Genomic DNA, 57671 nt, shown 5'->3' on the forward strand with positions numbered 1-57671 from the left:
CGCCCTCATCGCCCTCGCCATGCTCACCCTCGGCGGCTACCGACCACCCCTCCCCGGCCGAAACTGACCCACACATCAGACAGGAGAGCCGGTTAACCCCTCAACTGCACACCAACAGCCGGCCGCTGAAGGCGACCAACGCCCGCAGCCCGAAGGCAGCAGTTCAGCCGCCACCGGCAGCGGCGAACACCCGCCACCGAGCGCAGCTAAACACCCGCCGCCGAAGCGGCTGAGCATCGCCGCATCCACTGACTGACCGGCGGGCCCGCAATTTCAGGGGTTAACCCCCGAGGTTGGGGGTTGTCCACTCTGTATGCGAGGGGGCAACCCACCATTTGAGGGGTTAACCCCTCAAATGCGCACCAATGGCCGGCTGAGGAACGCGGACAGCTCGCGCCGGTCGGCTGGTGGAGGGGACGAAATAGCAGTTGTCGCCGGCAAAGGGGGCAAGCCGGGGGAGGGCTTGCAGGTGGTGGCGGAGGTGGGGGTTGGGTCAGTCTTTGATTTCGCAGAGGATGGCGCCGGCGGTGACGGTGGTGCCTACTTCGGCGGTGAGGGCGGTGATGGTGCCGGACTTGTGGGCGTTGAGGGGTTGTTCCATCTTCATTGCCTCGAGGACGACGATCAGGTCGCCTTCGGCAACGGTCGCGCCTTCCTCGACGGCGATCTTGACGATGGTGCCCTGCATCGGTGACGTGAGTGAGTCGCCGGATGCGGCCGAACCCTTGCCGGAAGCGCCCGCGCGGCGAGTCGGCTTCTTCTTCCCACCTGCCGCACCGCCGGCCGCGACCGCGGATGCGCCGAGACCGGCCGGCAGCACGACCTCGAGTCGCTTACCGCCGACCTCGACCGTCACCTTCTCGCGTTCGGCGGTCTCGACGGGCTCCGCAGTCGGTCCGTCGTACGGCGGGATCTGGTTGTCGTACTCGGTCTCGATCCAGCGGGTGTGCACCTTGAGACCGTCGTCGCCGATGAAGGCCGGGTCCGACACCACGGCTGCGTGGAACGGGATGACCGTCGGCATCCCCTCGACGACGAACTCGCGCAGCGCTCGCCGGGACCGCTCCAGTGCTTGGGTCCGGTCGCGTCCGGACACGATCAGCTTCGCGACCAGCGAGTCGAACGCACCCGGCACCGTCTCGCCTTGGTCGTAGCCGCCGTCGAGCCGCACGCCCGGACCGGACGGCGCGTGCCAGCGGGTCAACGTGCCCGGTGCGGGCAGGAATCCACGACCCGCGTCCTCGGCGTTGATCCGGAACTCGATCGAGTGACCTGACACGACGGGATCGTCGTACCCGAGCTCCTCGCCGTTGGCGATCCGGAACATCTCCCGGACCAGGTCGATCCCGGTGACCTCTTCGCTGACCGGGTGCTCGACCTGCAGCCGGGTGTTCACCTCGAGGAACGAGATCAGCCCGTCCTGCCCGACCAGGAACTCGCAGGTGCCGGCCCCGACGTACCCGGCCTCACGCAGGATCGCCTTCGACGCCGAGTACAAAGTCTCCATCTGCTCATCGGAAAGGAACGGCGCCGGCGCCTCTTCGACCAGCTTCTGGTAGCGGCGCTGCAGCGAGCAGTCCCGGGTGGAGACGACCACGACGTTGCCATGGGCATCGGCCAGGCACTGGGTCTCGACGTGCCGCGGCTTGTCCAAGTACCGCTCGACGAAGCACTCGCCGCGGCCGAACGCGCTGACCGCCTCACGGGTGGCCGACTCGAACAGCTCCGGCACCTCGTCCAGCGTGCGGGCGACCTTCATGCCGCGGCCGCCACCGCCGTACGCCGCCTTGATCGCGATCGGCAGGCCGTACTCCTCGGCGAATGCGACCACCTCGGAAGCGTCCGCGACCGGGTCCGGCGTACCGGGGACCTGCGGCGCACCGACCTTGTCGGCGATGTGCCGCGCCTTGACCTTGTCGCCGAGGGAGTCGATCGCCGACGGCGGCGGGCCGATCCAGATCAGCCCGGCGTCGATCACCGCCTGGGCGAACTCGGCGTTCTCGGCCAGGAAGCCATACCCCGGATGTACGGCGTCCGCACCCGAGCGGGCCGCGACGTCGAGGATCTTGGCGATGTTCAGGTAGGAGTCGGCCGGTGTCGCGCCGTCCAGCGAGTACGCCTCGTCGGCGAGCCGGACGAACAGGGCGTCGCGGTCCTGCTCGGCGTACACGGCGACACTGCCCAGTCCCGAATCGGCGGCGGCGCGGATGACCCGGACGGCGATCTCGCCCCGGTTGGCCACCAGCACCTTGGTGATCTGCTTGCTGTCGGACACAGCTGACTCCCTTCGGCCAGCCTGAGTCTAGGGTCAAGCCGCCCCTCAGCGAGACAGGGCGTTTCTCACATCGTGCCCTGAATCGCCGTGCCCGGGTTGGCCGTGCACTAAATGGCCTTGCCCTGGATCCGGGCGCACTGCTCGGCCTCGTACGCCTTGGCCGCGGTCCGGGCCTTGTCGAGCAGTTTCTCCAGCGTCTCGCGCTCGGACGGGGTGAGCGCCTGCAGGGGCGGAGAGTCGGTGCCGCGGATGTCGTTCATCCGCTCGAGCATGGCCCGGCCCTCCGTCGTCACCACCAGCGTCTTGACCCGGCGGTCCTGCGGGTCGACCTGCCGCTCGACCAGGCCGGCCTTCTCCAGCCGGTCGACGAACGGCGTCACGTTCGACGGGTCGCACCCGAGCATCGAGGCGAGCGCGCGGGTCGGCACCGGACGGTCGGGATCCAGTTGCAGCAGGGATCTGGCGAGGGTGTCGGTCAGGCCGAGGTCGGCAGCGAAGCGCTGGTTGTAGTGCCGCGCCATCCACAGCGAGACGTCCATCACCTGCTGGGCGAGCCCTGCCAGCTGATCCCGTTCCGAAGCCATAGGTCGAGTTTAGCCATGGATCTCGATAGTTGACTTTCTCCAGCATCTGGCCACAAGATTAGTGGAGATTCTCCATCATTGATGATCTCCAGAAAATGAGGACTCCTGATGTCCGCACTAGTAGTCGCGTCTGTCCGCACCCGTCGTACCTCCAGAGCAGCCGCAACCGGATTGGCCGCGGTCGGCGCGTTCCTCGTCTGGCTGGTCGCCGATCCGTTGCTGGGCGTCGACTTCGACGTCACCAGATCCGGTACGACGACAGTCGTCGGCCCGGGCATGGTGATCTTCATGGCGCTCGGCGCCGGCCTGGTCGGCTGGGTGTTCTTGGCGCTGCTCGAACGGTTCACCACGCAGGCTCGCCGGGTGTGGGTGATCACGGCGTCCGTTGTGCTGCTGCTCTCGTTGGTGATGCCGTTCAACTCAGGCGAGATCGCCACCGACGCCAAGGTGTCCTTGCTGCTGATGCACGTGGTCGTCGGCGCGGTGCTGATCCCGCTTTACGCCCGTACGGCGAGTGGGCGCTCGAAGAAGGACTCGAGTACGACGATCGTCTGAGTGCTGGTCACGCCGTTCACTTGATGCAGTGCGCGCAAGGTCGCCTGGAGGTCCTCGGTCGTCGTCGTTCGCACCTTGACCAGGACTGATGCGGGCCCGGCGATGATGTGCGCCTCCTGGACTGCGGAGATGTCCTGCAGCGCGCGCAGTGTCGGCTCGTCGCCCATCCAGGCATCCGTGTCGAGCAGGACATAGGCGAGTACGCCGTTCCCCAGTGCGGCTGGATCGACTTCGACCGTGGTCCGCCGGATCACTCCGGACGCCTTCAGTTTCTTGACTCGCTCGTGCGCCGCCCCCGCGGACAACCCGACGGCTTGACCGAGGGCGGCGTACGACTGGGTGGCGTCATCCTGCAGCCGAGCCAGCAGTTGCCGATCCACATCGTCTATGGTCATGATCACCCTTTACCAAACCTCATCCTATGAAGTACAACGATAACAGGATGAGATTCGACAGGGGAGCACCATGACCATCACGCTGTCACCTCCGCCGCCACGGATCCGGGCCGAGCTCGTCGTCCTCGACGAGCGGTTCCGGAAGATCGCGGGGGACGAGTACGTCGAGTGCCTGTACGACGGCGGTCGCTGGCTGGAAGGGCCGGCGTACGCACCCGCCTGGCGCTGTCTGATCTTCAGCGACATCCCGAGCGACCGGCTGCTCCGCTGGGACGAGGTCTCCGGCCACGTGTCCGTCTTCCGGCAGCCGTCCGGCTATGTCAACGGCAACACCCTTGACCGCGAGGGCCGCCTGATCAGCTGCTCGCAGGGTGACCGTCAGGTCGTCCGGACCGAGTACGACGGCTCGCGCACGGTGCTCGCGTCACACCTGGACGGCCGCCGGCTGAACAGCCCGAACGATGTCGTGGTGAAGAGCGACGGCTCGGTCTGGTTCACCGACCCGCCGTACGGGATCACCTCGAACTACGAAGGGCACGCGGCCGAGCAGGAGATCGACGGCTGCCACGTCTACCGGGTCGGGCCCGACGGGGCGCTGACCGTCGTCGCGGACGACTTCACCCGCCCGAACGGACTCGCGTTCTCCCTCGACGAGTCCCAGTTGTACGTCGTGGACACTCCGGCCAAGCACATCCGCCGCTTCGACGTGGACGGCGACAAACTGCTCGGCGGTGCGGTGTTCGCACCATGCGAGGCAGGTATGTTCGACGGCGTCAGGCTGGACAGCGCCGGCCGAGTCTGGGCGGCAACGCACGAAGGCGTCCACTGTTTCGACCCGGATGGCACCCTGATCGGCAAGCTCCTGCTGCCCGACGTCGTCTCCAACCTCTGCTTCGGCGGCCCCAAAGGCAACCGCCTGTTCATCACCGCGACCACGTCGGTCTGGTCTTGGCTGCTGACCACAACCGGCGCGCCGCGGTGGTGAAGGAATAGGCTTTCCGGCAGACGGGGCAGTCGACTTCGTGAGGAGTGGTGATGACGGGCATTCTCGAGCCGCTGGCTGGTACGGCGCCGGCTGTCTGGCAGAAGCTGGACGACCGGTTCGAAGGCATCCGCGGGGACAGGCTGCTCGAGCGGCTGTGGACCGGTGGGCGGTGGGTGGAGGGGCCTGTGTACTCGCCGGCCGGCCGCTATCTGCTCTGGAGCGACATTCCGAACGACCGCATCCTGCGCTGGGACGAGACGTCGTACCAGGTCTCGATCTTCCGGCACCCGGCCGGGAACACGAACGGGCACACCCTCGACACCGAGGGCCGTCTGGTCAGCTGTGAGCACGGGAATCGCCGCGTCACCCGGACCGAGCACCACGGTGCCGTGACTGTGCTCGCCTCCGAGTACGACGGGAAGCGGCTGAACAGCCCGAACGACGTGGTGGTGAAGCGCGACGGCTCGGTCTGGTTCACCGACCCGGCGTACGGGATCGACTCCGACTACGAGGGCTACAAGGGCGAGATCGAGACGGGTGGTTGCCACGTCTACCGGGTCTCGCCGGACGGCGTGCTGACCCGGGTCGCCGACGACTTCAACCGGCCGAACGGGCTCGCCTTCTCGCTGGACGAATCGTTGCTCTACATCGCCGATTCCGAGGAAGGGACGATCCGGGTCTTCACCGTGGACGGCGACAAGCTGTCCGGCGGCGACCTGTTCGCCGAGTGCGGTAACGGGATCTTCGACGGTTTCCGGCTCGACACCGAAGGCCGCATCTGGGCCTCGGCGGCCGACGGTGTGCACGTCTACCACCCGGACGGCACCCTGCTCGGCAAACTCCTCGTCCCTGAGACCGTCTCCAATCTCACCTGGGGCGGGCCCAAGCGCAACCGGCTCTTCCTCACCGCGACCACGTCGGTCTACTCCCTCTTCACCACCGTCAACGGCGCCCCCGGCCCCTACGGCCCACGCCGCTGACCGTCTCCCTCGGACGAGGGAGACGGTTGGTCCTGGAGATGGATCACGCGGGGGTGGTGTGGATGACAGCGTTCTTCGGGTGGCCCGCGCGAGGCGGGCCGGACCCGAAGGAGTTTGCGTGCGAAGCCCGAAGTTCATCCGTCGATCGGTGGTCGCCGGAGCGCTGGCATTGCTGGTAGCGGCCGGCGCCGCCCCGTCGTCGTCGGCCGCCAATGGTTCCGCGAGTACGAGCCCGGTGATGCGGGTGTCCGGGGCCGGTGGCGGCTACCTGGGCCCGGAGTGGCCGGGGATGGAAGGCGACCCGGTGCGGTTCGAGATCGACGGCCGCGCCACCGACCCGCTGCACCCGTCCGGCTCGTTCCACGTCGTCCACCGCAAGCCCGACGGCCGGCTGCTCGCTGAGTTCAGCGGCCGGATCACCAGCCTGACCGCGGTCGACGAGGTCGCCGTAGTCACCGGCGTGATCGATGCCGCCGAACACCCGGACGTGCCGTTGGAGTTTGTCGGCAAGCCGGTCGCCTTCACCGTGTACGACGGCGGCGAACAGGACCGGATCGGCTGGATGTGGGGCTTCTTCGGCGCCCCGGTGAGCCTGCTCCAGGGCACCGCACCGGTGTTCGCCCTGACCGACGGAGGCTTCCGGGTCGAGGGCGGCCCGCTCCCACGCGGTGCTCAGGGCAACGGTCCGACGGACGCGATGAAGGCCGCGGGCGATGCTCCGACGGTCGCGGTGAAGGCGGCCGGCGACGGTACGACGGTTGCCGCGGTGCTCGGTGGTCCGAGCCCGTCGTCGCGCGGATCGATGCGGTTCGAACTCGCCGCGCACGTACCGGCCGGCGGCGACGCGACGCAGGTCCAGGGCAGCTTCCACTTCCGCGACAGTGGCGCGTCCGAGGCTGACGTCGAGGGTCGGCTCACCTGCCTGGTCGCAGGCGGACCCGTCGCGATCACCACCGGCGTGGTGACGAAATCCAGCGATCCGGCGCAGATCGGCAAGCCGGTGTCGTTCTCGCTCAAGGACGGCAAGGTCGACCGCCTCGGCTGGCTCTTCAGCTGGTCGGCCGCCCAGCCCTCGATCGCCGACTGCATGTCGACCGTCCCGTTCTACGCCCCACAGTGGGGCGGCCTCGTCGTCCAGCCGTAGGAAGAGGACCCGGGTACGACGCCGGCCGGCGTCGTACCCGGGATCGGTCAGAAGTTCTTCTGGATCTGGTCGATGATGGTGAAGACGGCGAGGAAGCCGAACGCCAGGAAGGAGAACAGCATGACCGCGGCGCGGACCGGGGTGATGCGGATCGCCTTGGGCAGGGCGCGGGAGTTCATCCACCACAGCAGGAACGAGTAGAAGAACATCATCGTGCCCGCCGTACAGGCGGAGATCACCAGCAGGACCAGCGGCTGGTCCAGGCCGGCCAGGAGCACGATGATGCCGAAGGCAACCAGTCCCCAGACCAGGCCGAAGTACAGCTTGGACTCGCTCACCGTCGAGGTGCGCAGGTAGCGGGCCTTGATCATGTCCGCGGACAGCCGGGACGTGTAGTCGACGATGCCGGCCGCGGCCGCGAACAGCGAGAACGCGCCGACCGCCCAGAACAGGTAGCCGAACCAGTCGCCGACCAGGGTCTGCAGCGTGGTGCCCTCGATCTTCAGGAAGCTGATGTTGTTCTTGACGTCCGGGTTCCCGTACAGCGTCGCGTGCGCGAGCATCGAGGTGAACACGATGGTGAGGATCGTGATCGCCCCGAAGGTCGAGGCCTGCTCGACGTTGGCGAACTTCCACCAGCGCTTCCAGCGGGCCATGTTCGGTTCGTCGGTGGTGAAGACGTAGCCGTTGGCGGTCGGGTCCGCCTCTTTCTCGCCGGTGATCGGCGAGGTCAACCGCGGCACGTGCACACCCATCCCGAATCCCTTGTCCCGGATCCAGTTGCTCTGCACCAGGTTCTGCCCACCGCCGGCACCGGCGTACGCGATCGCACCCATGATGAGCGCGAACCCGAGCTGGTCGACCGGGAACTGCGGGTCGGTGACCGCGTCGCCGAGCGCGCCGTAGGTCTTGCTCCGGATCGCGAACGCCAGCGCCAGGACGACGAGCAGCGTGACGGCGAGGATCTTGACGAAGATCAACCGCTCCAGCATCACGTACACGACCGGCGCGAAGGTCAGGATCAGGCCGATCACGAGCAGGATGCCGATCGCGATCCAGCGCGGATCGCCGGCCCCGAACAGGTAGGTGAGCATCGCCGCCGAACTGGTCGCCCAGCCGGGCCACATGTTCGCGAAGTACGTCATGATCGCGAAGAACAGGCCCCAGTGCTTCCAGTAGCGGTTGAAGCCGGTCAACGCTGTCTCACCAGTGGCCAGCGTGTACCGCTCGATCTCCATGTTCAGGAACCACTGGATGATCACGCCGACCACGGCGCCCCAGAGGAACACCAGGCCGACCTGGCTGGCGATGTACGGCCAGAGGATGAACTCGCCCGAGGCCAGGCCGACACCGGCGCCGACCATGCCGGGACCGATGATCTTCCAGGCCTTGTTGGGTGGTTCGGGGAGGTCGCGAACCTGCGGTTCCGGCAGGTTCTTGGTCGGCAGTGCGAATCTGCCGGGTTCACGGGTAGTGATGTCTGCCATGGGCTCCTCACTTCCTAAGGCCCCCGCACTATCTCCGGACCATAGCGAATACTGTCGACACGGGCGACCCGACACAGCCGGGCTGGCAGACTGCGGCTCATGAGTGGGGTGACCGTGCTGGTGGCGTCGTACGCCGGGGCCGCGAGCGCTCCCGCGCATGTCCGGCTGGAGGGCCTGGTCGGCACGCTGCCGGGAGAGAAGCTGGTACGGCGTGACGCGGCGGGGCCGGTCGCGGTGTTCGGCGATCCGGCTGAGGCGATCACGGCGACGCGGGCGTTGCGGGTTGCGACGGTCGACGTACCGGCTGGGGAGCTGGTGCGGATCGCCGTACACACAGGCACTGCGACGGGCCCAACGGTGCGGCATGCCGAGCAATTGCTGGAGATCGCGAACCCTGGGCAAACGTTGCTGACGGCATCGGTGCCGGTGCCGCCGGACGAGGTGGCCGACCTCGGGATGCACCGGTTACGGGACCTGGGATCGTCCGAACGCATCTTCGAGCTCACTTCAACTACAGGCAGCCCCACCGCCCAGTTGCGTTCACTGGATCTGGTGCCGAACAACCTGCCGGTGATGTTCACCAGCTTCGTCGGGCGGCAGACCCAACTGGCGGCGGTCAGAACGCAACTGTCCGGAAGTCGGTTGGTGACGCTGACCGGTCCGGGCGGAAGCGGGAAGACGCGCCTGGCCGCACAGGTCGCGGCCCAGTTGGCGGAACGCTGGCCAGACGGTGTCTGGTGGGTCGATCTCGCCGTCGTCACCGAGAGTGCGCAGATTCCCGAGGCTGTCGCGGCGGCGGTCGGCGTACTGGTCGAGACGGGTGACAGCACGCGACTGCTGATCGGGCAACTGAGGGCCATGCGGACGTTGCTCTGCCTGGACAACTGCGAGCAGGTGATCGACGGCGTCGCCGAGTTCGTGCTCGCCTTGCAGACGTCCTGCCCGGAGGTCTCGGTGCTGGCGACGAGCCGGGAGCCGCTGAACGTTCCGGGCGAGGCGGTCTGGCGGGTGCCGGCGCTGGCTCCGGATGAGGCGATGACGCTCTTCACCGAGCGGGCCGGATCGGAGTTTCCCGAATCGGAGCAGGCGATCCGATCGATCTGTGTCCGCCTCGACGGGATGCCGTTGGCTCTCGAACTGGCAGCGGCCTGGGTTCGCACGCTCACCCCGGAGCAGATCGAGGCCGGTCTGGACGACCGCTTCGGTCTGCTCACGCGGAACACCAGGGGAGTGTCAGCGCGACAGCAGACCCTGGCCGCGTCGATCGACTGGAGCCATGACCTGCTCGATCCGGACGAACGGCAGGTCTTCCGCCGGCTCGCTGTCTTCGCCGGCGGCTTCACCCTGGATGCGGCACAGTCGGTCTGCGGCACGTCCGCCGTACTGGAGGTTCTTGCGCGGCTTGTCGACAAATCGCTCGTTGTCGCGGAGGGCGGGCGGTATCGGCTGCTCGAGACGATTCGCGAGTACGCCGGACTGCGGCTGGGCGACTCGGGTGAGCAGGTGAAGGATCTGCACCTCGACCACTTCCTGGCAGCTGCGGAAGCGGCGGAGCCCTTGCTGGACGGGGATCGGGACGCTTGGCGCGGGATGATCGAGCCGGATCGGGAGAACTATCGCGCAGCGCTGGACTACGGGCTGACCACGGATCCCGAGCGTGGCCGGCGGTTGGCGGCTGCGCTGCCGTGGATGTGGAACCTGCGCGCGACCGGTCCGGAGGGGATCGGCTATCTGCGCCGGGCGATCGACTGCGCGCCGGACGAGCGGTCGTTGCTGCAGGCCCGTTTGCTGTACGGGTACGCGACCGTCGCCGACACCGTCGATCCGTTCGGGTACGACGCGGCCGGCCGCGGCCTGGACCTGGCGACCGAGCTCGGTGACGACCGGCTGCGCTCGCTCTTCCTCGCACTTGTGGCTGTCGGCAAGTTCTTCACCGGCTTCCAGGAAGCCTGGGAGCTGACCGAGGAAGGCCGGCGGCTGGCCGAGGGTACCGGCGACGAGGTCGCCCGGGACGCCAATCTCGCATTGCAGTGCGTGCTGCTCGCCTTGTGGGACCGGCACGACGAGCTGTCCCCACTGCTCGAGATCGTGATCCCAGGCCTACTGGCGCGCGGTGAGCGGGGCATTGCGACAACCGTGCTCCTGGTGCAGTCCGAAAGCCTCGCGGCGACCGGAGAGCTGCAGCAGGCCATCGAGGTTGCCAAGCACGCCATCGCGACCGCCGAACCGCTGGCCGACTTCCACCGCGTCGGGACGGCCCGCGGACAGTTGGCGACCTTGCTGGCACGATCCGGTCGTCTCGACGAGGCCTACGAACTGATGCGCCCGCTCCTCGACCTTGTGAATGACGCGGTCGTGCCGAACCTCGGCCACGTGATGGGTCTGCTCTCGTATCGGAGTGGAGACCACAACGCCGCCGTCGAGTGGATGCGGCCCGAGGTGGACCCGGACGGTCCGCTGGCCCAGACGTACGTTCCCGCGATGCTGCTGCCGACGTACGCCGCCGCACTGCACAACCCTGTTGACGTTCTCGAACGCGCGGTGGCGCTCGCCCGTCGCTACAACCTGCCCAGAATCCTTGCCGATGCGCTCGACCAGCAGGGCCGGTCGCTGACCGCCGAGCAGCCGGACCGGGCGGCGGATCTCCTGCACGAGGCGCTGACCATCAGGGTCGACCACGGGCTACGGACCTACATCGTCGACAGCCTGGAATCCCTTGCCCTGCTGGCGAATCACACCAACCGCACCGCCGACGCGGCCCGCCTGGACACCGCGGCGACTGCCATGCGCTCCGAGATGAGGTACGCCGCTCCACCGGACCTACCGACGTTGCCGAGCACCGATGAGCCACCGCTGACGCTGGACGAGGCCGTCGCGCACGTACGTCGTACCCGAGGAGCACGGGGACGTCCGTCGTCCGGGTGGGCCAGCCTGACGCCGACCGAGCGCGAGGTCGTCGCGCTGGCAGTGGAAGGGTTGAGCAATCCGGAGATCGGTGCCCGGCTGTACATGAGTCGCGGCACGGTGAAGACGCATCTCGCTCACGTCTACGCCAAGCTCGGTGTCGCCAACCGCACCGAGCTGGCGTCACTCAGGAAAGCATCTCCAGGGCTTTCGTGATCCGGCGGGCCCGGGTTTCCGGCTTCTTGGCGTCGTTGATCGCGTTCACGTGCTCGCGCCGGTGGCTGTAGCTCAGTGCGTCGAACGCCTTCCGCAGTCCCGCCTCCTCGAGCGCCGCGGCGAGATCCGCCGGCACCTCCACCGTCCGCTCGGCCGTGTCCCGCTCGACCGTCACCGTGACCGGATCGCCGTCACCCTTGCCCAGTTCGGTCCGGATGCTCTTCAGCAACCCCAGCGCCATACACCCGCCCATGGACGCGATCGAGCCGCGATACGCGATGCCGTCGAACGAGGCCTGCACCGGGATCCGCCCACCCCCACCGAGCGCCGCGATTACCTCACCCGGCACCTCCACCCACGCCCCACCGCCGTCATTGACCACGACGATCCCCTCGAACGTCTCCATACGCGCACCCTAGGACGACAGCTTGCTGGGCCACCAGACCTTCTTGCCGATGTCGTAGGCCAGGGCGGGGACCAGGAGGGAGCGGACCACGGTGGTGTCGAGGAGGACGCCGAAGGCGACCATGAAGGCGATCTGGACCAGGAACAGGATCGGCAGTACGGCGAGTGCCGAGAAGGTGGCCGCGAGGACCACGCCGGCCGAGGTGATTACGCCACCGGTGACCGCCAGGCCGATCAGGATGCCCGGTCTGGTGCCCTGTTCCTGCGATTCCTCCCGGACCCGGGTCATCAGGAAGATCGAGTAATCGATGCCCAGGGCAACGAGGAAGACGAACGCGTAGAGCGGGATGCTCGGGTCCGCGCCGGGGAAGTCGAACACGTGGTTGAACATCAGCGCGCTCACCCCGACGGTGGCGGCGAACGAGACGACGTTCGCGACCACCAGTAGGACAGCCGCCACGATCGAGCGCAGCAACAGCATCAGAACGACGAAGATCACCGCCAGGATGGCCGGAATGATCACCAGCAGGTCGCGCTCGCTGGCGTTCAGCACGTCCAGGTTGATGGCGGTGGTGCCGCCGACCAGGATCTCCGGGTTGACCGTGTCCAGCTCCGTCCGCAGGTGTTCGACCACCTTGGTGGCCTCGGGCGAGTCGGCCGCCACCTCCAGCGTGGCCTGGACCAGCACCTTGCCGTCGACAACCTTCGGCGGTACGCCGGGTGCCACCGAGGCGGACGCAGTACCGACACCGTCGACCTGTGCCGCGGTCTGGACCACCTGGTCGGCCTGGGCGACCGGGGTGAGGATCTGGACCGGCGTACCGGCGCCGGCGTCGAAGTGCTTGGCGAGCTCCTCCTGTCCGGTGACGGACTCGACCTTGTCGAGGAACAGGTCTTCCTGCGAGATGCCGTCAGCCTTGAAGGTCGGCAGGAACGCGGCGCAGCCGAGCAGCGCGAGCGCGCTGATCGCCCAGACCTTGCGCGGACTGCGGCCGACCAGCCCGGACACCCGTCCCCACAGCCGCCGGCCGCCGACCTGGTCGCGGGCGTGCACGTGGTCGACCCGCGGGATCGACGGCCAGAAGATCCGCCGGCCGAAGGCGAGCAGGATCGCGGGCAGGAAGCTCATCGAGGAGACCAGCGCGCCGGCGATACCGATCGCGCCGACCGGACCGAGGCCCTTGGTGCTGCCGAGTTGGGAGAGCAGCAGGCAGAGCAGACCGAGGATGACGGTCGCCGCGCTGGCCGCGATCGGCTCGATCGACGCCCGCCACGCGATCCGCATCGCCTCGTACTTGCTGGTGTAGTCGTGCAACTCCTCTTTGTAACGGGAGACGAGTAGCAGCGAGTAGTCGGTCGCGGCCCCGACGACCAGGATGAACAGGATGCCCTGACTCTGACCGTTCAGTTCCAGGACGCCGTTCTTGGCCAGCGGATAGACGACCAGCGCGGCCAGGGCGAGACCGAAGACGGCGGTCAGCAGCACCGCGATCGGCAGGATCGGGCTGCGGTACACGATCAGCAAGATGACGAACACCACCGAAAGCGCGACGCCGAGCAGGATTCCGTCGATCCCGCCGAAGGCGACGACGAAGTCCGCGAACACCCCGCCTGGACCGGTCACGTAGACCTTGAGACCAGTGGGTGTGAGGTCTTGCTTGATCTCGGTCCTCATGGTGTCGGCGACGGCGAACAGCACTGTCTCGCCTTCGGTGACCACCTCGTCGGCGCGGTCGCCGTCCAGTTCGACCGTGAGTAACAGGGCCTTCTTGTCCTCCGACGGGATCACCGTCTTGGCGGGTGCGGCGAGGTAGTCACCGATCGTCTTGCCGTTGCCGAGGTCCAGCGTCGGCACCTTGGCGAGGAACTCGTTGGCGTTGGCCAGGTCGGCCGGCGTGATGCCTTCGTCGCGTTCGATCAGGACGAAGTACGGCAGCGCGGTGGAGTCGACGAACTTGGCGGACTCGTTACTGACCAGCGTGGATTCGGCTTGTTTCGGAAGGAAATTGGCGTTGTCGTTTTCCTGGACCTCACTCAACTTCCCGACCGTCGGGCCGCCCAGCGACCCCAGCACCAACCAGGCGATCAGTACGGCGGCGATCCCCGCCCGCCAGGCCCAGCGCCCACCGGACCGCCCGCCCCGGCTGGTCCCGGTCTCCAGACCTGCCTGGTCGGTGGTCTGCCCAGTCTGTTTCAACGTTGTCCCCTCGCCATCGGTACCCGCACAGTACCCAGCCGCCGGGCTTCTTCTCTCACTGCCCGGCGGTGGGTGTGCGGGAGCCGTTTCGGCGGCGTAACAACAAGATGACTACTCGGAAACACCCCGGTCATAGCGTCCTGGCCTAATCAGTGAGGCCGGATGATCGGAGACTAACGATGACGCTCGAGGCACGACCGGACGTCACCACCCGCGACGGAAGCGGCGCGGTGGGGACTGTCGAGGCGCCGCGACGCGGACGCTGGATCGATGTCTGGGATCCAGAGGACGCGACGTTCTGGGCCGAGAAGGGCCGTGCGGTCGCGCGGCGCAACCTGTGGCCGTCGATCTTCGCCGAGTTCCTCGGCTTCTCCGTCTGGCAGCTGTGGAGCATCGTGGTCGTCTCGATGCCGAAGGCCGGCTTCACCTACAGCACGAACCAGCTGTTCTGGCTGGTCGCGCTGCCGAGCCTGGTCGGTGCGACGCTGCGGCTGCCCTACACGTTCGCGGTACCGCGGTTCGGCGGCCGGAACTGGACCATCGTGTCCGCGCTGCTGCTGCTGATCCCGACCATCGGGCTGTCCTACTTCATCACCCAGCCCGACACGCCGTTCGTGCTGATGGCGCTGGTCGCGGCCACCGCGGGTGTCGGCGGCGGCAACTTCGCCAGCAGTATGACGAACATCTCCTTCTTCTACCCCGAGAAGGAGAAGGGCTTCGCGCTCGGAATCAACGCGGCCGGTGGCAACCTCGGCGTCGCCGTGGTCCAGCTGGTGGTGCCGGTGGTGATCGTGCTCGGCGCCGGGCTGTCGCTGAACCGGGCCGGCCTGCTCTGGATCCCGCTGATCCTGCTGGCCGCCTTCCTGGCCTGGAAGGTGATGGCCAACCTGTCCGTCGCGAGCTCCTCGTTCCGCACCTCGATCGCGGCGGCGAAGCGGCCGCACACCTGGATCATCTCGTTCCTCTACATCGGCACCTTCGGCTCGTTCATCGGCTTCGGGGCGGCGTTCCCGCTGCTGATCAAGACCAGCTTCCCCGAGATCACGGTGTCCCACGTCGCCTTCCTCGGTGCCCTGGTCGGCTCGGTCGCCCGCCCGTTCGGCGGGAAACTGTCCGACAAGCTCGGCGGCGCCTGGGTGACGGTCTGCGCCTTCGTGGTGATGGGCGTGGGCATCCTGTCGGCGATCGTGTCGCTGAACGCGGGCAGCTTCACCGCGTTCCTGCTCAGCTTCCTGGTCCTGTTCGTCGCCAGCGGCGCCGGCAACGGGTCGACGTACCGGATGATCCCCGCGGTGTTCCGGCTGACCACCCTGGACGACCCGGGCCGGGCGAAGCGCGAGGCGGCGGCCTGCATCGGGATCGCCTCCGCGATCGGTGCGTACGGCGGCTTCCTGGTCCCGCGTGGGTTCGCGATGTCCACCAGCAACTTCGGCTCGCTGATCCCGGCGCTCTACGTGTTCTGTGGCTTCTACGTGGTCTGCCTGGCCGTGACCTACTTCTGCTACCTCCGCAAGGGTGGCCCGCTCAGCCGGGAGCGCGTGTGACGGTGTTGAATGCCGCGCTGCCGCGCGGCCGGTCATGGGGCTTTGACTCCCGGCCTTCCCTCGTCACTCCAGTCGTTTCGCTCCCTGCGCTCCTCAGTCCAGGCCGGGAGGCCCCATGACCGGAGTCCCCACCCACTGCCCGTACTGCGCCCTGCAGTGCGCCACCACCCTGCACCCGGTCGACCGGCCGGGTGCAGTGGAGGTGCGGCCCCGGGACTTTCCGACCAGCAAGGGTGGCCTGTGCCGCAAGGGCTGGACTGCTCCCGAGGTGCTGACCGTGCCGGACCGGCTCACCACGCCGCTGGTCCGGGACGCGGCCGGCAACCTGGTGGAGACGAGCTGGGACGAGGCGCTCGACTTCGTTGCCGACCGCATCCGGTCCCTGCAGGCCGCGCACGGCAACGACGCGATCGCCGTCTTCGGTGGCGGTGGACTGACCAACGAGAAGGCGTACGCGCTGGGCAAGTTCGCCCGGGTGGCGCTGAAGACCGCGAACGTGGACTACAACGGCCGGTTCTGCATGTCCTCCGCGGCGGCCGCGACGAACCGCGCCTTCGGGATCGACCGAGGGCTGCCGTTCCCGCTGGCCGACGTGGCCGGAGCCGGTGCCGTCCTGCTGGTCGGCAGCAACATCGCCGAGACGATGCCGCCGGCGGTGTCGCATCTGGAAGGCGTACGGGACTCGGGTGGGCTTCTGGTCGTCGACCCGCGCCGTACGGCGACCGCCACGCTGACCGAGGACGGCGCCGGCATCCACCTCCAGGCGACGCCCGGGACCGACCTGGCCCTGGTGCTCGCGCTGACTCACGTCGTACTGCAGGAAGGTCTTGCCGATACGGCGTACCTGACCGAGCGCACCGACGACCCGGACACCCTGTTCCGCTCGACCGCCTCGTGGTGGCCCGAGCGGGCGGAACGCGTGACCGGCGTACCGGCCACGACGATCCGGCGTGCAGCGCGGGCGCTGGCTGCCGCGGCACCCGTGCACGGTGGCGCCGGAGCGTTCATCCTGACCGGTCGCGGCGCAGAGCAGCACAGCAAGGGCACCGACACCGTGACGGCCTGCATCAACCTGGCTCTGGCGCTGGGACTGCCCGGTCGCCTCGGTAGCGGCTACGGCTGCATCACTGGTCAGGGCAACGGACAAGGCGGCCGGGAACACGGTCAGAAGGCTGACCAGCTTCCCGGCTACCGCAGCATCGCCGACCCGGCAGCACGGGCCTATGTGGCTGGCGTTTGGGGCGTGGACCCCTCCGACCTGCCGGGGCCCGGTAAGAGTGCAGTCGAGCTCATCAACGCCCTTGGTACGACGGACGGCCCTAAAGCACTGCTGGTCCACGGCAGCAACCTGCTCGTGTCGGCACCGCGACTGGCCTCGGTGCGGGAGCGGCTGGCCGCTTTGGACCTGCTGGTGGTGGCGGACGTCGTACCGTCCGAGACCGCTCTGCTGGCGGATGTCGTCTTCCCGGTCACGCAGTGGGCCGAGGAGGAGGGCACGATGACCTCGCTCGAGGGCCGGGTCATCCGCCGCCGGGCTGCTATCGCGCCGCCAGGTGATGTCCGCAGTGACCTGGCAGTCTTCGCGGGTCTTGCTGAACGGCTTGGCAGTGCTCAAGGCTTTCCGACCGACCCGGCCGAGGTGTTCGAGGAGTTGCGGCTTGCCAGCAAGGGCGGCAAGGCCGACTACTCGGGCATCACCTGGGACCGGATCGACGCCGGCGAGGCGCTCTTCTGGCCAGTGCCGGCCGAAGGCCACCCGGGTACGCCGCGGCTGTTCGCGGACTCCTTCGGTACGCCGGACGGCCGCGCGCACGTAGTCCCGGTCGACCACCGGCCGGTCGCGGACGACCTGAACGCGGCGGCGCCGATCTACCTGATCACCGGTCGGTTGTTGCAGCACTACCAGAGCGGGGCCCAGACGCGCCGGGTGGTGGAGCTGGAGGAGGCCGAGCCCGAGGTGTTCGCCGAGATCCACCCGCGGGTGGCCGCGCAGCTGGGGATCTCCGACGGGCGCCCGCTCCGGCTGCGCACCGCGCGCGGTTCGATGGTCCTTCCGGCCCGGGTGACGGCCGACGTACGTCCGGACACGGTCTTCGTGCCGTTCCACTACGGCGGCGCCGGCGCGGTCAACGAGCTCACCAACGACGCTCTCGACCCGGTGTCCCGGATGCCCGAGTTCAAGGCCTGTGCCGTCGAAGTCACAGCTGTGCTTTTGGCCGGGCCTTCGGCGCCGGCAGGGTCATGGGGCTTTGACTCCCGGCCTTCCCTCGTCGCTCCAGTCGCTTCGCTCCCTGCGCTCCTCAGTCCAGGCCGGGAGGCCCCATGACCGACCAGTTGATGATCATCGGAGGTGGCATGGCCGGCCGACGGCTGGCCGGGCTGCTTCCGTCGTACGACGTGACCGTCCTCGGCGACGAGGGGTCGTACAACCGCGGCAGGCTGACCGAGTACGTCGCCGGTCGCGCGGCCGAGCCGGTGATCGGCGATGAAGTGCAGTCGATCGCGGCTCGGGTAGACCGAGCGCGGCGCGTGGTCACCGATGTCGAGGGTCGCGAGTGGGCGTACGACCGGCTGGTGCTCGCGACGGGCGCGACCCCGGTCGTTCCGAAGGGTGTCCCCGACGCGCCGGGAATCCACACCCTGCGGTCCGCGGCCGACGCCGCGACGATCGTTGCAGAGGTTTCGCAAGTACGTCGCGCTGTCGTGCTCGGCGGCGGTGTTCTCGGAGTCGAGACGGCGTGCGCACTGCGCGAGCGCGGTGTTGCGGTGACCCTGGTCCACGACGGCGAAACCCTGCTGGACAAGACGATCCGGCTCACCGCCGGCCGACGGATCACTCGCGCGGTGCGTGAGCTCGGGGTCGAGGTCCTGCTCAACACGACCGTCGAGGGCACCGACCTGCGCAACGAGCGGTTCCGGGCGCTGCGGTTGCGCGGCGGCCGGCAGGTCTTCGGCGAGCTGCTGGTCGTTGCCTGCGGAGTGCAGCCGCGGACGAATCTCGCCGCCGGCCTGCCGATCGGACCGGCCGGCGGCATCGTCGTCGACCAGACGCTGACGAGTCCCGGCGACGCGCGGGTGCACGCGATCGGCGACTGCGCCGAGATCGACGGCCTCGTCACCGGCACGGTGGCGTCGGCCTGGGCACAGGCGGAATCGCTCGCGGCCAGGCTGGACGGTCGGGGCGACGGGCCGGTCGAACCGGCCCCGCCGCTGCCGGACTACGACGTCGTCCGGCTGACCGCGGGCGGGCTCGATGTGCTTGTCCTCGGCAACAAAGAGGACGAGGGCGAGGTGGTGCGACTCGAGGACGGTGAGCGGTACGTCCGCGCCGTACTGCGGGACGGGATCGTGCGATCCGCTGTCGCGGTCGGTGCGCCCGACGTGGCCGCGGAGCTCGTGCTACTGGCGGACCGGGGTACGCCGGTCACCGCCGTCGGGTTGCTGGCGACTCCCGACGTACCGACGAAGAAGGTGGCCACCGTCTGCAGGTGCAACGGGGTTACCAGGGCCGCGCTCGAGGCGGCCTGGCGTGGAGGTGCCGACAGCGTCGCCGGCATCGCCGCGAAGACGCGGGCGACGACCGGGTGCGGCAGTTGCACCGGCGCCGTCGGCGATCTGCTCGACCGCTTCCGCCGCGGCGAGACCGAACCAGTTCCGACCAGGAGGGCGACGATGACAGAGCTGAACAAGGCCCGGCACGTAGTGGTGGTGGGCGGAGGGATGGTCGCTCACCGGTTGGTCGAGGCACTGCGTTCCCGCGACACCGAGATCCAGTGGCGGATCACCGTGCTGGCCGAGGAGCCGCGGCTGCCGTACGACCGGGTGGCATTGACCAGCTACTTCTCCGGCCGCGACCCGCACGACCTCGCGTTGGGCGACCCGGAGCTCTGGGACGACCCCGCCGTGACGCTGCGCAAGGGCGTGCAGGTCACGTCGTTCGACAGTTCGGCCAAGGTCGTGACGACCACTCGTGGTGAGCGGATCGAGTACGACGAACTGGTCCTGGCGACAGGCTCGTCGGCGTTCGTACCGCCGGTGAAGAACAGCGACGCGCAGGGCTGCTTCGTCTACCGCACGGTCGACGACGTGGCCGCGCTCCGGGTGTACGTCGAGCGGCTGAAGAGCGAGGGCAAGGACGTCCACGGTGTCGTGGTCGGTGGAGGTCTGCTCGGTCTCGAGGCAGCTGGTGCGCTCCGAGCCCTCGGTGCGGCGACCAAGGTGGTCGAGTTCGCGCCGCGGCTGATGCCGCTGCAGGTCGACGAGGGCGGCGGCAGTGCGCTGGCCCGGCTGATCCGCGGCCTGGACGTCGACGTGATGACGGCGACCCAGGTGACCCGGGTCAAGCTCACCTCACAGGGTGCGGCGCGGGCGATGGCCGTTGCCGAAGGCTCCGACCTGCCGGCCGACGTGGTCGTCTTCGCGACCGGTGTCCGGCCGCGGGACGAGCTCGCCCGGGCGGCCGGCCTGGCCGTCGGCGAGCGCGGCGGCGTCGTGGTCGACGAGGCCTGCCGTACCTCGGTGCCCGGGGTCTGGGCGATCGGTGAGGTCGCCTGTATCGAAGGCCGGGTCTGGGGATTGGTTGCCCCCGGCTACACGATGGCCGAGATCGTCGCCGACCGGCTGCTCGGCGGCGAGGCGACGTTCCCGGGTGCGGACACCTCGACGAAGCTGAAGCTGCTCGGTGTCGACGTGGCCAGCTTCGGCGATGCCTTCGGTACGTCGGAGGGCGCGCTCGACATCGTGTACGCCGACCCGATCGCGGGTGTCTACAAGAAGCTCGTGCTGTCCGATGACGCGCGCACCTTGCTCGGCGGCATCCTGGTCGGCGACGCGTCGGCGTACTCGGGCCTCCGCCCGATGGTCGGTCGCGAGCTCGGTGCGGACCCGGCGGCGTTCCTGCTGCCCGAGGGCGCCGGGCCGGTCAAGCTCGAGCTCCCCGACGACGCGGCCGTCTGCTCCTGTAACAACGTCTCGGCCGGGACTATCCGATGCGCCGTACGGGACGAGGGCTGCAGCGACATCAAGTCGGTGTGCGGCAAGACCAAGGCCGGCACCAGCTGCGGGTCCTGCCTGCCGATCGTGAAGAACCTGCTCAACAGCGAGCTGACCAAGGCCGGTGTCGAGGTCAGCAAGGCGTTGTGCGAACACTTCGCGCTGTCCCGGGCAGAGCTGTTCGACGTCGTCCGGGTGACCGAGCTGCGCACGTTCAGCGAGATCGTCGAGCGGCACGGCACCGGTCGCGGCTGCGACATCTGCAAGCCGGTGGTCGCCTCGATCCTGGCCAGCCTGGACCCGGCCGGTCACGTGCTCGAAGGCGAGCGGGCCACACTGCAGGACACCAACGACCACGTGATGGCCAACATGCAGAAGGACGGCACGTACTCCGTCGTCCCGCGGATCCCCGGTGGCGAGATCACCCCGGAGGGCCTGATCACCATCGGCGAGGTGGCCCGCGACTTCGGCCTCTACACCAAGATCACCGGCGGTCAGCGGGTCGACCTGTTCGGCGCAAGGATCGAGCAACTGCCGGCGATCTGGAAGCGGCTGGTCGAGGCCGGCTTCGAGTCCGGGCACGCGTACGGGAAGGCGCTGCGGACGGTGAAGTCGTGTGTCGGCTCCACCTGGTGCCGGTACGGCGTACAGGACTCGGTCGGGATGGCGATCGCGCTGGAGCTGCGGTACCGCGGGCTGCGCTCGCCGCACAAGCTCAAGCTCGGTGTCTCCGGCTGCGCCCGGGAGTGCGCGGAGGCGCGCGGCAAGGACGTCGGCGTGATCGCGACCGAGAAGGGCTGGAACCTGTATGTCGGCGGCAACGGCGGAATGACGCCGCGGCACGCCGAACTGCTCGCCTCGGACCTCAGCGACGAGGAGCTGTTCCAGGCGATCGACCGGTTCCTGATGTACTACGTCCGCACCGGCGACCGGCTGCAGCGGACCTCGGTCTGGATCAACGACATCGAGGGTGGGCTGGACCACGTCCGCGACGTCGTCCTGAACGACAGCCTCGGCATCGCCGCCGACCTGGACGCCGCGATGGCCAAGCACGTCGACGCCTACGTCGACGAGTGGCGCGCCACCCTGAACGACCCCGACAAGCTGGCCCGGTTCGTCTCCTTCGTGAACGCCCCGGACCAGCCCGACGCCGACCTGCGGTACGTGGTCGAGCGCAATCAGCCGCGGCCGGCCACCCCGGCAGAGCGCGGACAGCTGGAGCCGGTGCTGCTGGCCGGACCCCGATTGGAGGTACGTCAGTGAAGGAGCGAAGCGAGTTCACCATCAAACACAGCGTGCTTCGTGCCTCATCCGCGCCCGGAGCGAAGCGAGGACGTGGATGAGTGTCACTGCGATGAGCCAGACGGTGGTCTGCCGGTACGACGTACTGCTGCCGGAGCGAGGGGTCGCCGCGTTGATCGGAGACGTCCAGATCGCGCTGTTCCGCACCCACGACGGGTCGGTGTTCGCCATCGGCAACCAGGACCCGTTCAGCGGTGCGAACGTGATGTCGCGCGGCATCGTCGGCAGCCGGGGCGACGTGCAGACGGTGGCGTCGCCGATGTTCAAGCAGGTCTTCGATCTGCGCACCGGGCAGTGCCTGGACGACCCGGCGGTGTCGCTGCCGGTCTATCCCGTGGAAGTCGTCGACGGACAGGTGCTGGTGGACCTGACCGGGGCGGTCGGGCGGGGAAGGAATCCAACACCGTGAACAGTAAGCCGGGCCCACTCAGTGGCTGCACGATCGCGATCACCGCGCACCGCCGCGCGGAGGATCTGATCGCCTCGTTCGAGCGTCGCGGCGCGAAGGTGCTGCACGCGCCGACGCTGCAGATCGTGCCGGTCGCTGACGACCACGCTCTGATCGAGGCGACCCGTCGGGTGATCGCCAACCCGCCGGACGACGTCGTCGTCACCACCGCGGTCGGTTTCCGTGGCTGGATCGAGGCGGCCGACACGGCCGGGCTCGCCGCGGACCTGCTGGTCACACTGGAGCAGTCGCGCATCCTCGCCCGCGGTCCGAAGGCCCGGGGCGCGATCCGGGCCGCCGGACTGGTCGAGCACTGGTCGGCCCGGTCGGAGACGACCGCCGAGGTGGTGGAGTGGCTCCGCGATCAAGGGGTCGACGGGCGGAAGATCGTCGTACAACTTCATGGATTGTCGGACCCCGGTCTTCAGGATTCGCTGCGGACAGCTGGGGCGTCCGTACGTGGACTCGAGGTGTATCGCTGGGGTCCGGCACCTGACCCGGTCGTGGTCGAGCGGATGATCGGGCAGATCTCCTCTGGTGCAGTGGATGCAGTGGTGCATACGTCGGCGCCTGGCGCGCAGGCCATGCTCGACGCTGCGGCGCTGTCCGGGCAGTACGACGCTCTGGTCACGTCCCTGCGGACAGGGCGGGTGCTGAACGCGTGTGTGGGTCCGGTGACGGCTGTGCCCTTTCACACCTTGGGATTGGAGCCGTTGGTGCCGGACCGATTCCGGCTCGGCGCGTTGATCCGGATCGTGACTGATCGACTGACGGACGACAACGCGCGGTCGATCGAGACGGAGTTCGGGCAACTGGTGATTCGTGGTGGTGCGGCGGTCCTGGACGGAGTGGTGCTGCCACTCGGTCCGGGGCCGCGCGCCGTACTGGCCGCTCTGGTCGCGGCCGGTGGTGATGTGGTGTCGCGACCGGAGCTGCTCGCGGTACTTCCTGGAGCTGAGGACGTACACGCGGTGGAGGTCACGGTGAACAGACTCCGTACGGCGGTCGGTCGGCCGGAACTGGTCCGAACGGTGGTGCGACGCGGCTACCGCCTGGCGGTCGAACCAGCCGGGGTCGCATCATGACGGTCGACCTGATCGCTGCGGCCCATGGAACAGCGGATCCTCGGGGCATCCGTGAGGTCCACGAGTTGGTCCGCTTGATGGCTCGGCAGTGCCCCGACGTACCGATGTCGCTCGGCTTCGTGGACGTCGACGTACCAGCTCTGCCCGGCCTGGTCAGCCGAGTAATTGCCGACAGCAACCAGGCCGTCGTGGTGCCACTGCTGCTCTCGAGCGGCTACCACGTGTACGTCGACATCGCCGCCGAGGTCCATCGCCGCCCCGGCCGCGTCGACGCCGCCCCCGCCCTCGGCCCCGACCCGGTCCTCGCCGAAGTCATGGCCGACCGCCTGGGCGACCTCAGCGGGATCGACCATGTCGTCATGGCCGCCGCCGGCTCCTCCGACCCCCGAGCCCTGTCTGACTGCACCGAGACGGCCGGATTGCTCGAGGCCCACATCAACCGCCCGGTCCAGGTCGGCTACATCTCCGGCGCCGGCGAACACCTGTCCTCAGTCCTGGCTCGCACCCCAGGCCGAGTAGCCGTAGCCACCTACCTCCTTGCCCCCGGCTACTTCGCCGACAAGGCCCACCGCCTGGCTGCAGGCCGCCACGTCAGCCCACCCTTAGGCGCTGACCCCCGGATAGCCAGTCTCGCCCTCCGCCGCTACCAGAGCGCCCGAAGGGCTGTCGCCGTCGCCGTATAGTGCGTCGGCCGTCCTCCAGTACAGTCAGCTCATGGCACTGCGGCCGGCTGCGGGGCTGGTTGGTCGAGACCGTGAGCTCGATGTCATCGGCGAGCTACTGCGGGCGCTGCAGCGCGGCGCCGCGGCAACGCTACTGGTCGAAGGTGAGGCCGGGGTCGGCAAGACCCGTCTGGTCCAGGCCCTTGCCGACCTGGCGCATGCCGAGGGTCTGACCGTCCTTCGCGGGAATGCGCACCCGTTCGAGCGCACGAGGCCGTTCGGCGCAGTGGCCGACGCTCTCGAGCTTCGCCGGCGTTCCTCCGACCCGCTGCGTTCGGCCATCGCCGGTCTGCTGGTCGGCGGCGCCGAGGGGCAGACCGGCGTGGACGGTACTGCCGACCTTCGCTTCCGTGTCGTGGAGGAGGTAGTCGATCTGGTCGAGACGGCGTGCGCCGAGACACCCGTCGTACTCATCCTCGAGGACCTGCACTGGGCCGACGACTCCAGTCTGCTTGCCTTCCGCTCGATCGCCCACGTCCTGAGCCATGTACCGCTGATACTGGTGGGGACCCTGCGCCCGGCGCCCCGGAGTCGGGAGCTCGACGAGCTACTCGACGATTGTGTGTCGGCGGGGGCTCGGATGGTTTCCCTGCGGTCGTTGCCGGCCCACGACGTCGAGGCGCTGGTGCAGGCTCAGCTCGGGCTTCCCCCGGGTCCGTTGCTGACCTCGATGCTCGTCAAGGCGGGCGGCAACCCGCTGTGGCTGGTTGAGATCCTCCGTTCGCTGTCGATCGAGGGATGGTTGCGGCGGAGCTCCGGGTTCGCCGAGGCGACGGCCGACGAGCTCCCGGGCTCGCTGCGAGACCTCGTGCTTCGTCGCCTCGGGTATCTCCCGACGGGGACGCTCGAACTGCTCCAGGCCGCCTCGGTGCTCGGCGATGCGGTCTCGATCCACGATCTGGCCGTCGTACGTCGCCGACCTGCCACCGAGGTGGTCGCCGACCTCGAGGAAGCGTTCAGGTCGCGGCTGCTGGACGAGCACCGCGATGCGGTCGTGTTCCGCCATCAGCTTGTCCAGCAGGCCATCTACGAAGATCTGCCGGTGCCGGCGCGACGGGCGCTGCACCGGGATGCGGCCGGTGCCTTCGCCGAGGCCGGCGCCGACCTCTCCACAGTGGCGAGTCACCTCATGCGGGGAGCTGATCGAGGCGATCTGGAGGCGGTTCGATGGCTGCGTCAGGCAGCAGCGGACGCCGCGGCTCGAGGTCCGTCCGTGACCGTGGATCTCTTGCGCCGAGCGGTGGAGTTGCTGCCACTCGGCCACCCAGACGCCGATCTCGTGACGGCCGAGCTGGCCGAGGCGTTGCAGCGGGCGGGGCTGGTCGACGAGGCGTCCGCGGTCGCCGAGGCGGTGCTCGATCGCCCGCATCGGCCGGAGGTCGACGTACCGCTGCGGCTGACGCTCGTCTCGTCCCTCTCCCTGCAGAACCGTGCGCCAGAGCTGATCGACCGGGCAGAGTCGGCGCTGCAGTCCTCGGTACTGCGGCCTTCGGACCAGGCACTCGTGCTGACCCAGGCCAGCTACGGCCGCACGTTCTCGGGCGACTTCGTCGGAGCTGAGCAGACCGCTCGGCGGGCGTTCGGAATCGCCGAGAGTGCCGGCAGCGTGGAAATGATCGTCTGGAGCCTCGCGGCGCTGTCGGTCGCGGTCAAGGCGCAAGGTCGCTACTCCGAAGCGCTCGAGTCGACCCAGCGGGCCCTCGCCCTGACCTTCGATCCTGTCGACCACGGGGCCCGGCTCCGGCACCCGCACTTCTTCCACGGTATGGCTCTCGCCGACTCCGACCGCTTGGGTGAAGCGCGGTCGGCGTACCTGCGCGCCATCGAGGAGTCCGAGGAGTTCGGCTCGGCATGGCTCCTCACCGACATGTTCCTGCTGGCTGCCGAGGAGCGCTTCCTGGTCGGCGAGTGGGACGACGCCGCCGCCGAGCTCGAGTCGGGCGTTCGGCTGGCCCAGCAGCACGGCCAGCGGATCTCGATCAACCAGTCGAAGGCTTATCAGGCGGTGATGGCCATGGCCCGGGGCGACGTTGCCGGGGCGAGGTCCGCGTTGGCCGACGTCGAAGAACAGTTGACGGCCGACCAACCGTCGTACGGCGTCGAGCTGGTTGGTTTTGCGGCGTCGATGGTCGCCGAGGCTGAGGGCGAGCCGGCTCGGGCGCACGACATGCTGCTCCGATGCTGGAACCGCGACGTCGAGCGGGAGGTCCGCTACTACCACCGCTACCTGGCCCCGCCGCTCGTGCGGCTCAGCCTGGCGCTCGATCACGGTGACCTGGCCCGCCGGGTCGTCGAAGCGGTCGAGGCGGGAGCCATCCTCGCACCGGACGTCGCGAGCGTGCAGGCTGCGGCGCAGCGGTGCCGGGGCCTCCTCGACGACGATCCCGCGCCGTTGCTCCAAGCGGTCGAGCTGGCGCGCCGTAGCGATCGTCTGCTCGATCACGCCGGTGCGTGTGAGGACGCGGCGTCCGTGGTGGCCAGGTCGGGCCACGAAAGTGACGCGAAGGATCTCCTCTCGGAGGCCCAATCGCGGTATGACACCGTGGACGCCACAGCGTGGCTCGCCCGGGTGGGCGCCGGCCTACGTCACCTCGGTGTCAGGCAAGGCGCACGGGGACCGCGCCGTAGGCCTGACGCCGGTTGGGACAGCCTCACGCCGAGCGAGTTGGCCGTATCGCGGTTGGTGGCGGAAGGACTGACAAACCGCGAGGTCGGCCGACGACTGCACATCTCGCCCCACACCGTGAACACCCATCTGCGGCACGTGTTCCAGAAGCTCTCGGTGTCAACGCGGGCGGAGTTGGCGGGCAAGGTCGCCCGCAGTTCGGCCGGGGGCAACGAGATCACGCATTCGAGCGATGTCTCTCCCGGGCCGGACGTCGAGGCTGGGCACTGACCAACACTTTCACCAGAAGGGTCGGACCCATGCACACGATCGGATTCATCGCCCCGCTGCTGCCAGGCAAGACCGAGACGGATCGCTCGGCCATGATTTCGTGCCGGCGCGGGGAGCGGAAGGACGATTACGAACTCTCGCGCCGCCGTCTCGGAATCACCAGAGAAGCGATCTTCATCCAGAACACGCCGAACGGCGACGTCGCGGTCGTCTACTGGGAAGCACACGATGTCGAGGCCGCCCTCAAAGGCATGGCGACGTCGGAGGACCCGTTCGACCGCTGGTTCCGCGACCACGTGCGGGAGGTCCACGGCATCAACGTCGAGGACGGCTTCCCGCCACCCGAGCAGGTGCTCGACTACCGCGCCCCCTAACTGCCCGCTGTCGGCCGGTAGGTGCAGATCACGACGCCGGTAGTGGTCGCCTCGGTGTGGTCGAGTTCGAAGGGCTGGTGACGGTCTTCGAACAGGCGGTGTCCGCTGCCGAGGACGAGGGGGTGGATCAGCAGGATGTACTCGTCGATCAGGTGGGGGATGGAGCGGACGAGTTCGCCGCTGCCGAGGACGACCAGGTCCTGATCGCGCTTGAGCGTCGGGACGTCGTCGATGGTGATGACGTGGGAGTTGACCCAGTCGGGGTCGTGCACCGTGGACGAGACGACGTACTTCTGCTGGTTGTTGAGTGCCTCGGTGTAGGGGTTGTCGGGTTGCTTCGGCCAGAAGTCGGCGAACTGTTCGTAGGTACGGCGGCCCAGCAGCATGCCGTCCGTGGGCCGGGCGAGACCGCCGAGGACCCGGCCCATCGCGTCATGGCGGTACGGCGCAGCCCAGCCGCCGTACGGGAAGTCGCCGCGCAGGTCCTCATCCGGCAACCCAGGCGCCTGCATCACTCCGTCCAGCGTCAGGTTGCACACAACGGTGATCTGACCCATGACTGCCTCCTTCAGTAGGTGTCTTCTCACCCCCTACACGAACGCGGCGACGGCAGATCGACAGTCAGGCGGCGTCGAGGGCTGGGCCGAGATGGGCTTCTTCGTAGGTGTAGTGGGCCTCCAGTTCGGCGGCCAGGTGGTGGAGGTCGCCCCGCAGGTGTACGGCGACCTCGCGCGAAGGTGCTGTGGTCAGCTGGTCCAGCGTCTCGGTGAGCCGGGTGTTGAGGGCGGCCACGGCTTCGTGTTCGCGAGTCAGGCGGTCGAGGGCGGGCTTCAGTTCAGGGAAGTCCGCTGCTAGCTGGGGGAACACGCCGTCCTCGCGGGTGTGGTGGGCGTGGAGGGCGCCGCAGAAGGTGAGGCAGTGGCGTTGGAGTTCGCTGGTTGACTCGGGGAGTTCGCCGTCGCCGGCGAGGTAGGCGTCGACTGCTGCCAGTGTGTCGGCCAGTTGCTTGCGGAGGCCGGCGTGGATCTCCTTCAGTTGCGCGGTTGCGGCGCCGACGCGCGCCGGGGTGAGGGCGACGACCTGGATCACGCGTGACGTGTTCTGTTGGTAGGCGGCGAAGGCGGGATCGCGGGTGGCCTGTTCGTCGTACAGGCGGTCGCGTTCGGCGCCGATGATTTCGGTGGCGATGGCGTCGTACCTGGTGTCGCCGATCTCGACGGTGACGGTCGGGTTGGCGCGGAGGTTGTGCAGCCAGGCAGGTGACCGCGGCCGGCCCGCGTTCGAGGCGAAGATGATCAAGCGGCCGGCGTCCTCGGCGTACACGGTCGGGGTGGTGCTCGGACGGCCCGAGCGGGCGCCCGTGGTGGTCAGCAGCAGTAGCTTCGCGTCCTTGAACATGCCGCCGAGCGCGACCGTGACGCGACCGGTGTTGGCCCGGAACTCGTCGATGACCTCACGATTGGGATCCACGCGGTTACCCTTCACTCTGCCTAGATGATTTAGCTTTGCAAGCAAAATAGTTTTGAGGACAAAGGTATGTCAAGTGTCGATGACAGCATCCGCACGTTGTTGCTGCTCATGCCGCGGATGGTGGGGCGGACGAAGCGGATGAAGGTGCCGGACGAGTTGGCCGGCCTGAATCTCGCGCCGCGGCACCTGAGTCTCTTCGCCTACCTGCTGTTCGACGGCCCGCTCGGCGTCAACGACCTGGCCGAACGTCTCGAGGTGACCCCCGCCACCGTCAGCCTCATGGTCGGCGAACTCACCCGCAAAGGCATCCTCGACCGCCGCGAAGACCCCACCGATCGCCGCCGCGCCATCGTCACGCTGTCCGACGCCCACCGCCCGTCGATCGACACCTGGCTGGCCCGAAGTGCCCAAGCCTGGCGCCAAGCCCTAGAACCCCTCACCGACAAAGAACGAGCCCTCTTCGTCAACACCCTGAAGGCCTACGAGGACGCTCTCTGAGATCGAGTCGTGGATTTCTGCTCTCTCTCGATCGCCTGTCGAGCACCGAAATCCACGACTCGGTGAAGCTCAGCGGGAGCGCAAGGCCTCGAGGTCGGCGTGGCAGCGGGCTTCGACCTCAGCCAGCTCGAGGAGGGTCTCTTCGATGTCGCGGCGGCGTTGTTCGAGGTCGGCTCGGCGGGTGGTGATCTGGTCGAGGAGGTAGGCGAGTTGGCCCTCTTCGCCGGGCTCGGCGTCGTACATGTCGACGATGGTGGCGATCTCGTCCAGGGAGAAGCCGAGGCGTTTGCCGCGCAGGATCAGGCCGAGGCGAACCTTGTCGCGGGGGTGGTACACGCGCACGGTGCCGCGGCGCTCGGGGGTGAGCAGGCCGCGGTCCTCGTAGAACCGGATGGTGCGCAGGGTGACGTCGTACTCGGCGGCCAGTTCGGCGATCGACCAAGTTTGCGTGGGCACCCGGATATTGTGCACACACCCCAGCGTGCTTTACGTTTACGTAAGCGTCAAGCACAGGGAGTGCGTCATGTTCGAACTGTCCGAAGAGCACCGCGAGTTCCGCCACAGCGTGCGCGACTTCGCCGAGGCGGAGATCGCCCCGCACGCCGCGGAGTGGGACCGCAAGCACTACTTCCCGGTGGAGGTCGTGCAGAAGATGGGCCGGCTGGGGCTGTTCGGGCTGACCGCCCCGGAGGAGTACGGCGGCTCCGGCGGCGACTTCACCAGTCTGTGCGTGGCGATCGAGGAGATCTCCCGCGTCGACCAGTCGATGGGGATCACCCTGGAGGCCGCGGTCGGGCTCGGGATCAACCCGATCCTCACCTTCGGCACGGACGAGCAGAAGCAGCAGTGGCTGCCGGACCTGGTAGCCGGGCGGACGCTGGCCGGGTTCGGGCTGACCGAGCCTGAGTCGGGCTCGGACGCCGGCGCGACGAAGACCCGGGCCGTGCTCGACGGGGACGAGTGGGTGATCGACGGTTCGAAGCAGTTCATCACCAACTCCGGGTCCAGCATCACCTCCTGTGTGACGGTCACCGCGCGGACCGGCGAGAAGCCGGACGGGAAGGCGGAGATCTCCACGATCATCGTTCCGAGTGGTACGGCGGGCTTCGTGGCCGAAGCGGCGTACGACAAGCTCGGCTGGCACGCCTCCGACACGCACCCGCTGTCCTTCAGCGGCTGCCGGGTGCCCGCGTCGAACCTGCTCGGCGAGCGGGGCAAGGGTTTCGGGCAGTTCCTCGCCACCCTGGACGACGGGCGGGTCGCGATCGCGGCCGTCGCGCTCGGCTGCATCCGGGCGTGCCTGGAGCTGTCGGTCCAGTACGCCGGTGAGCGCAAGACCTTCGGGGTGCCGATCGGGCGCAAGCAGGGCGTCGCGTTCCAGATCGCCGATCTGTTGGTGATGGCCGACGCCGCCGAGCTGCTGGTCTACCGGGCGGCGTCGCTGAAGGACGCGGGCGCGCCGATGCAGGAGTTCAAGCAGGCGGCGTCGGTGGCGAAGCTGTACGCGACGGAGTCCGCGGTGACCGCGACCCGGATCGCGACCCAGGTGTTCGGCGGCTACGGCTTCATGGAGGAGTACCCGGTGACCCGGTTCTACCGGGACGCCAAGATCCTCGAGATCGGCGAGGGTACTTCGGAGGTCCAGCGGATGCTGATCGCCCGGAGCCTCGGGCTCCCGGTGGAATGATGGCCTCGCGACCGGGAGTGTCAGGATGACGGTATGACCCACGATCACTGGACCGAGGTCAAGGTTGCCCGTGAGGCGACTCTGGCGCCGCCGGAGAAGGCCGCGGCCAAGCTCGCGTCGCAGCACAAGCTCTACGTCCGCGACCGGATCGCGCTGCTGGTCGACGAGGGCAGTTTCATCGAGGACGCGCAGTTGGCGAACGCGCTGAACGCGGGCCTGCCCGCCGACGGTGTGGTCACCGGCCGCGCGCTGGTCGACGGCCGGCCGGCGCTGATCGTCGCCAACGACCCGACCGTGAAGGCGGGGTCGTGGGGTGCCCGGACGGTGGAGAAGATCGTCCGGATCACCGAGGTGGCGATCCGCGACGAGCTGCCGGTGTTCTGGCTGATCGACTCCGCCGGTGCGCGGATCACCGACCAGGTGCAGTTGTTCCCCGGCCGTCGCGGTGCCGGGCGGATCTTCCACAACCAGGTCGCGCTGTCCGGCAAGGTGCCGCAGATCTGCTGCCTGTTCGGCCCGTCGGCTGCCGGTGGTGCCTACATCCCGGCGTTCTGCGACCTGGTGATCATGGTCGACGGCAACGCCTCGATGTACCTGGGCTCGCCGAGGATGGCCGAGATGGTGGTCGGCGAGAAGGTGACGCTGGAGGAGATGGGCGGCGCCCGGATGCACACGAGCGTGTCCGGCTGCGGTGACCTGCTCGCGGCCGACGACGCCGAGGCGATCGAGCTGGCGAAGCAGTACTTCTCCTACCTGCCCGGTTCGTGGCAGTCGAGGCCACCGTCGTACGACGCCTCGCCGCCGGCCCGCGATTTCACCCGTGATCTGGTGCCGGCCGAGGAGAGTGTCGGGTTCGACATCCACGACGTGATCGACGCCGTCGTCGACGCTGACACGTTCTTCGAGCTCAAGCCGTCGTACGCGCCGGAACTCGTCACCGGGTTCGGGCTGCTCGCCGGGCAGGTGGTCGGGATCGTGGCGAACCAGCCGGCCGTCAAGGGCGGTGTGCTGTTCGTCGACTCGGCGGACAAGGCCGCGCGGTTCATCTGGCTGTGCGACGCGTTCAACGTGCCGCTGGTGTACCTGTGCGACGTACCGGGGTTCATGATCGGCAGCGAGGTCGAGCGGGCCGGGATCATCCGGCACGGCGCGAAGATGATCACCGCGGTGTCGGAGGCGACCGTGCCGACGGTGTCGGTGATCGTGCGCAAGGCGTACGGCGCTGGGCTCTACGCGATGTGTGGACCCGGCTTCGCACCGGATGCGTGTGTCGCCCTGCCGACCGCGAAGATCGCGGTGATGGGTCCGGAGGCGGCGATCAACGCCGTGTACTACAACAAGATCCAGGAGATCGCCGACGAGACCGAGCGGGTCGAGTACGTCTCCCGTCTGCGCGAGGAGTACGAGACCGATATCGACATCCTCCGGCTGGCCGCCGACCTGGTCATCGACGCCATCGTCGAACCGGAGGATCTCCGCGCCGACCTGATCGCCCGCCTGGCCGCCGCCCAGTCCAAGGACCGCCACTTCAGCACCCGCCGCCACGGCGTCCCGCCGGTCTGAGTCACAGGTACGAGTCGGCGTTCCACGGTTCGAAGGTCGCGTACTCGAGCGGATCGTCGGCTTCGTCGAGTCGCTCGAACACGGTGGACACCGGCCGGCCGCGAAGCCAGGCCAGCAGGGTGTCGACCAGACCCTCGGGCAGCGGTGGTCCTTGGTCCTCTTGCCGGGGATAGATGATGACCGGCCAGTCGTCGGGATCGCCGAGCGTCAGCCAGCCGAAGACATCGCCGTCGATCGAGTCGGCGAACGGCAGGAAGCCGCCCGGCTCGGGCCAGACCGCCAGCGGCTGGAACTCCGGGTACTCGGCGCGCAGTTCGCGATAGATGTCGAGCATCTGCTCGACGAAGTCGGCGAGACCGCGGTAGCCCTTCGATCGTGATGCGTCGGAATCGCGCAGCGGTGTGACGAAGTTCAACCACGACCGCCAACTGCCGGATCCGTAGGTCTCCAGGAGCGTGACGTACTCCGCGGGGAGGCGCGTGCCGAGTCGGTCGAAGAGCCGTTCCCAGCTGTCGTCACCGAGGTACGGCGTCGTCGGTGGCGGCACGAGTCGCCGCAGTGCATCGAGGCCTTCGCCTTCGGTCAGAGCGGCCTGCCGCGAGGGGGCGACCGGTTCGGGCGGAGGTGGCGGCGTCCAGGGGCCGACGTCCGGCAGGAAGGCGGTGCGTCGCGCCGTCGGTGGCAACTGGCTGGTCCTGATGGTTGCATCGAGCATCTCGACCAGTGGCAGACCTTCGGACTGCCAGGGGTTCATCCCGGCGTTGGCGGCATCGCTGTCGTAGGCCACGACCGGCCACTGGTCAGGATCCGACGACGCCGACGTGTCCCAGAACAGATAGCCCGCCTGGCGTGTGGTGCCCCAGGCGAGCAGTCCACCGGGCTCGGGATGAAACGGCGGGGGCGTGTACGGCGGTACCGAACGGGACCAGCTCCGGCAGAGCCGATGCCTCTCCTTCAGCCAATCGCCGTAGTCGAACCGGCCTTCCTGAACACAGGGAACGTGCAGCCAGATGAACTCACCGATGTCCAGCGGCCCGCAGGCGCCCGCGAGCGTTTTGTAGTCGCTGGGGAGACCCATACCGAGCCAGGACTCGACGGCCTGCCAGTCGATCGCGACCGGCTGGTCCGCTGGGCCGGACAGGACGGTGAACGGCAGCTCCATGGTTGGCGATCCTCGCACAGCGCCGGTCTGCCGCGACGACTTCGTGCAGGAGGTTCATCCGAGGCGCACGGCGGGGAGACCGGCCGCGGCGATCAGTTCGCGGAGAAGGCGTTCCTGGGAGGGATCCTTTCGTCCACAGGGCGGTCACGCGAGCGGTTGAGCAACGACCGGTCCCGATACGGTGGGGGCAACCGTCGGAGGAGAACACGTGAGTTCGAAGGACTTCGCTGAGCGTCTTCGGGATCGGCAGAAGCTGATCGGCTATTGGGTGGTGCTGGATGCGCCGGTCGCGACTGAGCGGATCGCGCGCGTCGGGTACGACTACGTCGTGCTGGATGGACAGCATGGGCTGCTCGGGTATCAGGGTCTGCTGACCGGGTTGCTGGCTGTGGACGCGGGTGCCTCGCTCGGGAGCGGGTCGGTCGGCCTGGTGCGGGTCGAGGCGAACCACCCGACGCCGATCGGACGCGCGCTGGACGCCGGGGCGGCCGGGGTGATCGTGCCGCTGGTGGACAGTTCCGAGGACGTCACGCGAGCGGTGCAGGCAGCGAAGTACCCGCCGGCCGGTGTGCGGTCGTACGGCCCGATGCGGTCGGCGCTGCGGGTCGGTCCGGTCCCGGCCGACGCGGACGCGGCGACCGTCGTACTGGCGATGATCGAGACACCGCTCGGGCTGAAGCACGTCGCGGAGATCTGTGCGACGCGCGGTCTGGACGGGGTGTACGTCGGCCCGTCGGACCTCGGACTGTCGGTCGGGGCGCGGTTCCCGGGTGATCCGGAGGTCGCCGGGCCGTTCGAGGAGGCGGTCAAGTTGATCGCTCAGACGGCGGAGGAGGCCGGCATCGCGGCCGGTATCCACACGCCGGACGGCCAGACGGCGCAGCGGCGGCTGAGTCAGGGCTATACGTTCGCGACTGTCGCCTCCGACCTCACCCACCTGGAGGCCGTCGCCGCGTCCCACCTCGACACCGCCCGCTCGTAGGAACACACCGGAGCCTTCTCGGGTTAGGTTCGGAGAGGACCGCACACCGAGGAGGCCTGGGATGAGGGCGCCTGAGCGAGGAGCACTGCCGCTGCAGCTGGCGGCGACACTGGGCCGGACGTACGGGCGCGTGACCGAGACCGTGCAAGGCCTGAGCGATGCCGACTTCGACCGCCCGACCCGCTGCGAGGGGATGCCGGTCGGCCCGCTCCTGGTCCATCTCCTGTACGACGCCGAGCGCGCGCTGATGGCGTTCGCCAGCCCGGCCACCGCCGTACCGGACCGGGACTTCGTCACCTACTGGTTGGACTCCCCACCGGGCACAGAAGGAGACGACCAGTTCGTCCGGACCGTCGCGTCGGCGTACCGGAAACCGGCGGCTCTGGTGCAGCACTGGCGTGAGCTGTCCGAGGCCGCCGTCCGCGCCGCAACGGCCGGACTGGTGGACAAGGGCCGGCGGGTCGAGACCCAGGGACACGTGCTGCGAGCGACCGACTTCGTTGCGACGTTGGTGCTGGAGGCAACGGTGCACCACCTCGACCTGATCGTCGAGCTACCGAACGCGCTGGAGCCGGATCCCGAAGGGCTGCAGGTCGCGGCACGGACGCTGGACGGCCTGTTCGGTCCGGAAGCGTGGGACGTGATCGGCTGGGACACAACGACGTACGTCCTCAAGGCGACCGGTCGGCTCCCGCTCGACGAGGACGACCGGGACATGCTCGGCCCGCACGCGGACCGCCTCCCGTTGCTTGGCTGATATAGGTCGAGAGTCCTTCACAAGACACCTCCGGAGGTGCCAGAAGGGATCCGTTGGATTCCTTGGGAGCTAGAGCACGCCGGCGAACGGATCGTCCAGGTCCTGCCAGTTGAGGCTGGCGAGCTCGGACTCGGTCAGCAGACAGGCGTCCAGGACCGCCTGCAGCCGGGCCGGATCGAGCCCCATGCCGGTAGCGACCACTGTGCACTCGGCGAGGTGCTCGGTGTCGGACCACTCGCCGAGCATCCCGAGCGACGCGCTGTACCCCGCGGACTCCCATCGCACCCGCTGGGTCGGCCGGTTGGCCAGCCAGACCACGCCACGGCTGCGTACGACGCCGTCCACGATGTCCTCGAGTGCGTCGTTCAGCCGGGACGGGTGCAGTGGCCGGGTGGACCGCCACAGGACCGTCGTCACGCCGTCACCACTCGGCTGCACCCGGTCCGAGGCGGCGAGCTCACCGGCCCACGCCTCGGCCGCCTTGAAGTCGAACAACGCGGTCCGCGCGACCGGACCGGTCGGTACGCCGGCCGGATCGGCCGCGACGACCGTCGTACGTGGGTTCAGATGCGCCAGCAGGTTGTGCAGTCGCTCCGGGGCGGCGTTGCGGTGAGCGTTGGCGAGTACGCACACGTCGGCGTACTCGATCTGCCGCGCGGTCAGCTCGGCGACGTTACGGCGATCGGGCGGCCCGAGAGCCAGTCCACGCTCGTCGAGGAGTTCGTCGCCTGAGAGTTGCTCGACCAGCAGTACGGCGTCGACCACGCAGGTCACCGTGTCGACCGCGATCTCGGGCATCGTCGCCACCAGCGTGCTCGCCAGCGGGCGCGCCTCCATCGCCGGCGGAGCAGCCAGTACGACGTGGTCCCAGCGCTGACGCGCGACCAGGGCCTCGAGCAGCGGCAGCAGCGACTCGATCAGCTGACACGCACCGCAGTCGTCGTCCACGGTGAACTCTCCGGAGTCGATCGGACCGGACGCGTCAAGCACCCGCCAGGACAGCACGCCCCGCCCGGGCAGCTCGTCCTGGTCCACCACGACGGCCACGGTGGTGGCGTCCACCATCGCGTGCAGCACGGGTTCGCGCAGTGTCGTCGACAGGCCGACCAGCAGGGACAACGAGGTTTTCGAATGGGCGGTCATGAGGGCAGTATATGAAAACGGTTTTCATCAGTCCAGGGCCGGGGCTGGCCGACTTTCCCGTCAGACCGGGAAATTTCCCGACCTCGCGCGGAATCGGGCTCGGCGGGTGCGGCGGACAGTAGCCGGGTGCTGTTAACAGTTAAGGCGCCGAGGTCTGGCCGGGGACCGACGACCTGCTTAGGGTCCGAAGTGGGGATCGGCCGGAGGTGTGGGATGGGTGAGCGGGAGTTCGCCGACGTGTTGCGCGACGCCATACGCGCTCGGGGGCTGGGACTGGAGCGAATCCGGGAGCGGCTGCTGGCTCAAGGCGTGTCTGTCAGCCTGGCCACGTTGAGTTACTGGCAGTCCGGACGCTCACGTCCTGAGCGGCGGGACTCGCTCGCTGCTGTCGAGTTGCTGGAGTCGGTGCTCGAGGTTCCCGCCGGGACCTTGTCGGCCTCGCTGGGTCCGCCACGGCGACGTGGACGCTGGTTGACCACCGTGCCTGACCGGCCTGACGTGGCGGCGTACTGGCCACGACCCGATGCGGTCGAGGATGCGGTCAGTGGAGTGGACCTCCGGTGGGACGAGCGACTGACGCGGATCAGTCAGCACGACCGGGTCTACATCGGTCCGGACGGCGGCGAACGCTCGTACCACTCCCGTCAGGTTCTGCGCGCCGAGGCGGACGGTCCGGACCGCTGGGTGGTGATCATGCACCTCGACGAGCACGACCGCCCGCTGCCGGCGATCTGGCCGCTCCGGCACTGTCACCTGGGCCGGACGGTACGACGTCCCGCCGACGGACTGCTCGTCGCCGAACTGCTCTTCGACCGCCCGCTCCGCAAGGGCGAGACGGTGATCACCGAACACGAGCTGGTCAACGTCGCGCCGTACCCACCGGCGACGAACTACGAGCGCAAGTTCCGCCTGCCGGTACGCGAGTTCGTGCTCGAGATCTGCTTCGACCCGACGCGTCTCCCGGTGGTGTGCAGTGGCTTCTCGCAGCTGGACGACGCCGACGAGATCGTCCGGCCGGTCGACGTCACGTCCGAGGTGCATGGCGTCGTGCTGAACTTCGGACCGGGTCGCTACGGCTTCCGGTGGGGCTGGGACGAGTGAACTGTTAAACAGCCTCGCCTTCGGCTAAGCGCTGGTTCTGTTAACTGTGAAAGGGCTTCCGGCGATTCCACGCCGTCGTGCGACCTCCTACGTTCGGGTCCACCGTCCCCGCCCGAACGCAAGGAGTCCAACCATGAAACGGCATGTGAAAGCGGCGGTCCTGCTCAGTGGCGCGCTCGTCGTCATGCCCTGTCAGGCGATCGCCGCCGACGCGGAGCCACCCAGTCCGCAACAGATCTCCGCAAACCTCCCGTCGTCGCCCGGTCAAGCCGGCCGCTGGATCGCCGACGGCAAGCTGATGGTTGCTGTGGTCAACGAAGCCACCGCCGATCAGGTCCGTACGGCAGGCGGCGTACCGCAGCAGGTCGCCCGCAGTCAGGGTGAGCTGGACCGCCTGTTCGTGCAGGTGGACAAGATCGCGCGGACGCAGCGCGGTCTGCAGAGCTGGGGGATCGACCCGATTGCCAACAAGGTCGTCGTCAAGGCTCGCGGCGGCTACGGCGCATTCGCCGGGCTGGGCGACGGCGTCCAGGTCGTGCGGGTGAACACCGACTTCCGCCAGCAGGCCGGCGAGGTGAACCCGGGTGACCCGTGGTGGCCGGGCGGCGAGAGCAACTGCTCGGTCGGCTTCCCGGCGACGGATGCCCAAGGGAACAAGCACTTCCTGACGGCAGGCCACTGCACGAACGACGCGAACCAGGCGGCGTACGGCGCGAGCGGTCAATCCAGCCGGCTCGGTACGTCGAATGTCGGCGGTAGCCGCAGCGTCAACACCCGCGAAGGTGACATGGGCGTGGTCGCGATCACCGAGGCGGGCTGGACGACCTCTCCGAACGTCAACACCTGGGGTCAGCCGGCCGTCACAGTCACCGGCTCGGCTGAGGCGATCGTCGGCGAGACCGTCTGCCACAGCGGCAACACCGCGCCGAACTGGGAGTGCGGCAAGGTCACCGCGATCAACCAGACCATCGACTACGGCAACGTGGTGATCGACGGACTGACCACGAGCACCGCGTGTTCCCAGGGTGGTGACTCCGGCGGCGCCTGGCTGCGTGCTGACAAGGCCGTCGGCCTGCACTCCGGCGGCAACTCCACCTGCAGCCCCAACGAGGACAACTCAATCTTCCAGCCCGTCGGCGAGGCCCTCGCCAAGTGGAACCTCACTCTGCTGACCGACAAGCCGCCGGTTGACGACGACGAGGCGCCGACCACCCCCGGCTCCCCGCGCTCGACCGGTGCGACGTCCGACAGCATCTCGCTCACCTGGGACGCCGCGACCGACAACGTCGGTGTGACCGGGTACGACGTACTCGACGGATCAAGGGTGGTTGCGAGTGTTGCCGGTACGGCGGCGACGGTCACCGGGCTGACGGCCGATACGTCGTACAGCTTCACCGTGGTCGCGAAAGATGCTGCGGGCAACAAGTCTGCTCCGAGTGCGGCGGTGACCGCGCGGACTCAGACGGGTAGCACTGGTCGCACCTTTGGGAATGGGACCGACTACCCGATCCGGGACTTCCAGGTCGCGGTCAGTCAGGTCCGCTCGACCGCGAGCGGCCGGACGGCGAGCCCGGTCAAGGTGACGGTCGAGGGCAACCACACCTGCCTGGAGGATCTCAACATCAGCGTCGTTTCACCGAGCGGGCGCTGGTACTACCTGCAGCGGTACGGCGGTACGACGTGCCACCCGATGCCGGCCACCAAGGCGTACGACGTACCCGCCGACGAGACCGCGGCCGGGACGTGGACGCTGCGGATCGGCGACAACGGCTACGCCGACACTGGAACCCTCACCAACTGGTCGATCACGCTCTGACCCCTGCACAGGCACCGGTCGGCTCGGGGCACTGCCGGCCGGTGCCCCAGAGCCCACGCGGTACTCACAGGGAACCCATCGCGCACTGGGTGCGCATTCTTCCGGCACTTCACTGAAATCCGTGCGTGGTTTGTCTCGATCGTCTGGTAGGCAAGGGGTATGGCGATCGAGATCGGGCGGTTCGAGGGTGACTGGGACGAGCTGGTCGAGCTCGTGGACCTGGCGTTCGCTGCGCCGTGGAGCGAGGCTCAACTGGAGTCCGAGCGACGGGTGTGGGAGCCGGAGCGGAGCACGGTCGCGACCGACGAGAAACAGTTGGTCGGTCATACCGGGGCGTTCTCGCTGCGGATGACGGTGCCGGGTGCACAGATCCCGGTGGCCGGGGTGACCCTGGTCGCGGTCCGGCCGACGCACCGGCGTCGCGGCATCCTGCGGGATCTGATGCGCGCTCAGCTGACCGAGATCCATGAGGCGGGCGTCGAGCCGATCGCCGGACTGACCGCGAGCGAGCCGGTCATCTACGGCCGGTTCGGGTACGGCCTGGGCTCGGATCACCAGGAGATCGTCATCAGGAAGTGGTCCCGCGAGTTGCGGCCGGTGGCCGGCGTCGACGACGTACGGATCAGGACCGTCGCCGTACGCGAGGCCCTCGCCACGTGTGCGGCGCTGCGCAACCGGCTGGCAGCCGACCAGCCGGGGATGTTCCACCACGACGAGCGGTGGCAGGACCACATCGTCAGTGAGAACGTGACGAGCAATCCGGCGAACGCCTCGCCGCGGCGCTGCGTCGTGGCCGAGCGGAACGGCGAGGTGACCGGGTTCGCCTACTACCGGAGCAAACGCACGGACAAGGGGTTCATCGACGTCAGCCGGGTCCATGCGGAGGACCTCGCGTCGCATGTCGCTCTCTGGCGGTTCCTGCTGGAGCCGGACCTGCTGAGCGAGACGCACTACGGCAAGCTCCCGTCGGACGATCCGCTGCTGGATCTTTTGCTCGATCCCCGGGCTCCGGAGCCGATCACGCGGGACGGGCTCTGGATCCGTCCGGTCGACGTCGGCCGAGCGCTCGCCGCTCGGACGTACGCGCGGGAGATCGACGTCGTGATCGCGGTGACCGACGGCTTCCTGCCGTGGAACGAGGGCAGCTGGCATCTCGCCGGCGGGCCGGCCGGCGCGACCTGTGCGGCGACATCGCGGCCGGCTGACCTGACCATCGACGTACGGGAACTGGGGGCGGTCTACCTCGGCAAGCCGTCGTTGGTCCGGCTCGGGGCGGCGGGGCTGGTGCATGAGCACACGGCCGGAGCGCTCGCGGCCGCCTCGCAAGCGTTTTCCGCAACTCGGCTTCCGTGGCTCGACACGGGCTTCTGATCGGTTAGCCTTCCGAGATGCAGCGGAGCCGTCGGGGAGCGCTGACGCTGGTCGTCGTACTGATGCTGGGCGTCACGGCGGCCGGTTTCGTGGTGCTCGCGTCGGCCGGCGGGCCGGTCCGGCCGGTCAGCGAGAGCACGCTGCGGTCCTCGCCACGGCCGGAGCCGACCTCGACACGGTTTCCCGGCGTGCTGGAGCCGACACCGTTGCCGCCACCGCCTGGGTCGCAGATCAAGTCCCGGCCGTTCCCGGAGTGGTTGCAGGCGCTCTGGCAGGCGCTGTTCTGGCTGGCGGCCGCGGTTGTCGCCGCGTTCCTGGGATGGGTGATCTACCGGATCCTCCGCAAGGTCGAGTTGCCCCAGGCCGAGACCGAGGACACCGACTGGGAGCGGATGAAGGCCGACCGGCTCGCGGAGGCGGTCGACACCGGCCTGTCCAGGATCGACACCGGTACGGCGACCGATGCGGTGATCGCGTGCTGGGTCGCGCTCGAGGAGGCGGCCGCATCGGCCGGTGCGGCCCGTGATCCGTCGGAGACCCCGGCCGAGTTCACCGTTCGCGTTCTCGGCGTGGGAGGGATCTCCGAGCCAGAGCTCGTCCGCCTCGGCGAGCTGTATCGCGAGGCCCGCTACTCCACCCACGGCTCGAGTGAGCAGGCCCGCGCCGAGGCCCGCGCTGCTCTGCTCCGCCTCCGCGACGACCTGGCCGCCGCTCAAACCGAGGCATCCAGGGGGGTGGGTCGATGACGTCGTACAAGTGGACGCCGTTGGAGGAGTCCGCTCGACGGGCCGCACGGCCGGCCGAGAGGCAGCCGCGGGTTCGAGAGATGCTGCTGAACAAGCTGTTCGTGCAGCATGTCGGACTCACCGTGCTGGTGAGTCTGCTGCTGGTGGGAGCGTTCGGGGCCGCGGGGATGGCGCCGCGGCCGTTGTGGTTCGTCGCGGCGGCGCTCGCGATCGGGTTCGGGTCGCTGGCGGTCCGGCTGATCGTGCCGCAGGTGCTGGAGACCAACTGGCCGGCGCGGCAGGACGAGAGACTGGCCGTCCTGCGGACCCGGAGCAACGATAACCGGACCCAGTTCATCGCCACCTGGCTGCAGGAGGCTGGCCGTGAGCGCCGCGTGGGTGAGGGATCGCGGACGTTTGCTCGCCGGCTCCAGCCGCTGTTGCTGGAGCTGACGACCGACCGGCTGGTGCACCGTCACGGCGTCGACCCGGTGCGCGAGCCGGAGCGGGCTCGCGAGATCACCGGTGAGCAGTTGTGGAACCTGATCACCGGGGACGAGAAGCGCACCGCGTCCTTCGACGAGATCGAATACGCCATTCAGACCATCGAGAAGTTGTGAGGAACCGTGACTGACCCAGAACTGCACCCCAGCGCGCCGCCGAGCCAGGTCGTGCCCGAGGCGGAGGTTGGGCGGGAGTTGGGGATCGCGGAGGTTTCTGCGGTCAGCCGAGAGGTGCTGGACCGGGTGAGCGAGGCGGTGGTGGGGAAGACCGGGGCGCTGGAGTTGGTGCTGGCCGGGATCCTCGCCGGCGGGCATGTGCTGCTGGAGGACTATCCGGGGCTGGCGAAGACGCTGGCGGCGCGGTCGTTCGCGCAGGCGCTGGGGCTGGAGTTCCGGCGGGTGCAGTTCACGCCGGACCTGTTGCCGTCGGATGTGACCGGCGCCTTCGTGTACGACCAGAAGGATTCCGAGTTCGTGTTCCGGCCGGGCCCGATCTTCACCGGTCTGCTGCTGGCCGACGAGATCAACCGGACCCCACCGAAGACGCAGGCTGCGCTGCTCGAGTCGATGCAGGAGCACCAGGTCACTGTCGAAGGTCAGACGTTCCCGCTGCCCACCCCGTTCCACGTGCTCGCGACCGCGAACCCGGTCGAGTACGAAGGCACCTACCCGCTCCCCGAGGCCCAGCTCGACCGCTTCATGCTGCGGATCGGCTTCGGCTACCCGAGCGCCGAAGAGGAATGGGAGGTCCTGCGCCGCCGGATGAGCCGCCGGATGGAGGATCAGACCGTCGAGGCCGTCACCGACGCGGCCGGGCTGCTTGCCGCACAGCATGCGGTCGAGACCGTCACAGTCGACGACACCGTCGGTCAGTACTGCGTCGAGCTCGCAGCGGCGACCCGTCGCGACTCGCAGGTCCTCGTCGGTGCGTCGCCGCGCGGCTCGCTGGCGTTGTTGCTGACGGCACGTGCGTACGCCGTGATCCAGGGCCGGGACTACGTCGTACCGGAGGACGTGAAGGCGGTCGCCGTACCTGCGCTCGCGCATCGCATCACGGTCCGGCCCGAGCTCTGGCTGCACGAGGTGACCGGGGCAACCGTCGTGCGCGCGGTCCTTGGTTCGGTGCCGACCCCACCCACCGTCGTCGGCGCATCCCGGTGACTTTGCAGGGGTGTGAGTGATGAAATGGCGGCCGACGCATGCGCACATCCGGGCGGTCTGCGCGGCTGGGCTGCTGCTGTTCATTGCGGTGGTAGCCCGGCGGCCGGATGCCGCCGTACTCGGGTTGCCGTTGGCGTTCGTCGCGGTCTGGGGGCGGTACTTCCGGCCGCGTGAGCAGCCCGAGGTGCACACCGAGCTGGATACGGATGCGTTGTTCGAGGGGCAGGCAACGACGTACCGGCTGCGGGTGGCCGGGACGGTCGACCCGGATATCGACCTGATCGTGGCGGCGTTGCCGCGGGCCCAGTGGTTCCAGTACGACCCGCCGCAGGCCGCGATCGCCGAGCCGGTGACCGATGGCGTGGTGACGCTCGAGGTGGGGCTGCGGTCGAAGCGGTGGGGTATACGTGCGTTGGAGCGGCCGACCGTTGTCGCCACCTCGATGCTCGGTGCGTACCGGCTCCCTGTGACGTCGGCGCAGGAGCTCTCCGTGACCACGCTGCCGTTGCGCGAGGGCTTCGAGGCGGTTGACTCTGTACCGCGTCCGGCCGGCCTGGTCGGGCTGCACCGGTCACGGCGTCCGGGCGAGGGGACCGAGTTGGCCGGCGTACGGCCGTTCCGGACGGGTGACCGGCTGCGGCGGATCAACTGGTCCGTCTCGGCGCGCACCCGCGAGCTGCATGTCACCTCCACGTGGTCGGACCGCGACACCGAGGTGGTGATCCTGCTCGACACTGGTGGCGAAATCGGTGTCAGCGAAGGGATCGACGGACGGTCGAGCAGTCTGGACACCGGGGTCCGCGCGGCCGCGTCGATCGCCGAGCACTACCTCCGCCACGGCGACCGGGTCCGCCTGATCGACACCGGGAACCTGGTGCGCGGCGTACGGTCCGGCAGCGGTCGCGGGCATCTGCGCCGGATCCTGGATGCCTTGGTCCACGCGGATCGCCGCGGCCGCCAGCAGGACGAGCTGCAACTCGTCCGCCGGAACCGGATCAAGTCCGACAGCCTCGTCGTGGTGCTCAGCCCCCTGCTGAGACAGGTGATTCTCGGGTACATCGTGACGCTCGTGCACTCGGGATGCACAGTCATCGCCGTGGACACCCTGCCCCCGGACATTGCCTCGGTAATCGATCTCGACGAGCACGACGTCCGCGCCTGGCCGCTCGCCTGGCGGCTGCGGATGCTCGAGCGCCGTGGTGAGCTCGACCGGCTCAGCGACCTGGGCGTCCCAACCGTGCCCTGGCGCGGTGCCGGCACCCTCGACGAGGTCCTGCGGAATACGTCGCGGCTGGCCTCTGCGCCGAGGATTCGGTCATGAGCGAGCGAAGCGAGTTCATCATCAAGCACAGTCTCTCTCGTGTCTCATCGGCGCCCGGAGCGAAGCGAGAACGTCGATGAGCATCGCGGAGAGGATCAACTTGTGGCTTGCGCAGATGCGGGCCTCGGGGCGGGCTGCGGTGCTGGCGCGGCTGACCGTTGCGGCGGCGGGCGCGGTGGCGTTGCTGGTGTCGGCTGTGCAGTCGTGGGATCAGCTGGATCTGATCCCGCTGATCGCGATTCCGATGCTGGTGGCAACGATCGTGCTGCCGGACTCGCTGGCCGGGGTGTTCTTCATCGTGGTGGTCGCCCTCGGGTGGTTGAGCCGGGCGCCGGGTGAGGTGACCTGGAGTCTGGTGCTGACCGGGATCGCCTTGCTGGTGGTGCATCTGGCGACCGCGTTCACCGCACAACTCCCGTCCTACGCGCTGGTGCATCAGCAGTCGCTGCGCCGCTGGTTGGTGCCGGGGGCAATCGCCTTGCTGATCGGCCCGGTCGTTGCGGTCGCCGCCGCGCTGATCCAGGGGGCCGAGGTCCCGGGGTCCCTGCTCGTCACCGCTGCCGCGCTCGTCCTCGCCACCGCGACGATCTGGTTCGCCGCCGGTCAGAAAGTCGGCAGGGACTAGTCGGCCGGGTCCTCGCCCAGGGTTGCGTTGATCTCGTCGGCCCACGGGAGGCTGATCGCGTCCGGCCCCAGAACCTGCATGGCCGACATCACGGTCAGCAGCATGCCGGTGGAGAGGAACGCCCGGGTCTCCGCGGGTGACGCCCCGGTGACCTCGCGGACGAGCCGATAGATCCCGCCGAAGCGCTCGCGGACGACATCGCCGATCGCAGGCTCGCCACTGGCCGAGAAGCCGTGCAGGAGGACGAGCAGGAGTTCGCGCTCGGCCATCAGTTCGTTGTAGCCGTGGCCGAGGCTGGCCAGTGTCGGCTCGCGCTCCGCGGCGTTGCGGAAGGTCTGCTCGATGGTGTCGCAGACGGTCTGCACGGCGGCCAGGAAGAGCTGCTGCTTGGTGCCGAAGAGACGGATCACGTACGGCTGGGAGACTCCGGCCAGCCGGGCGATCTCGTCCGTCTTCGTGCCTGCGTACCCGGACGCGCCGAACGCCTGGACTGCCGCCTGCAGCACCTCCTCACCGCGCTCCGCCGCGGTCAACCGCACCCTCGCACCCATGCCTGTCCTTCCCATCCGTCGCCAATCACTTGACATGTTATCAGTCGATGCATACTTTGGTCACCAAGCTTGTTATCAGTGAATTACAACTAGGAGTTGAGATGACGTCGACCGCTCTCGATGAGAGGTTCGAGCCTCCGACGACCCGCCGCCGCTGGGGTCTGGGCGCCGTACTGACCGCGGTGGGCATCCCCACCTTCATGGTCACGCTGGACAACCTGGTCGTGACGAACGCGCTGCCGGTGATCAAGGCCGAGCTCGGCGCCTCCCTGTCCGACCTGCAGTGGTTCGTGAACGCTTACACGCTCTCCTTCGCGGCGCTGCTGCTGACCGCGGCGGCGATCGGCGACCGGCTCGGCCGACGGCGGATCTTCCTGGCTGGGATCGCGCTGTTCACGCTCGCCTCGGCCGCCTGTGCGCTGGCGACCGAGCCGTGGATGCTGATCAGCGCCCGGGCGATCCAGGGCGTTGGCGCGGCGGCCGTCATGCCGTTGTCGCTGACTCTGCTGGCCGGCGCCGTACCCGAGAAGCTTCGCAGTGCCGCGATCGGTGCTTGGGGCGGCATCTCCGGTCTGGGTGTCGCCGTCGGCCCGTTGGTCGGCGGAGCCGTCGTCGACGGCATCAACTGGCAGTGGATCTTCTGGCTGAACGTGCCGATCGGTGTGGTCGCCGTACTGCTCGCCGCTCGGGTCCTGAGTGAGTCCCGGGGTACGCCGAAGCGGCTGGACCTGCCCGGGTTGGTCCTGGCGGCCGCCGGCGTACTGGCGATCGTCTGGGGTGTCGTGCACGGTGCCGACGACGGCTGGACGTCCGGCAGCGTGCTCGGGTCGTTGATCGCCGGTGTGGTGCTGCTGGTCGCGTTCGTGGCGTGGGAGCGTCGTACTCCGGCTCCGATGCTGCCGCTGCGGTTGTTCTCGGTACGGGCGTTCAGCGTCGTGAACATCACCTCGTTCACGTTCTCGGTCGGGGTGTTCGGGGCGGTGTTCCTGCTGGCCCAGTTCTTCCAGGTGGTGCAGGGCTACAGCCCGCTGGAGTCCGGCGTCCGGACGATGCCGTGGACGATGGCGCCGATGGTGGTCGCCCCGATCGCCGGGATGATCGTCGACCGGGTCGGGCCTCGCGTGTTGATCGCGTCCGGACAGGTGCTCCTCGCGGCAGCGCTCGGCTGGATCGCGCTGATCACCACGGCCTCGACGCAGTACGGCGAACTGGTCGTGCCGTTCGTCCTCGCCGGTGTCGGGATGGGCCTGACCTTCGCCCCGGCGGCGAGTGTCGTGATGGCGAGCGCGTCCGACGCCGACCGTGGTGTGGCGTCCGGGACCAACAACACCATCCGCGAGGTCGGTGTCGCGATGGGCGTCGCCGTCCTCGCCTCGGTCTTTGCCTCAGCCGGCTCCTACGAGTCCCCGGCCAGCTACGCCGACGGCCTCGTCCCCGCAGTCTGGACCGGCGCCGCCATCGTCGCCGCCGGAGCCGTCGTCGCCCTACTGCTGCCGGGTCGCAAGCGCTGACCTTAGGGTGTCAGGGTGCTGGCTGCTGACGACGTACGACGGATCGCGCTCTCCTTCCCGGAGGCGGTGGAGAAGGAGCGCTGGGGTCATCCGACCTTCGATGTGGCCGGGCGGATGTTCATCACCATCCCGGACGACCAGACGTCGTTCGCGGTGCGGTGTCCCCGGCTGGAGCGGGACGAGTTGATCGCGGCGGAACCCGAGAAGTTCTGGGTTCCGCGGCACGAGGCGGGTTCGAACTGGGTTCGGGCCCGCCTCGACGCGCTCGAGGACGCCGGCGAACTCCACGACATCCTCGCCGATTCCTGGCGCCAGGTCGCCCCAACCGAACTACTCGACCGCTAAGACCCCTCACTCTGACCGAGTTGCGCGTCCAGCTTGTCGTGCCAATCGGCATCGGCCAGGTCAGCGCGCACCAGGAGATCACGCCAATCCTGTGTGGCGAGCGCTCGAGCGTCACGAATGCGCGCGAGGTTACCCCGGCCCCACAGCACGATCGCCGCCTGGACGCGTTCGGACTCGTGGGCATCAGCGACCAGCCGGGCGATTTCCTCAGCGCTTCCTGGATCTGGAAAGTCGACCCGGATGCGCCGTAGAAGGCGTGGCGTCGTCTCGGTCATGTGAAGAAGGTGCCAGCCTGCATTGCACCTTCACAAGACGCGCATCTGTTGGCGGATCAGACGATCCCAGCCGCTTTGTCAGTTCACGCAGAACTCGTTGCCGTACGGGTCTTGCATGACCGTCCAGGACTCGCCTGCCTCGTCGTGGCGAGCGACGACGGTCGCGCCCAAACCCGTGAGGCGCTCCACCTCCGTGTCGCGGTCGTCGGCAAGCAGATCGAGATGGACACGGTTCTTTCCGTGCTTCGGTTCGGGGACTTGGATGAACAGCAGACGTGGTGCTCCGTCGGCAGGCAGGTTCACCCGGGCCGCAGTGCCCCAGTCGCCGTCGAGTTTCGCAGCGAGCGCGGTGGCCCACCAGCGGGCGACCGCGCCAGGGGACACGTCACAATCGACCGTAACGTTCATCAGGGAAAGACTCATGATGATCAGTGTCCAGCAAGCGCACGAGGCCGGCTGCCCGTGCGATTGCTTGGTGTGGGCCTAGCTGTTGCGGCGGGCAATGACTCGGGAGAGGCCGAGCGTTCGGCCACCGTCGGTGCGAAGCATCTGAGCTTCTTCCTGTCCCGGCGTACCACTGTCGTGATCGCATGCGTCATTCCACTGCAACCAGTCTCGCCACCCGTCGGGCAGTCGATCTGCGACCTCGACGGTGACCAGGCCGGTCTTCTCCCAGTGCCGCCGCCACCAGGCAGGGCTGTGCCAGGCGCAGAAGTCCCATTTCCAGTAGGGCTCGAGGTGTGGCGGGGGAAGCGTCTCGTACTCCTCGGCAAGACCGGGCTGAACGATGCCGATCTGGCCGCCGCGTTTCACGAAGCGTGAGTAGTAGCCGAGATAGAGGTCGTCAGTGCCGAAGTAGTGGTAGGCGCCGATGCTGATGAGCGCGTCGAAGAAGTCCTCGGCGAAGGGCAGGGCATGGGCTTCCGCGGAGATCGGGTGAACCTGGTCCTCTACGCGTGCCTCGGCCGCGCGGCGCAAGTTCTCGTCGGGCTTGATCCACAGGTCAGTCGCCCACACCTCAACACCGAACTCCTTGGCCAGGAAGATCGAGCTCAGAGCGGTGCCACAGCCCATGTCGAGTATCCGCATGCCGGGCTCAAGCGGCATGAGATCGGTCAAGGCCTCCGCCTGCCACACAGGGTTCGGCCCCATCCCGCCGTCGACCATCCACCGAGCCGAGTACCCGGCAGACCGCGGGTAGCGTTCGTTCCTCAGCAGCACGTCAAGCTCGGCATCATCCACGCGACCGAACTGTGGGCGAGTGCCTACGACCACGCAAGCGGTTATTCGCAGGCCCGAACGAGGCCCGCCCTGAATCTCGACGATGCCATCCGACGACTCGGGGGCACTGCTGACCGGGGCAAACCTACCGGCAACAGGCTCAGCTGCCGCTGCCGTACGGGCGGGTGATGATCTCCAGCCAGTGTCCGTCAGGGCCTTCCCAGTACAGGCCGCGGCCACCGTCCCCGTTGTTGATCTCTTGTGGTTTGCGCTTGAAGGGGTCGGCCCACCACTGGCGGCCGTCGTCCCGCAAGCGACCGAGGATGGAGTCGAACTCCTCCTCACTGACCAGGAAGGCATAGTGCTGGCCGCGGATCTCGCCCTCGGTGTCCATGAAGTCCAGGCTCGCCGCGTTGTCCAGCTTCAGCTCGGCGAACGGGCCGTACGCCGTCGCCTCCGGCAGACCGAGTACCTCGCTGACATCGCGAGCAGCAGCCCATCGGTCCTTCACGTGCACGATCGTGTGATTCAGCTCGACACTCATCGGGCTCTCCTGGGGGTTCCGGTCCTCAGTTGGTGCGTGGCCACCACTCTGCACCCGGCCCCCGTTCCCGGGAAGACCCCCGCTAGCTGACGTTGTTGGCTGAGGCGGTGAAGGTGTTGCAGGTGGCTGGGTTGCCGGTCTTGAAGGACTGGCCCATGAACCGCGCCTGGCTCGCCTTGCTGCCGTGGGTGCCCTCGTTCGGCTTGTCGCCGGCGGTGACGACCCACTTGTTCCACACCTGCAGCATCAGCCCGTTGATCGGGTAGCTGCGTTTGTTCACGGCGAGGAAGACACCGGCGAAGCAGTTCGCCTGGAGCTCGGTACGACGGTTCATCCGCAACCGGTCGGCGTACGAGTTGGCGTCGTACTCCAGATCGTGCGCGGCCTCCAGGATGCCGGTGACCTCCTGGACGTGGTGGCCGTACTCGTGGGCGATCGAGCGGCTGTACCACATCCGCGAGTACGCCTTGGACTCCGCGTCCGGGTACTCCATGTAGGTCTTCACGAAGACGTCGACCTTCATGTACATCATCTGGTTCGACGGGCAGTAGAACGGCACCGAGACCGGTCCGTTGCCGCAGGGCGTGCTGGTGCTGCTGCCGGCCCAGTAGGTCATCCGGGGTGGCACGAACTTGTAGCCCGCCTTCGCGACCAGCGGAGCCCAGCCGCGGTCCAGGCAAGGCTTGATCGCGGCCCAGTATGCGGCCGCATTCCGATTGTTGGTCGGGCGGACCCGCGGCTCACGGCAGTTCGTCGCCGCCATCTGGCCGGCCTTGTAGAGCTGGTTCTTGGCGACGACGTCGATGGCCTGCGGCTCCGGCGACTCCGTGGTCGTGCTGGTCGGCTCCTCGGTCGGCTCCGACGTGGGTTCCTCCGTCGGCTCCGAGGTCGTGGTCGGGGACGGCGTGTAGCGGCCCGAGCTGACCGGCGGGGTGTAGTCGTCGTCGGCGTTCTTGTTGATCGTGTTCCAGACGAACAGGCCGGCGACGGCCACCGCGAGGACACCGAGTACCAGGACGGCGGGCGCCTTGGACTTCTTCTTCGGCCGCTGCGGTTGCCAGCCGGGCTGGAAGCCAGGCCCGCCGGGTCCACCTGGTCCGGGCGGCCCGAAGCTGGGTCCCCAGCCGAACCCCTGTCCTTGTTGCGGCGCCATCGATGGCGGTCCGTACTGCGGCTGCCCGCCGTACGGACCGGGTGGCGGACCGTAATGACCGCCCTGCGGCGGGGGACCCTGCGGCGGGGGACCCTGCGGGGGAGGACCCTGCGGGGGGCCGGGCTGCTGGTACGGCGGGTACGGCGGGTTCTGTCCCTGCGGACCGCCGAACGGTGTCTGGCTCAACCCCGTTCCTTCCCTCAAATCGATGAGCTGCGCTGGACAGCGACGGCCACAGTATCGGCAGAAACAGGTCAGCCGGGCGGGGGCCCGGGAGGTAGGGTCGGCCAGGTGACTGATGCCATCACACCGACCAGCCCGATCGACCAGCTCTCCGAGCGGTACCTCGAGGAGTACGTCGCGCTGTCGCCGACCGCGGCGACGTTCATGGGAATCGAAGGCCACGACCACGAGCTGCCGGACTACACCCCGTCCGGTTTCGAGGCGCTGATCGACCTGACCCGGCGGTCCGTCGCCGAGGCCCAGGCCACCGCGACCGGCAGCCCCCGCGAGGAGGTCGCCAAGGACGCGTTCCTGGAGCGGCTCGGGCTGGAGCTGGAGACGTACGAGGCGGGCGTTCCGCAGCACCAGCTGAACGCGATCGCCTCTGTCCCGGCCGAGATCCGGCAGGTGTTCGACCTGATGCCGACCGCGACCGAGCAGGACTGGGAGACCATCGCGATCCGGCTCAACCAGGTCGGTACGACGCTGGACGGCTACCGCGAGACGCTGCTCGAGCAGGCCGCGCAAGGCCGGGTGTCGGCGCTGCGGCAGGTGAACGACCTGGCCAACCGGATCGGTAGCTGGACCGGCGCCGACGGTGACGACTTCTTCGCCGGGCTCGCCGCACAGGCGCCGGACAGCCCGGTGAAGGCGACCGTGGACGCCGCGGCCGCATCGGCGCGGAAGGCGTACGAGCAGTTCGGCGGCTGGCTGACCGCCGAGCTCGCGCCGCGGGCGCCGGAGAAGGACGCCTGCGGTCGCGAGGTGTACGAGCTTGCCTCCCGCAACTTCCTCGGTGCGACGATCGACCTGGAGGAGACCTACGCCTGGGGCTGGGAGGAGCTGGCCCGGATCGAGGCGGACATGCAGTCGATCGCGGCCGGCCTGAACGGCGGCGACCGCGGGATTGAGGCCGCCGCCGCGATCCTCGACAACGATCCGGCCCGCAAGATCCACGGCAAGGACGCGTTCCGGGACTGGATGCAGCAGCTCGCCGACTCCGCCGTGGCCGAGCTGGGCGGCACCCACTTCGACATCCCGGACGAGATCCGCACCATCCAATGCATGATCGCGCCGACCTCGGACGGCTCGATCTACTACACGCCGCCGAGCGAGGACCTGACCACCCGGCCGGGCCGGATGTGGTGGGCGGTGCCGACCGGCGTCGAGGACTTCGCCACCTGGCGCGAGGTCACCACCGTCTACCACGAGGGCGTCCCCGGCCATCACCTCCAGTGCGCGCAGACGATGCTCCGCACCGACCTGCTGAACCGGTGGCAGCGCATCGCCTGCTGGGTCTCCGGCCATGGCGAGGGCTGGGCCCTGTACGCCGAGCGCCTGATGGAGGAGCTGGGTTACCTCGAGGACCCCGGAGCGCGGTTCGGGATGCTGGACGCGCAGGGGTTCCGGGCGGCCCGGGTGATCATCGACATCGGCATGCACCTGGAGCTGGAGATCCCGCGGGACAACCCGTTCGGCTGGCGGCCGGGTGAGCGGTGGAACGCCGAGCTCGGGTTCGAGTTCCTCCGGGCGCACTGCCGGATGGAGACCGAGTTCCTGCGCGCCGAGCTCAACCGCTATCTCGGCTGGCCCGGGCAGGCGCCGTCGTACAAGGTCGGCGAGCGGATCTGGCTGCAGGCGCGGGAGGAAGCCAAGCAGCGCAAGGGATCCGCGTTCGACCTGCGCGCGTTCCACTCCGACGCCCTGAACCTGGGCTCGATCGGGCTCGACCCGCTCCGTCGCGCCCTCGCCAAACTGTGACTGGCCAAACTGTGACTGGCGAAGCTGTCCGGTTCGTGCTCGCGTCGGCGTCGCCGGCGCGGCTGAAGACGTTGCGCGGCGCCGGGGTCGAGCCGGAGGTGATCGTCTCCGGTGTCGACGAGGACAACATCACCGCGGACAGCCCGGGCGAACTGGCCCGCCTGCTCGCGACGCTGAAGGCCCGGGCCGTGGTCGCCAGCCTGACCGAGCATGCAACCGTGCTCGGCTGCGACTCGGTCCTCGAATTCGACGGTGTCGCCTATGGCAAACCAGGTACGCCGGAAGCCGCACGAGACCGACTCCGGTCGATGCGCGGCCGATCCGGCGTACTGCACACCGGCCACTGCCTGATCGACACCAACGCGAAGCAGGAACTCCGCGAGCTCGCGTCGACCACAGTTCACTTCGCCGACCTGACCGACGAGGAGATCGACGCGTACGTCGCCACCGGCGAACCGCTCGTCGTGGCCGGATCGTTCACCGTCGACGGTCTGGGCGGTCCGTTCGTGTCTGTGATCGAAGGCGACTACCACAACGTGGTCGGGCTTTCCCTGCCGCTGCTCCGCCGGATGCTCGCTCAGGTCGGGATCTCCTGGCCGGAGCTCTGGAAGTCGTCGCCACGGATCGAGTACGACGAGGACGAGGCCGCGAGGTACGACGACACGCGCGGCGGACCCGAACGCGCCCAGGCCGCCGCGGAAGCGGTCGACTCGCTGCTGACGAAGGGCGGCCGGGTCCTCGAGCTCGCCGTCGGCACCGGCATCGTCGGCGCCGAACTCGTTGCCCGCGGCAATCTCGTGCACGGGTTCGACCTGTCCACCGCGATGCTCCGGCACGCCCGGGTCCGGCTGCCCGGACACGTCGCGGCCGCCGACGCGGCCACGCTGCCGATCGCCGACCGCCGCTGCGACGCGGTCGTCGCCATCTGGTTGCTGCACCTGCTCGACGACAGCGAATCGATCATCGCCGAGGTCGCCCGCGTCCTCCGTCCCGACGGCGTGTTCATCACCACCACCGAGAAATCCGACGCCGGCCGCTACGCCGACGGCCGCCCCCCGAACGACACCCGCTCCCAGGACGCCCTCTCGCTACTCGTCGCCAGAGCAGCGCACCACGGCCTCATCCTGGACGCCGCCACCACCTTCCCCGGCCCACCCCGCAACACCGATCAGTCCCCGCTCTACCCGCTGGTGCGCTTCCGCCGTACCTGACCAGCTAGCGTTCGCCTGTGAGTGAGTACATCGACGGCGTCCGGGTGTTGCGGCACAGCGGTACGCAGAGCCACACCGACGTCACGTTGACCTTCGCTGTCGGTTCTCGGGACGAGACGCTGCGCACCGTCGGGGTCGCGCACGTGCTCGAGCACCTGGTGATGCACGCCGTCCGCGGGCTGCCGATCGAGATGAACGCCGAGGTCGACCTGATGACCACGACCTTCGTCGCGTCCGGGTCGGCCGCGCGGGTGGGGGAGTTCCTGACCGGGTTGTGTCGTGCTCTCGCCGAGCCGCCGGTCGAGCGGCTGGCGGTGGAGGTCGGTGTGCTCGCGGCCGAGGATGGTCAGGTCGCGCATCCGGTCGTCGCACAACTGCTGAACGTGCGGTACGGCGCCAAGGGGGCCGGACTGTCCTGGCTGGAGGGGCCTGGGTACGACGGGCTGACGCCGGAGCATGTCACCGCGTTCGCCCGGACGTGGTTCGTCCCGTCGAACGCCGTACTGCAGGTGACCGGTCCCGTGCCGGACGGCCTGCGGCTGGAGCTGCCCAGCGGTACCGTGCCGAGCCGTGTTCATCCCGCCGGCCGGTCCTTCGACGGTCCGACCGTGGTCGGGTACGGCATACCGGCGGCCGGTGTCCTGCTCACGTTGCCGCCGGACGATGCCGTACGGCGCTCCACTTTGACGATCGACGTACTGCGGAAGCGGATCGAGGAGGAGTGCCGCCACGTCGGCGGGCACAGCTACGACATCGGCGCTGATCTGCTCGCCGGTCCGGGTGGAAGCAGCGACTGGGTGGTGTACGCCGACGCCAGGGAAGGCAGCGAGGAGGCGGTGTCGCGCGCGTTCGTCGAGGCGCTGACCGACCTTGCTGAGAACGGTCCGACCGAGGCGGAGCTCGCGTACCAGGTCGCTCGCTGTCAGGAACGACTCGACGCCGACGAGCCCGAGCTCCGTCGCGCATTCAGCAACACGATGGGCCGGATGTTCGGCGAGCCCGAACTCGAGCCGATCGACCGCGACGGCCTGGCCGGACTGCAGCCGGCCGACATTGCCGCCGTACTGAAGTCCGCTCTTCCGACAGCAATCGGCTACGCCTACGAGGACAACCTCGAGAGCTGGGAGCAGGCCGGTTTCCGCCGGGAAACGCTCTGCCCGGTGATCTCCGAGGTGCCGGCCGGTAAGACGTTCAAGCCGCCCTTGACGGCGCGGGCCTTCGTCAAGGACGCCCGGTCGATGCTCTGGGTGCGAACCGATGCAGCCCTGGTACTGCGTGACGTCGACGGAGTGCACGAGATCCGCTGGGACGAGATCGCCGGCGTGATGCGAACCAACGACGGCACGACGGTGGTCCTCGGCTTGAACGGGTGTGCGATCCCGGTCGACGCCGACATGTTCCGCGGCGCCGGCACCCTGCTCACCGAACTCACCGAGCGGGTCCCGCAAGACCTCTGGTTCGACGAGACGAAGGTCGACGCCTAGGCCTTCAGGCCCGACTTCTCGTCGAGTAGCTGCAGCAGGTCGTGGGCGGCTAGTTCGACGGCCTTGTGGCGCCACTCCGAGGCGCGGTAGACGGACGCGATCAAGGCGGTCCGATGGATCCGCCGGAAGTCGCCGATGACGAACCCGTACCGGGCCTTGGTCTCGTCCGACGGACCGACCGTGAGGCCCAGGTGCCAGGCGGCGTACTCCTCCCAGCTGTGGTTCTCCAGGTACGCGTTCTGGTCGTCCGCCCGGGGCTGCACCTCACCCCAGTCGCTGTCCAGCACGTACTGCCGCCCCTCGATCAGCCGCTTCGCCTGCTCGACAGCCTCCGCATTGACCTCGTACTTGGCCATAGCCTCAGTGTCACGGATGAGCGGACGCGCGCCAACGACCCGGGCCGGGGTGGAAGGGTTGACGTGCGTTGCGCCAGTACGTCGCCCAGTTGCTGGCCCGGTCGGGTTCGGCCGGTACGGCGCCTGCCGCCGAGCGGGCCGCGACGACGGCGACCAGGGCGGCGAGCTCCTCCGGAGTCGGGTCTCCTTTGACGACCTGCAGAATCGGCTCAGTAGTCACAGTGGGATGTTCCCATGCTTCTTGGGTGGCAGGGTGTCGCGCTTGGTGCGGAGCAGGCGGAGCGCGCGGATGATCTCGGCGCGGGTCTCGCTCGGCTTGATGACGGCGTCGATGTAGCCGCGCTCGGCCGCGATGTACGGGTTGGCCAGGTGGTCCTCGTACTCGGTGATGAGCTGCTGCCGGCGGCTCTCGGCGTCATCGGCCGAGCCCAGCTCCCGGCGGTACAGGATGTTGACCGCACCCTGCGCGCCCATCACTGCGATCTGGGCGGTCGGCCAGGCGATGTTCATGTCCGCGCCCAGGTGCTTCGAGCCCATCACGTCGTACGCGCCGCCGTAGGCCTTGCGGGTGATCACGGTGATCATCGGCACGGTCGCCTCGGCGTACGCGTAGATCAGCTTGGCGCCGCGGCGGATGATGCCGTTCCACTCCTGGTCGGTGCCGGGCAGGAACCCGGGGACGTCGACGAAGGTCAGGATCGGCAGGTTGAACGCGTCGCAGGTGCGGACGAACCGGGCCGCCTTCTCGGAGGCGTCGATGTCCAGGGTGCCGGCGAACTGCATCGGCTGGTTCGCCACCACACCGACCGGGCGACCCTCGACCCGGCCGAAGCCGACGATCATGTTCGGTGCGAACAGCGTCTGCACCTCGAGGAAGTCGCCCTCGTCCAGCACCGCCTCGATCGCGGTGTGCATGTCGTACGGCTGGTTCGGCGAGTCCGGGATCAGCGTGTCCAGGGCCAGATCGGTCTCGTTCGGTTCCAGGTCGGCGTCGAAGTCGTAGACCGGCGGGTCCTCCAGGTTGTTCTGCGGCAGGTGACCGACCAGCGCCTTCACCCACTCGATCGCGTCCTCCTCGTCGCTGCCGAGGTAGTGCGCGTTACCGGACTTGGTGTTGTGCGTCCGGGCGCCGCCGAGCTCTTCCTGGGTGACGTCCTCGCCGGTGACGGTCTTGATCACGTCCGGCCCGGTGATGAACATGTACGACGACTCGTCCACCATCACGGTGAAGTCGGTGACCGCGGGGGAGTAGACCGCGCCGCCGGCACACGGGCCCATGATCAGCGAGATCTGCGGGATCACCCCGGAGGCCCGGACGTTGCGGCGGAAGATCTCGCCGTACAGGCCGAGACTGACCACGCCCTCCTGGATCCGGGCGCCACCGGAGTCGTTGATGCCGATCAACGGGCAGCCGATCTTCATCGCCAGGTCCATCACCTTGACGATCTTCTCGCCGAACACCTCACCGAGGCTGCCGCCGAAGACGGTGAAGTCCTGGGCGAACACGCACACCTGCCGGCCGTCGATGGTGCCGAACCCGGTCACCACGCCGTCGCCGTACGGGCGGTTGCCGTCCAGGCCGAAGGCGGTCGACCGGTGCCGGGCGAACTCGTCCAGCTCGGAGAAGGAGCCCTCGTCCAGCAGCAGCGCGATCCGCTCGCG

51 protein-coding genes (1 of these 51 running past the window's edge) are annotated in these 57671 nt (G+C 68.6%); 31 read left to right on the top strand and 20 right to left on the bottom strand.

Annotation, left to right across the window (positions count from 1 at the left end):
• Positions 1–493: 493 nt before the first annotated feature.
• Together EV652_RS38560 and EV652_RS38565 are read right to left on the bottom strand one after the other, a co-directional pair.
• Positions 494–2275 carry an acetyl/propionyl/methylcrotonyl-CoA carboxylase subunit alpha gene (locus EV652_RS38560; protein ID WP_132214939.1) on the bottom strand — a complete coding sequence of 594 codons (1782 nt, stop codon included), beginning with the start codon at positions 2273–2275 and terminating at the stop codon, positions 494–496.
• A gap of 107 nt (positions 2276–2382) precedes the next feature.
• Positions 2383–2859 carry a MarR family winged helix-turn-helix transcriptional regulator gene (locus tag EV652_RS38565; RefSeq protein WP_132214941.1) on the bottom strand — a complete coding sequence of 159 codons (477 nt, stop codon included), beginning with the start codon at positions 2857–2859 and terminating at the stop codon, positions 2383–2385.
• Positions 2860–2967: 108 nt separating this feature from the next.
• Here EV652_RS38565 and EV652_RS38570 point away from each other — a divergent pair, with 108 nt between their 5' ends.
• Entirely contained in the window at positions 2968–3414 is a 447-nt protein-coding gene (locus EV652_RS38570) for a DUF6069 family protein (RefSeq protein ID WP_132214943.1), read from the top strand.
• Here EV652_RS38570 and EV652_RS38575 read toward each other — a convergent pair.
• A complete protein-coding gene (locus EV652_RS38575) occupies positions 3357–3809 on the bottom strand; it encodes an Lrp/AsnC family transcriptional regulator (RefSeq protein ID WP_132214945.1) in 453 nt (150 codons plus the stop codon). The genes EV652_RS38570 and EV652_RS38575 overlap by 58 nt on opposite strands.
• Positions 3810–3879: 70 nt before the next feature.
• On the opposite strand from EV652_RS38575, the gene EV652_RS38580 reads away from it, so the two are divergent.
• The 3 genes from EV652_RS38580 to EV652_RS38590 all read left to right on the top strand — a co-directional run bounded on the left by EV652_RS38580 (position 3880) and on the right by EV652_RS38590 (position 6918).
• Complete coding sequence (locus EV652_RS38580) at positions 3880–4794, top strand: SMP-30/gluconolactonase/LRE family protein (protein ID WP_132214947.1); 915 nt, start codon at positions 3880–3882, stop codon at positions 4792–4794.
• Between the two features lie 50 nt (positions 4795–4844).
• Positions 4845–5774, top strand: a complete 930-nt coding sequence (locus EV652_RS38585) for an SMP-30/gluconolactonase/LRE family protein (protein ID WP_132214949.1) — start codon at positions 4845–4847, stop codon at positions 5772–5774.
• A gap of 118 nt (positions 5775–5892) precedes the next feature.
• Positions 5893–6918 (top strand): hypothetical protein, encoded by a 1026-nt coding sequence (locus EV652_RS38590; RefSeq protein WP_132214951.1) that lies wholly within the window; start codon positions 5893–5895, stop codon positions 6916–6918.
• Between the two features lie 47 nt (positions 6919–6965).
• Here EV652_RS38590 and EV652_RS38595 read toward each other — a convergent pair whose 3' ends face one another.
• Positions 6966–8405: an Nramp family divalent metal transporter gene (locus tag EV652_RS38595; protein WP_132214953.1), complete on the bottom strand. Its 1440-nt coding sequence runs from the start codon at positions 8403–8405 to the stop codon at positions 6966–6968.
• Between the two features lie 99 nt (positions 8406–8504).
• Between EV652_RS38595 and EV652_RS38600 the strand changes: the two genes are divergently transcribed.
• Complete coding sequence (locus tag EV652_RS38600) at positions 8505–11525, top strand: helix-turn-helix transcriptional regulator (RefSeq protein WP_132214955.1); 3021 nt, start codon at positions 8505–8507, stop codon at positions 11523–11525.
• Here EV652_RS38600 and EV652_RS38605 read toward each other — a convergent pair.
• Both EV652_RS38605 and EV652_RS38610 read right to left on the bottom strand, forming a co-directional pair.
• The gene (locus tag EV652_RS38605; protein WP_132214957.1) at positions 11497–11931 is read right to left on the bottom strand and encodes a YdeI/OmpD-associated family protein; all 435 of its coding nucleotides are present in this window, start codon (positions 11929–11931) and stop codon (positions 11497–11499) included. The two genes, EV652_RS38600 and EV652_RS38605, sit on opposite strands and share 29 nt — an antisense overlap.
• 9 nt (positions 11932–11940) lie before the next feature.
• A complete protein-coding gene (locus EV652_RS38610) occupies positions 11941–14127 on the bottom strand; it encodes an MMPL family transporter (RefSeq protein WP_242002266.1) in 2187 nt (728 codons plus the stop codon).
• Between the two features lie 179 nt (positions 14128–14306).
• On the opposite strand from EV652_RS38610, the gene EV652_RS38615 reads away from it, so the two are divergent.
• The 8 genes from EV652_RS38615 (at position 14307) to EV652_RS38650 (ending at position 27490) form a co-directional block, all read left to right on the top strand.
• The gene (locus EV652_RS38615; protein WP_132214959.1) at positions 14307–15671 is read left to right on the top strand and encodes an MFS transporter; all 1365 of its coding nucleotides are present in this window, start codon (positions 14307–14309) and stop codon (positions 15669–15671) included.
• A gap of 115 nt (positions 15672–15786) precedes the next feature.
• The gene (locus tag EV652_RS38620) at positions 15787–17997 is read left to right on the top strand and encodes a molybdopterin oxidoreductase family protein (RefSeq protein ID WP_132214961.1); all 2211 of its coding nucleotides are present in this window, start codon (positions 15787–15789) and stop codon (positions 17995–17997) included.
• Positions 17994–21926, top strand: a complete 3933-nt coding sequence (gene nirB / locus EV652_RS38625; RefSeq protein ID WP_132214963.1) for a nitrite reductase large subunit NirB — start codon at positions 17994–17996, stop codon at positions 21924–21926. Before EV652_RS38620 ends, nirB begins: the two co-directional genes overlap by 4 nt.
• 76 nt (positions 21927–22002) lie before the next feature.
• On the top strand, positions 22003–22374 hold the full coding sequence (gene nirD, locus EV652_RS38630) for a nitrite reductase small subunit NirD (protein ID WP_132214965.1): 372 nt from the start codon (positions 22003–22005) through the stop codon (positions 22372–22374).
• Positions 22371–23498 (top strand): uroporphyrinogen-III synthase, encoded by a 1128-nt coding sequence (locus tag EV652_RS38635; protein WP_132214967.1) that lies wholly within the window; start codon positions 22371–22373, stop codon positions 23496–23498. The genes nirD and EV652_RS38635 overlap by 4 nt, the downstream gene beginning before the upstream one ends.
• Positions 23495–24181, top strand: coding sequence for a sirohydrochlorin chelatase (locus EV652_RS38640; protein ID WP_132214969.1), 687 nt, complete (start codon positions 23495–23497; stop codon positions 24179–24181). The genes EV652_RS38635 and EV652_RS38640 overlap by 4 nt, the downstream gene beginning before the upstream one ends.
• Before the next feature lie 31 nt (positions 24182–24212).
• Positions 24213–27116 carry an ATP-binding protein gene (locus EV652_RS38645; protein WP_132214971.1) on the top strand — a complete coding sequence of 968 codons (2904 nt, stop codon included), beginning with the start codon at positions 24213–24215 and terminating at the stop codon, positions 27114–27116.
• A 29-nt stretch (positions 27117–27145) separates the two neighbouring features.
• Positions 27146–27490, top strand: a complete 345-nt coding sequence (locus EV652_RS38650; RefSeq protein WP_132214973.1) for a hypothetical protein — start codon at positions 27146–27148, stop codon at positions 27488–27490.
• Here the strand turns inward: EV652_RS38650 and EV652_RS38655 are convergent.
• Positions 27487–28047, bottom strand: a complete 561-nt coding sequence (locus tag EV652_RS38655) for a dihydrofolate reductase family protein (RefSeq protein ID WP_132214975.1) — start codon at positions 28045–28047, stop codon at positions 27487–27489. The two genes, EV652_RS38650 and EV652_RS38655, sit on opposite strands and share 4 nt — an antisense overlap.
• Before the next feature lie 64 nt (positions 28048–28111).
• Positions 28112–28960: a nitroreductase/quinone reductase family protein gene (locus tag EV652_RS38660; RefSeq protein ID WP_242002267.1), complete on the bottom strand. Its 849-nt coding sequence runs from the start codon at positions 28958–28960 to the stop codon at positions 28112–28114.
• Between the two features lie 66 nt (positions 28961–29026).
• Between EV652_RS38660 and EV652_RS38665 the strand changes: the two genes are divergently transcribed.
• On the top strand, positions 29027–29458 hold the full coding sequence (locus EV652_RS38665) for a MarR family winged helix-turn-helix transcriptional regulator (protein WP_132214977.1): 432 nt from the start codon (positions 29027–29029) through the stop codon (positions 29456–29458).
• A 69-nt stretch (positions 29459–29527) separates the two neighbouring features.
• Here the strand turns inward: EV652_RS38665 and EV652_RS38670 are convergent, their stop codons facing one another.
• Entirely contained in the window at positions 29528–29914 is a 387-nt protein-coding gene (locus EV652_RS38670) for a MerR family transcriptional regulator (protein ID WP_242002268.1), read from the bottom strand.
• Between the two features lie 67 nt (positions 29915–29981).
• Here EV652_RS38670 and EV652_RS38675 point away from each other — a divergent pair, with 67 nt between their 5' ends.
• Both EV652_RS38675 and EV652_RS38680 read left to right on the top strand, forming a co-directional pair.
• Positions 29982–31145, top strand: a complete 1164-nt coding sequence (locus EV652_RS38675) for an acyl-CoA dehydrogenase family protein (RefSeq protein ID WP_132214981.1) — start codon at positions 29982–29984, stop codon at positions 31143–31145.
• Positions 31146–31178: 33 nt separating this feature from the next.
• Positions 31179–32708 carry an acyl-CoA carboxylase subunit beta gene (locus tag EV652_RS38680; RefSeq protein ID WP_132214983.1) on the top strand — a complete coding sequence of 510 codons (1530 nt, stop codon included), beginning with the start codon at positions 31179–31181 and terminating at the stop codon, positions 32706–32708.
• 1 nt (position 32709) lies between these two features.
• Here EV652_RS38680 and EV652_RS38685 read toward each other — a convergent pair whose 3' ends face one another.
• Entirely contained in the window at positions 32710–33870 is a 1161-nt protein-coding gene (locus tag EV652_RS38685; RefSeq protein ID WP_132214985.1) for an SMI1/KNR4 family protein, read from the bottom strand.
• Between the two features lie 208 nt (positions 33871–34078).
• On the opposite strand from EV652_RS38685, the gene EV652_RS38690 reads away from it, so the two are divergent.
• Positions 34079–34852 carry an HpcH/HpaI aldolase family protein gene (locus EV652_RS38690; RefSeq protein ID WP_132214987.1) on the top strand — a complete coding sequence of 258 codons (774 nt, stop codon included), beginning with the start codon at positions 34079–34081 and terminating at the stop codon, positions 34850–34852.
• A 61-nt stretch (positions 34853–34913) separates the two neighbouring features.
• Positions 34914–35609 carry a maleylpyruvate isomerase N-terminal domain-containing protein gene (locus EV652_RS38695; protein ID WP_132214989.1) on the top strand — a complete coding sequence of 232 codons (696 nt, stop codon included), beginning with the start codon at positions 34914–34916 and terminating at the stop codon, positions 35607–35609.
• A gap of 69 nt (positions 35610–35678) precedes the next feature.
• Here the strand turns inward: EV652_RS38695 and EV652_RS38700 are convergent, their stop codons facing one another.
• On the bottom strand, positions 35679–36752 hold the full coding sequence (locus EV652_RS38700; RefSeq protein WP_132214991.1) for a CobW family GTP-binding protein: 1074 nt from the start codon (positions 36750–36752) through the stop codon (positions 35679–35681).
• Positions 36753–36965: 213 nt separating this feature from the next.
• On the opposite strand from EV652_RS38700, the gene EV652_RS38705 reads away from it, so the two are divergent.
• The 8 genes from EV652_RS38705 (at position 36966) to EV652_RS38740 (ending at position 45375) form a co-directional block, all read left to right on the top strand.
• Entirely contained in the window at positions 36966–37853 is an 888-nt protein-coding gene (locus tag EV652_RS38705) for a helix-turn-helix domain-containing protein (RefSeq protein WP_242002269.1), read from the top strand.
• Positions 37854–37986: 133 nt separating this feature from the next.
• Positions 37987–39669, top strand: coding sequence for a proprotein convertase P-domain-containing protein (locus tag EV652_RS38710; RefSeq protein WP_132214993.1), 1683 nt, complete (start codon positions 37987–37989; stop codon positions 39667–39669).
• 159 nt (positions 39670–39828) lie between these two features.
• Positions 39829–41040: a GNAT family N-acetyltransferase gene (locus EV652_RS38715; protein WP_132214995.1), complete on the top strand. Its 1212-nt coding sequence runs from the start codon at positions 39829–39831 to the stop codon at positions 41038–41040.
• Positions 41041–41057: 17 nt separating this feature from the next.
• Positions 41058–41786 carry a DUF4129 domain-containing protein gene (locus EV652_RS38720; protein ID WP_132214997.1) on the top strand — a complete coding sequence of 243 codons (729 nt, stop codon included), beginning with the start codon at positions 41058–41060 and terminating at the stop codon, positions 41784–41786.
• On the top strand, positions 41783–42385 hold the full coding sequence (locus EV652_RS38725) for a hypothetical protein (RefSeq protein ID WP_242002270.1): 603 nt from the start codon (positions 41783–41785) through the stop codon (positions 42383–42385). The genes EV652_RS38720 and EV652_RS38725 overlap by 4 nt, the downstream gene beginning before the upstream one ends.
• A 51-nt stretch (positions 42386–42436) precedes the next feature.
• Positions 42437–43429, top strand: coding sequence for an AAA family ATPase (locus tag EV652_RS38730; protein ID WP_132215223.1), 993 nt, complete (start codon positions 42437–42439; stop codon positions 43427–43429).
• Positions 43430–43448: 19 nt separating this feature from the next.
• Positions 43449–44750 carry a DUF58 domain-containing protein gene (locus EV652_RS38735; protein WP_132214999.1) on the top strand — a complete coding sequence of 434 codons (1302 nt, stop codon included), beginning with the start codon at positions 43449–43451 and terminating at the stop codon, positions 44748–44750.
• Between the two features lie 76 nt (positions 44751–44826).
• Positions 44827–45375, top strand: coding sequence for a hypothetical protein (locus EV652_RS38740; RefSeq protein WP_132215001.1), 549 nt, complete (start codon positions 44827–44829; stop codon positions 45373–45375).
• On the opposite strand, the gene EV652_RS38745 is transcribed toward EV652_RS38740, so the two are convergent.
• Positions 45372–45926, bottom strand: a complete 555-nt coding sequence (locus tag EV652_RS38745) for a TetR/AcrR family transcriptional regulator (RefSeq protein WP_132215003.1) — start codon at positions 45924–45926, stop codon at positions 45372–45374. The genes EV652_RS38740 and EV652_RS38745 overlap by 4 nt on opposite strands.
• Positions 45927–46027: 101 nt before the next feature.
• On the opposite strand from EV652_RS38745, the gene EV652_RS38750 reads away from it, so the two are divergent.
• Together EV652_RS38750 and EV652_RS38755 are read left to right on the top strand one after the other, a co-directional pair.
• The gene (locus EV652_RS38750; protein ID WP_132215005.1) at positions 46028–47437 is read left to right on the top strand and encodes an MFS transporter; all 1410 of its coding nucleotides are present in this window, start codon (positions 46028–46030) and stop codon (positions 47435–47437) included.
• Positions 47438–47452: 15 nt separating this feature from the next.
• Positions 47453–47782 carry an MmcQ/YjbR family DNA-binding protein gene (locus EV652_RS38755; protein WP_132215007.1) on the top strand — a complete coding sequence of 110 codons (330 nt, stop codon included), beginning with the start codon at positions 47453–47455 and terminating at the stop codon, positions 47780–47782.
• On the opposite strand, the gene EV652_RS38760 is transcribed toward EV652_RS38755, so the two are convergent.
• The 5 genes from EV652_RS38760 to EV652_RS38780 form a co-directional block, all read right to left on the bottom strand.
• Complete coding sequence (locus EV652_RS38760; protein WP_132215009.1) at positions 47779–48057, bottom strand: hypothetical protein; 279 nt, start codon at positions 48055–48057, stop codon at positions 47779–47781. The two genes, EV652_RS38755 and EV652_RS38760, sit on opposite strands and share 4 nt — an antisense overlap.
• 78 nt (positions 48058–48135) lie before the next feature.
• On the bottom strand, positions 48136–48480 hold the full coding sequence (locus tag EV652_RS38765) for a VOC family protein (protein WP_132215010.1): 345 nt from the start codon (positions 48478–48480) through the stop codon (positions 48136–48138).
• A gap of 60 nt (positions 48481–48540) precedes the next feature.
• Positions 48541–49224, bottom strand: coding sequence for an SAM-dependent methyltransferase (locus EV652_RS38770; protein ID WP_132215011.1), 684 nt, complete (start codon positions 49222–49224; stop codon positions 48541–48543).
• Positions 49225–49438: 214 nt separating this feature from the next.
• Positions 49439–49822: a VOC family protein gene (locus tag EV652_RS38775; RefSeq protein ID WP_132215012.1), complete on the bottom strand. Its 384-nt coding sequence runs from the start codon at positions 49820–49822 to the stop codon at positions 49439–49441.
• Between the two features lie 82 nt (positions 49823–49904).
• Positions 49905–51161: a neutral zinc metallopeptidase gene (locus EV652_RS38780; RefSeq protein ID WP_158441472.1), complete on the bottom strand. Its 1257-nt coding sequence runs from the start codon at positions 51159–51161 to the stop codon at positions 49905–49907.
• Between the two features lie 105 nt (positions 51162–51266).
• Here EV652_RS38780 and EV652_RS38785 point away from each other — a divergent pair, with 105 nt between their 5' ends.
• The 3 genes from EV652_RS38785 to EV652_RS38795 are packed head-to-tail and all read left to right on the top strand — an operon-like array spanning position 51267 to position 55653.
• Positions 51267–52958, top strand: coding sequence for a DUF885 domain-containing protein (locus EV652_RS38785; protein WP_199238645.1), 1692 nt, complete (start codon positions 51267–51269; stop codon positions 52956–52958).
• 11 nt (positions 52959–52969) lie between these two features.
• Positions 52970–54169, top strand: a complete 1200-nt coding sequence (locus tag EV652_RS38790; protein WP_132215016.1) for a Maf family nucleotide pyrophosphatase — start codon at positions 52970–52972, stop codon at positions 54167–54169.
• Between the two features lie 17 nt (positions 54170–54186).
• Complete coding sequence (locus EV652_RS38795) at positions 54187–55653, top strand: peptidase M16 family protein (RefSeq protein ID WP_132215018.1); 1467 nt, start codon at positions 54187–54189, stop codon at positions 55651–55653.
• Here EV652_RS38795 and EV652_RS38800 read toward each other — a convergent pair.
• The 3 genes in view from EV652_RS38800 to EV652_RS38810 are tightly spaced (at most 10 nt apart) and all read right to left on the bottom strand, a layout consistent with a single transcriptional unit that may run on beyond the window.
• Positions 55650–56009 (bottom strand): hypothetical protein, encoded by a 360-nt coding sequence (locus tag EV652_RS38800; protein WP_132215020.1) that lies wholly within the window; start codon positions 56007–56009, stop codon positions 55650–55652. The genes EV652_RS38795 and EV652_RS38800 overlap by 4 nt on opposite strands.
• Before the next feature lie 10 nt (positions 56010–56019).
• Entirely contained in the window at positions 56020–56229 is a 210-nt protein-coding gene (locus EV652_RS38805; protein WP_242002271.1) for an acyl-CoA carboxylase subunit epsilon, read from the bottom strand.
• Positions 56226–57671: the 3' portion of an acyl-CoA carboxylase subunit beta gene (locus EV652_RS38810; protein ID WP_199238646.1), read on the bottom strand. 132 nt of this gene lie beyond the right edge of the window; 1446 of the gene's 1578 nt are visible here — the last part of the coding sequence; the start codon falls outside the window, past its right edge; the stop codon is at positions 56226–56228. Before EV652_RS38810 ends, EV652_RS38805 begins: the two co-directional genes overlap by 4 nt.

The organism is Kribbella steppae (genome assembly GCF_004342025.1).
In the GTDB taxonomy this organism is placed as follows: Bacteria; Actinomycetota; Actinomycetes; order Propionibacteriales; family Kribbellaceae; genus Kribbella; species Kribbella steppae.

Coding starts and splice junctions, on each gene's coding strand:
- EV652_RS38645 (WP_132214971.1), top strand. CDS start 24,213: ATGGCACTGCGGCCGGCTGCGGGGCTGGTTGGTCGAGACCGTGAGCTC.
- EV652_RS38615 (WP_132214959.1), top strand. CDS start 14,307: ATGACGCTCGAGGCACGACCGGACGTCACCACCCGCGACGGAAGCGGC.
- EV652_RS38760 (WP_132215009.1), bottom strand. CDS start 48,057: ATGACCGAGACGACGCCACGCCTTCTACGGCGCATCCGGGTCGACTTT.
- EV652_RS38800 (WP_132215020.1), bottom strand. CDS start 56,009: ATGGCCAAGTACGAGGTCAATGCGGAGGCTGTCGAGCAGGCGAAGCGG.
- EV652_RS38685 (WP_132214985.1), bottom strand. CDS start 33,870: ATGGAGCTGCCGTTCACCGTCCTGTCCGGCCCAGCGGACCAGCCGGTC.
- EV652_RS38710 (WP_132214993.1), top strand. CDS start 37,987: ATGAAACGGCATGTGAAAGCGGCGGTCCTGCTCAGTGGCGCGCTCGTC.
- EV652_RS38705 (WP_242002269.1), top strand. CDS start 36,966: ATGGGTGAGCGGGAGTTCGCCGACGTGTTGCGCGACGCCATACGCGCT.
- EV652_RS38565 (WP_132214941.1), bottom strand. CDS start 2,859: ATGGCTTCGGAACGGGATCAGCTGGCAGGGCTCGCCCAGCAGGTGATG.
- EV652_RS38620 (WP_132214961.1), top strand. CDS start 15,787: ATGACCGGAGTCCCCACCCACTGCCCGTACTGCGCCCTGCAGTGCGCC.
- EV652_RS38725 (WP_242002270.1), top strand. CDS start 41,783: ATGACGTCGTACAAGTGGACGCCGTTGGAGGAGTCCGCTCGACGGGCC.
- EV652_RS38595 (WP_132214953.1), bottom strand. CDS start 8,405: ATGGCAGACATCACTACCCGTGAACCCGGCAGATTCGCACTGCCGACC.
- EV652_RS38765 (WP_132215010.1), bottom strand. CDS start 48,480: ATGAGTCTTTCCCTGATGAACGTTACGGTCGATTGTGACGTGTCCCCT.
- EV652_RS38735 (WP_132214999.1), top strand. CDS start 43,449: ATGAAATGGCGGCCGACGCATGCGCACATCCGGGCGGTCTGCGCGGCT.
- EV652_RS38650 (WP_132214973.1), top strand. CDS start 27,146: ATGCACACGATCGGATTCATCGCCCCGCTGCTGCCAGGCAAGACCGAG.
- EV652_RS38580 (WP_132214947.1), top strand. CDS start 3,880: ATGACCATCACGCTGTCACCTCCGCCGCCACGGATCCGGGCCGAGCTC.
- EV652_RS38695 (WP_132214989.1), top strand. CDS start 34,914: ATGAGGGCGCCTGAGCGAGGAGCACTGCCGCTGCAGCTGGCGGCGACA.
- EV652_RS38750 (WP_132215005.1), top strand. CDS start 46,028: ATGACGTCGACCGCTCTCGATGAGAGGTTCGAGCCTCCGACGACCCGC.
- EV652_RS38745 (WP_132215003.1), bottom strand. CDS start 45,926: ATGGGTGCGAGGGTGCGGTTGACCGCGGCGGAGCGCGGTGAGGAGGTG.
- EV652_RS38655 (WP_132214975.1), bottom strand. CDS start 28,047: ATGGGTCAGATCACCGTTGTGTGCAACCTGACGCTGGACGGAGTGATG.
- EV652_RS38585 (WP_132214949.1), top strand. CDS start 4,845: ATGACGGGCATTCTCGAGCCGCTGGCTGGTACGGCGCCGGCTGTCTGG.
- EV652_RS38675 (WP_132214981.1), top strand. CDS start 29,982: ATGTTCGAACTGTCCGAAGAGCACCGCGAGTTCCGCCACAGCGTGCGC.
- EV652_RS38575 (WP_132214945.1), bottom strand. CDS start 3,809: ATGACCATAGACGATGTGGATCGGCAACTGCTGGCTCGGCTGCAGGAT.
- nirD (WP_132214965.1), top strand. CDS start 22,003: ATGAGTGTCACTGCGATGAGCCAGACGGTGGTCTGCCGGTACGACGTA.
- EV652_RS38600 (WP_132214955.1), top strand. CDS start 8,505: ATGAGTGGGGTGACCGTGCTGGTGGCGTCGTACGCCGGGGCCGCGAGC.
- EV652_RS38605 (WP_132214957.1), bottom strand. CDS start 11,931: ATGGAGACGTTCGAGGGGATCGTCGTGGTCAATGACGGCGGTGGGGCG.
- EV652_RS38570 (WP_132214943.1), top strand. CDS start 2,968: ATGTCCGCACTAGTAGTCGCGTCTGTCCGCACCCGTCGTACCTCCAGA.
- EV652_RS38775 (WP_132215012.1), bottom strand. CDS start 49,822: ATGAGTGTCGAGCTGAATCACACGATCGTGCACGTGAAGGACCGATGG.
- EV652_RS38640 (WP_132214969.1), top strand. CDS start 23,495: ATGACGGTCGACCTGATCGCTGCGGCCCATGGAACAGCGGATCCTCGG.
- EV652_RS38700 (WP_132214991.1), bottom strand. CDS start 36,752: ATGACCGCCCATTCGAAAACCTCGTTGTCCCTGCTGGTCGGCCTGTCG.
- EV652_RS38770 (WP_132215011.1), bottom strand. CDS start 49,224: ATGGTCGACGGCGGGATGGGGCCGAACCCTGTGTGGCAGGCGGAGGCC.
- EV652_RS38715 (WP_132214995.1), top strand. CDS start 39,829: ATGGCGATCGAGATCGGGCGGTTCGAGGGTGACTGGGACGAGCTGGTC.
- EV652_RS38665 (WP_132214977.1), top strand. CDS start 29,027: ATGTCAAGTGTCGATGACAGCATCCGCACGTTGTTGCTGCTCATGCCG.
- EV652_RS38680 (WP_132214983.1), top strand. CDS start 31,179: ATGACCCACGATCACTGGACCGAGGTCAAGGTTGCCCGTGAGGCGACT.
- EV652_RS38720 (WP_132214997.1), top strand. CDS start 41,058: ATGCAGCGGAGCCGTCGGGGAGCGCTGACGCTGGTCGTCGTACTGATG.
- EV652_RS38740 (WP_132215001.1), top strand. CDS start 44,827: ATGAGCATCGCGGAGAGGATCAACTTGTGGCTTGCGCAGATGCGGGCC.
- nirB (WP_132214963.1), top strand. CDS start 17,994: ATGACCGACCAGTTGATGATCATCGGAGGTGGCATGGCCGGCCGACGG.